General features: G+C 41.5%; 64 protein-coding genes, 2 pseudogenes and 1 riboswitch (1 of these 67 running past the window's edge). Of the genes and pseudogenes, 48 read left to right on the top strand and 18 right to left on the bottom strand.

What is annotated here, in order from left to right:
- The 8 genes in view from H532_RS0105300 to H532_RS0105265 are tightly spaced (at most 46 nt apart) and all read left to right on the top strand, a layout consistent with a single transcriptional unit that may run on beyond the window.
- A protein-coding gene (locus tag H532_RS0105300; protein ID WP_027724628.1) for a hypothetical protein crosses the window boundary here: on the top strand, positions 1-138 show its 3' portion. Its footprint begins 732 nt before the window's first position; 138 of the gene's 870 nt are visible here — the last part of the coding sequence; its start codon lies off the left edge, out of view; it ends in the stop codon at positions 136-138.
- A 46-nt stretch (positions 139-184) separates the two neighbouring features.
- The gene (locus tag H532_RS0105295; RefSeq protein WP_027724627.1) at positions 185-418 is read left to right on the top strand and encodes a hypothetical protein; all 234 of its coding nucleotides are present in this window, start codon (positions 185-187) and stop codon (positions 416-418) included.
- Entirely contained in the window at positions 418-681 is a 264-nt protein-coding gene (locus tag H532_RS0105290; protein ID WP_027724626.1) for a hypothetical protein, read from the top strand. Before H532_RS0105295 ends, H532_RS0105290 begins: the two co-directional genes overlap by 1 nt.
- A 10-nt stretch (positions 682-691) precedes the next feature.
- Positions 692-1,027 carry a phage head-tail connector protein gene (locus tag H532_RS0105285; protein WP_027724625.1) on the top strand — a complete coding sequence of 112 codons (336 nt, stop codon included), beginning with the start codon at positions 692-694 and terminating at the stop codon, positions 1,025-1,027.
- Positions 1,027-1,314, top strand: a complete 288-nt coding sequence (locus H532_RS0105280; protein ID WP_155994976.1) for a hypothetical protein — start codon at positions 1,027-1,029, stop codon at positions 1,312-1,314. The genes H532_RS0105285 and H532_RS0105280 overlap by 1 nt, the downstream gene beginning before the upstream one ends.
- Complete coding sequence (locus H532_RS19465; protein WP_051263156.1) at positions 1,314-1,688, top strand: HK97-gp10 family putative phage morphogenesis protein; 375 nt, start codon at positions 1,314-1,316, stop codon at positions 1,686-1,688. Before H532_RS0105280 ends, H532_RS19465 begins: the two co-directional genes overlap by 1 nt.
- Positions 1,685-2,011: a hypothetical protein gene (locus H532_RS0105270; RefSeq protein ID WP_027724623.1), complete on the top strand. Its 327-nt coding sequence runs from the start codon at positions 1,685-1,687 to the stop codon at positions 2,009-2,011. Before H532_RS19465 ends, H532_RS0105270 begins: the two co-directional genes overlap by 4 nt.
- Positions 2,012-2,025: 14 nt before the next feature.
- Positions 2,026-2,586 (top strand): major tail protein, encoded by a 561-nt coding sequence (locus H532_RS0105265; RefSeq protein ID WP_027724622.1) that lies wholly within the window; start codon positions 2,026-2,028, stop codon positions 2,584-2,586.
- A gap of 47 nt (positions 2,587-2,633) precedes the next feature.
- Here H532_RS0105265 and H532_RS0105260 read toward each other — a convergent pair whose 3' ends face one another.
- Positions 2,634-2,927 carry a hypothetical protein gene (locus H532_RS0105260; RefSeq protein ID WP_027724621.1) on the bottom strand — a complete coding sequence of 98 codons (294 nt, stop codon included), beginning with the start codon at positions 2,925-2,927 and terminating at the stop codon, positions 2,634-2,636.
- 119 nt (positions 2,928-3,046) lie between these two features.
- Here H532_RS0105260 and H532_RS0105255 point away from each other — a divergent pair, with 119 nt between their 5' ends.
- The 9 genes from H532_RS0105255 (at position 3,047) to H532_RS19450 (ending at position 13,764) form a co-directional block, all read left to right on the top strand.
- Positions 3,047-3,427 (top strand): hypothetical protein, encoded by a 381-nt coding sequence (locus H532_RS0105255; protein WP_027724620.1) that lies wholly within the window; start codon positions 3,047-3,049, stop codon positions 3,425-3,427.
- Between the two features lie 194 nt (positions 3,428-3,621).
- Entirely contained in the window at positions 3,622-6,603 is a 2,982-nt protein-coding gene (locus tag H532_RS19460; protein ID WP_027724619.1) for a phage tail tape measure protein, read from the top strand.
- Positions 6,603-8,030, top strand: a complete 1,428-nt coding sequence (locus tag H532_RS0105245) for a hypothetical protein (RefSeq protein ID WP_027724618.1) — start codon at positions 6,603-6,605, stop codon at positions 8,028-8,030. The genes H532_RS19460 and H532_RS0105245 overlap by 1 nt, the downstream gene beginning before the upstream one ends.
- Positions 8,017-8,457 (top strand): hypothetical protein, encoded by a 441-nt coding sequence (locus H532_RS0105240; RefSeq protein WP_027724617.1) that lies wholly within the window; start codon positions 8,017-8,019, stop codon positions 8,455-8,457. Before H532_RS0105245 ends, H532_RS0105240 begins: the two co-directional genes overlap by 14 nt.
- Before the next feature lie 10 nt (positions 8,458-8,467).
- Positions 8,468-9,559, top strand: coding sequence for a hypothetical protein (locus H532_RS0105235; protein ID WP_027724616.1), 1,092 nt, complete (start codon positions 8,468-8,470; stop codon positions 9,557-9,559).
- Between the two features lie 16 nt (positions 9,560-9,575).
- Entirely contained in the window at positions 9,576-9,836 is a 261-nt protein-coding gene (locus tag H532_RS0105230; RefSeq protein ID WP_027724615.1) for a hypothetical protein, read from the top strand.
- Positions 9,837-9,857: 21 nt separating this feature from the next.
- A complete protein-coding gene (locus H532_RS19455; protein ID WP_051263155.1) occupies positions 9,858-10,091 on the top strand; it encodes a BhlA/UviB family holin-like peptide in 234 nt (77 codons plus the stop codon).
- Between the two features lie 42 nt (positions 10,092-10,133).
- Positions 10,134-10,847: a glucosaminidase domain-containing protein gene (locus tag H532_RS20680; protein WP_155994974.1), complete on the top strand. Its 714-nt coding sequence runs from the start codon at positions 10,134-10,136 to the stop codon at positions 10,845-10,847.
- A 100-nt stretch (positions 10,848-10,947) separates the two neighbouring features.
- The gene (locus H532_RS19450; RefSeq protein ID WP_051263153.1) at positions 10,948-13,764 is read left to right on the top strand and encodes a discoidin domain-containing protein; all 2,817 of its coding nucleotides are present in this window, start codon (positions 10,948-10,950) and stop codon (positions 13,762-13,764) included.
- Positions 13,765-13,804: 40 nt separating this feature from the next.
- On the opposite strand, the gene H532_RS0105210 is transcribed toward H532_RS19450, so the two are convergent.
- Together H532_RS0105210 and H532_RS17925 are read right to left on the bottom strand one after the other, a co-directional pair.
- Entirely contained in the window at positions 13,805-14,095 is a 291-nt protein-coding gene (locus tag H532_RS0105210) for a hypothetical protein (RefSeq protein ID WP_027724614.1), read from the bottom strand.
- Complete coding sequence (locus tag H532_RS17925; protein WP_051263152.1) at positions 14,092-14,733, bottom strand: ERF family protein; 642 nt, start codon at positions 14,731-14,733, stop codon at positions 14,092-14,094. Before H532_RS17925 ends, H532_RS0105210 begins: the two co-directional genes overlap by 4 nt.
- A 784-nt stretch (positions 14,734-15,517) precedes the next feature.
- On the opposite strand from H532_RS17925, the gene H532_RS20220 reads away from it, so the two are divergent.
- The 11 genes and pseudogenes from H532_RS20220 (at position 15,518) to H532_RS0105150 (ending at position 27,802) form a co-directional block, all read left to right on the top strand.
- Positions 15,518-15,685, top strand: a complete 168-nt coding sequence (locus H532_RS20220; RefSeq protein WP_155994973.1) for a hypothetical protein — start codon at positions 15,518-15,520, stop codon at positions 15,683-15,685.
- A 56-nt stretch (positions 15,686-15,741) separates the two neighbouring features.
- Positions 15,742-16,776, top strand: a pseudogene (locus H532_RS17920) (protein prkA); the annotation flags it as partial.
- A gap of 125 nt (positions 16,777-16,901) precedes the next feature.
- Entirely contained in the window at positions 16,902-17,453 is a 552-nt protein-coding gene (lepB, locus tag H532_RS0105190; RefSeq protein ID WP_027724613.1) for a signal peptidase I, read from the top strand.
- Positions 17,454-17,800: 347 nt separating this feature from the next.
- A complete protein-coding gene (yhbH, locus tag H532_RS0105185; protein ID WP_425426230.1) occupies positions 17,801-18,967 on the top strand; it encodes a sporulation protein YhbH in 1,167 nt (388 codons plus the stop codon).
- Positions 18,968-19,206: 239 nt separating this feature from the next.
- On the top strand, positions 19,207-20,121 hold the full coding sequence (locus tag H532_RS17915) for a ComEC/Rec2 family competence protein (protein WP_051263151.1): 915 nt from the start codon (positions 19,207-19,209) through the stop codon (positions 20,119-20,121).
- Between the two features lie 16 nt (positions 20,122-20,137).
- Positions 20,138-20,569 (top strand): CBS domain-containing protein, encoded by a 432-nt coding sequence (locus H532_RS0105175; protein ID WP_027724611.1) that lies wholly within the window; start codon positions 20,138-20,140, stop codon positions 20,567-20,569.
- A 240-nt stretch (positions 20,570-20,809) separates the two neighbouring features.
- The gene (locus tag H532_RS0105170; RefSeq protein WP_027724610.1) at positions 20,810-21,481 is read left to right on the top strand and encodes an HAD family hydrolase; all 672 of its coding nucleotides are present in this window, start codon (positions 20,810-20,812) and stop codon (positions 21,479-21,481) included.
- A 178-nt stretch (positions 21,482-21,659) separates the two neighbouring features.
- Positions 21,660-23,393 carry a phospho-sugar mutase gene (locus tag H532_RS0105165; RefSeq protein ID WP_027724609.1) on the top strand — a complete coding sequence of 578 codons (1,734 nt, stop codon included), beginning with the start codon at positions 21,660-21,662 and terminating at the stop codon, positions 23,391-23,393.
- Between the two features lie 915 nt (positions 23,394-24,308).
- Positions 24,309-25,883 carry a peptide chain release factor 3 gene (locus tag H532_RS0105160; protein WP_027724608.1) on the top strand — a complete coding sequence of 525 codons (1,575 nt, stop codon included), beginning with the start codon at positions 24,309-24,311 and terminating at the stop codon, positions 25,881-25,883.
- 61 nt (positions 25,884-25,944) lie between these two features.
- Entirely contained in the window at positions 25,945-26,130 is a 186-nt protein-coding gene (locus H532_RS0105155; RefSeq protein WP_027724607.1) for a YjzC family protein, read from the top strand.
- Positions 26,131-26,485: 355 nt separating this feature from the next.
- Entirely contained in the window at positions 26,486-27,802 is a 1,317-nt protein-coding gene (locus H532_RS0105150) for a hemolysin family protein (protein WP_027724606.1), read from the top strand.
- Positions 27,803-28,254: 452 nt separating this feature from the next.
- Here H532_RS0105150 and H532_RS0105145 read toward each other — a convergent pair whose 3' ends face one another.
- From H532_RS0105145 to H532_RS0105110, 9 genes are all read right to left on the bottom strand, one after another.
- On the bottom strand, positions 28,255-28,473 hold the full coding sequence (locus H532_RS0105145) for a hypothetical protein (protein ID WP_027724605.1): 219 nt from the start codon (positions 28,471-28,473) through the stop codon (positions 28,255-28,257).
- Positions 28,474-28,475: 2 nt separating this feature from the next.
- On the bottom strand, positions 28,476-29,690 hold the full coding sequence (locus H532_RS0105140) for a Ger(x)C family spore germination protein (protein ID WP_027724604.1): 1,215 nt from the start codon (positions 29,688-29,690) through the stop codon (positions 28,476-28,478).
- Entirely contained in the window at positions 29,674-30,045 is a 372-nt protein-coding gene (locus H532_RS21015; protein ID WP_342662290.1) for a GerAB/ArcD/ProY family transporter, read from the bottom strand. The genes H532_RS0105140 and H532_RS21015 overlap by 17 nt, the downstream gene beginning before the upstream one ends.
- 23 nt (positions 30,046-30,068) lie before the next feature.
- Positions 30,069-30,794 carry a GerAB/ArcD/ProY family transporter gene (locus H532_RS21010; protein WP_342662288.1) on the bottom strand — a complete coding sequence of 242 codons (726 nt, stop codon included), beginning with the start codon at positions 30,792-30,794 and terminating at the stop codon, positions 30,069-30,071.
- 12 nt (positions 30,795-30,806) lie between these two features.
- Positions 30,807-32,372: a spore germination protein gene (locus H532_RS0105130; protein WP_027724603.1), complete on the bottom strand. Its 1,566-nt coding sequence runs from the start codon at positions 32,370-32,372 to the stop codon at positions 30,807-30,809.
- Positions 32,373-33,173: 801 nt separating this feature from the next.
- Complete coding sequence (locus tag H532_RS0105125) at positions 33,174-33,923, bottom strand: ABC transporter permease (RefSeq protein ID WP_027724602.1); 750 nt, start codon at positions 33,921-33,923, stop codon at positions 33,174-33,176.
- Positions 33,924-34,685, bottom strand: coding sequence for an ABC transporter ATP-binding protein (locus tag H532_RS0105120; RefSeq protein WP_027724601.1), 762 nt, complete (start codon positions 34,683-34,685; stop codon positions 33,924-33,926). It lies immediately after the preceding gene.
- A gap of 238 nt (positions 34,686-34,923) precedes the next feature.
- Entirely contained in the window at positions 34,924-35,256 is a 333-nt protein-coding gene (locus H532_RS0105115) for a DUF1048 domain-containing protein (protein ID WP_027724600.1), read from the bottom strand.
- 14 nt (positions 35,257-35,270) lie between these two features.
- On the bottom strand, positions 35,271-35,597 hold the full coding sequence (locus H532_RS0105110; protein ID WP_027724599.1) for a PadR family transcriptional regulator: 327 nt from the start codon (positions 35,595-35,597) through the stop codon (positions 35,271-35,273).
- 294 nt (positions 35,598-35,891) lie between these two features.
- On the opposite strand from H532_RS0105110, the gene H532_RS0105105 reads away from it, so the two are divergent.
- From H532_RS0105105 to H532_RS0105085, 3 genes and pseudogenes are all read left to right on the top strand, one after another.
- The gene (locus H532_RS0105105; protein ID WP_027724598.1) at positions 35,892-36,803 is read left to right on the top strand and encodes a restriction endonuclease; all 912 of its coding nucleotides are present in this window, start codon (positions 35,892-35,894) and stop codon (positions 36,801-36,803) included.
- A 219-nt stretch (positions 36,804-37,022) separates the two neighbouring features.
- Positions 37,023-38,432, top strand: a complete 1,410-nt coding sequence (locus tag H532_RS0105100) for a SpoVR family protein (protein WP_027724597.1) — start codon at positions 37,023-37,025, stop codon at positions 38,430-38,432.
- Between the two features lie 313 nt (positions 38,433-38,745).
- Positions 38,746-39,822, top strand: a pseudogene (locus tag H532_RS0105085) (helix-turn-helix domain-containing protein).
- Positions 39,823-40,120: 298 nt separating this feature from the next.
- On the opposite strand, the gene H532_RS17905 reads toward H532_RS0105085, so the two are convergent.
- Positions 40,121-40,399, bottom strand: a complete 279-nt coding sequence (locus H532_RS17905) for a hypothetical protein (protein WP_038111598.1) — start codon at positions 40,397-40,399, stop codon at positions 40,121-40,123.
- 17 nt (positions 40,400-40,416) lie between these two features.
- Complete coding sequence (locus tag H532_RS0105075) at positions 40,417-41,385, bottom strand: quinone oxidoreductase family protein (RefSeq protein ID WP_027724594.1); 969 nt, start codon at positions 41,383-41,385, stop codon at positions 40,417-40,419.
- 134 nt (positions 41,386-41,519) lie between these two features.
- On the opposite strand from H532_RS0105075, the gene H532_RS0105070 reads away from it, so the two are divergent.
- The 3 genes from H532_RS0105070 (at position 41,520) to H532_RS0105060 (ending at position 43,422) form a co-directional block, all read left to right on the top strand.
- Entirely contained in the window at positions 41,520-42,128 is a 609-nt protein-coding gene (locus H532_RS0105070; protein ID WP_027724593.1) for a TetR/AcrR family transcriptional regulator C-terminal domain-containing protein, read from the top strand.
- A gap of 86 nt (positions 42,129-42,214) precedes the next feature.
- Entirely contained in the window at positions 42,215-42,544 is a 330-nt protein-coding gene (locus H532_RS0105065; RefSeq protein ID WP_027724592.1) for a YrdB family protein, read from the top strand.
- Positions 42,545-42,576: 32 nt separating this feature from the next.
- The gene (locus tag H532_RS0105060) at positions 42,577-43,422 is read left to right on the top strand and encodes an SPL family radical SAM protein (RefSeq protein ID WP_245566409.1); all 846 of its coding nucleotides are present in this window, start codon (positions 42,577-42,579) and stop codon (positions 43,420-43,422) included.
- A 145-nt stretch (positions 43,423-43,567) separates the two neighbouring features.
- Here the strand turns inward: H532_RS0105060 and H532_RS0105055 are convergent, their stop codons facing one another.
- Positions 43,568-44,161 carry a YcnI family copper-binding membrane protein gene (locus H532_RS0105055; protein ID WP_038111596.1) on the bottom strand — a complete coding sequence of 198 codons (594 nt, stop codon included), beginning with the start codon at positions 44,159-44,161 and terminating at the stop codon, positions 43,568-43,570.
- Between the two features lie 323 nt (positions 44,162-44,484).
- Between H532_RS0105055 and H532_RS0105050 the strand changes: the two genes are divergently transcribed.
- Both H532_RS0105050 and H532_RS0105045 read left to right on the top strand, forming a co-directional pair.
- Positions 44,485-45,072, top strand: coding sequence for a DeoR family transcriptional regulator (locus tag H532_RS0105050; RefSeq protein ID WP_027724589.1), 588 nt, complete (start codon positions 44,485-44,487; stop codon positions 45,070-45,072).
- A gap of 221 nt (positions 45,073-45,293) precedes the next feature.
- Entirely contained in the window at positions 45,294-46,850 is a 1,557-nt protein-coding gene (locus tag H532_RS0105045; RefSeq protein ID WP_027724588.1) for a copper resistance CopC/CopD family protein, read from the top strand.
- Between the two features lie 419 nt (positions 46,851-47,269).
- On the opposite strand, the gene H532_RS20590 is transcribed toward H532_RS0105045, so the two are convergent.
- Complete coding sequence (locus H532_RS20590; RefSeq protein ID WP_169721025.1) at positions 47,270-47,416, bottom strand: hypothetical protein; 147 nt, start codon at positions 47,414-47,416, stop codon at positions 47,270-47,272.
- 182 nt (positions 47,417-47,598) lie between these two features.
- A riboswitch (cyclic di-AMP (ydaO/yuaA leader) is annotated at positions 47,599-47,724 on the top strand.
- A gap of 302 nt (positions 47,725-48,026) precedes the next feature.
- On the opposite strand from H532_RS20590, the gene H532_RS0105035 reads away from it, so the two are divergent.
- Entirely contained in the window at positions 48,027-49,856 is a 1,830-nt protein-coding gene (locus tag H532_RS0105035) for an APC family permease (protein WP_027724587.1), read from the top strand.
- A 97-nt stretch (positions 49,857-49,953) separates the two neighbouring features.
- Here the strand turns inward: H532_RS0105035 and H532_RS20215 are convergent, their stop codons facing one another.
- On the bottom strand, positions 49,954-50,115 hold the full coding sequence (locus H532_RS20215) for a hypothetical protein (RefSeq protein WP_155994972.1): 162 nt from the start codon (positions 50,113-50,115) through the stop codon (positions 49,954-49,956).
- A gap of 276 nt (positions 50,116-50,391) precedes the next feature.
- On the opposite strand from H532_RS20215, the gene H532_RS0105025 reads away from it, so the two are divergent.
- The 7 genes from H532_RS0105025 (at position 50,392) to H532_RS0104995 (ending at position 53,791) form a co-directional block, all read left to right on the top strand.
- Positions 50,392-50,655 carry a hypothetical protein gene (locus H532_RS0105025; RefSeq protein ID WP_155994981.1) on the top strand — a complete coding sequence of 88 codons (264 nt, stop codon included), beginning with the start codon at positions 50,392-50,394 and terminating at the stop codon, positions 50,653-50,655.
- Positions 50,656-50,658: 3 nt separating this feature from the next.
- Complete coding sequence (locus H532_RS0105020; protein ID WP_027724585.1) at positions 50,659-50,889, top strand: hypothetical protein; 231 nt, start codon at positions 50,659-50,661, stop codon at positions 50,887-50,889.
- A 43-nt stretch (positions 50,890-50,932) separates the two neighbouring features.
- Positions 50,933-51,166 carry a hypothetical protein gene (locus H532_RS0105015; RefSeq protein ID WP_027724584.1) on the top strand — a complete coding sequence of 78 codons (234 nt, stop codon included), beginning with the start codon at positions 50,933-50,935 and terminating at the stop codon, positions 51,164-51,166.
- 83 nt (positions 51,167-51,249) lie between these two features.
- Positions 51,250-51,486 (top strand): hypothetical protein, encoded by a 237-nt coding sequence (locus H532_RS0105010; RefSeq protein WP_027724583.1) that lies wholly within the window; start codon positions 51,250-51,252, stop codon positions 51,484-51,486.
- A 186-nt stretch (positions 51,487-51,672) separates the two neighbouring features.
- Positions 51,673-52,038 carry a hypothetical protein gene (locus tag H532_RS0105005; protein ID WP_027724582.1) on the top strand — a complete coding sequence of 122 codons (366 nt, stop codon included), beginning with the start codon at positions 51,673-51,675 and terminating at the stop codon, positions 52,036-52,038.
- Between the two features lie 205 nt (positions 52,039-52,243).
- Entirely contained in the window at positions 52,244-52,516 is a 273-nt protein-coding gene (locus H532_RS0105000; RefSeq protein WP_081412323.1) for a hypothetical protein, read from the top strand.
- A gap of 168 nt (positions 52,517-52,684) precedes the next feature.
- Positions 52,685-53,791 carry a branched-chain amino acid aminotransferase gene (locus H532_RS0104995; RefSeq protein ID WP_027724580.1) on the top strand — a complete coding sequence of 369 codons (1,107 nt, stop codon included), beginning with the start codon at positions 52,685-52,687 and terminating at the stop codon, positions 53,789-53,791.
- 220 nt (positions 53,792-54,011) lie between these two features.
- On the opposite strand, the gene H532_RS0104990 is transcribed toward H532_RS0104995, so the two are convergent.
- Positions 54,012-54,659 carry a peptidylprolyl isomerase gene (locus H532_RS0104990; protein ID WP_027724579.1) on the bottom strand — a complete coding sequence of 216 codons (648 nt, stop codon included), beginning with the start codon at positions 54,657-54,659 and terminating at the stop codon, positions 54,012-54,014.
- A gap of 314 nt (positions 54,660-54,973) precedes the next feature.
- Between H532_RS0104990 and H532_RS0104985 the strand changes: the two genes are divergently transcribed.
- The 4 genes from H532_RS0104985 to H532_RS0104970 form a co-directional block, all read left to right on the top strand.
- Entirely contained in the window at positions 54,974-55,774 is an 801-nt protein-coding gene (locus H532_RS0104985; protein ID WP_027724578.1) for an amino acid ABC transporter substrate-binding protein, read from the top strand.
- A 12-nt stretch (positions 55,775-55,786) separates the two neighbouring features.
- On the top strand, positions 55,787-56,470 hold the full coding sequence (locus tag H532_RS0104980; protein WP_027724577.1) for an amino acid ABC transporter permease: 684 nt from the start codon (positions 55,787-55,789) through the stop codon (positions 56,468-56,470).
- Between the two features lie 22 nt (positions 56,471-56,492).
- The gene (locus H532_RS0104975) at positions 56,493-57,242 is read left to right on the top strand and encodes an amino acid ABC transporter ATP-binding protein (protein WP_027724576.1); all 750 of its coding nucleotides are present in this window, start codon (positions 56,493-56,495) and stop codon (positions 57,240-57,242) included.
- Between the two features lie 200 nt (positions 57,243-57,442).
- A partial coding sequence (locus H532_RS0104970) for a thiol-disulfide oxidoreductase DCC family protein (RefSeq protein ID WP_027724575.1) occupies positions 57,443-57,671 on the top strand: 229 nt, incomplete at its 3' end.

Here is a 57,671-nt window from a genome sequence, read left to right as displayed (position 1 = left end):
GTTATTGGTAAGGATATGAATGTCGAACGGAAACGCGTGCCGGAGAAAAAAGCAACGGAAATTTATGCGGATTCTTTTGCGGGTGTAGCTGTTTTGGACCAACAACCATGGAGAAAAGCCATTCGCTTTGAAGCTTAATTTTAAGAGAGGGAGTTTCCCTCTCTTATTCTTTATGAGGTGAAATATGAGAATTTCTGATGTTTTAAAACTGATTAAAGAAAGAAAAGAACGAAACGAAAAATTTTTAGCCGCTCAAAAAAAGAAAAAAGAAAACACCCCAAAAAAAGAAAATGACGAAGGACAAGATGATGAAACCCCAAGGTGTAAGGGTTTGACACAAAACGGCGAGCAATGTAAACGCCTGGCCTTAGAAGGCAGCGAATTTTGTGCACTTCATCAGCCGAAGGGTGATAAATAATGGCGTTGTATAAACGGATTGAAATTGATTTAACGAAAGCCCGAAATAATGAAGTTATTGATTTTGGAAAGGTTTATAACTCTTTTCAAATCGTTTATAAAGATGCGGACTTTTCCTTTCGGGTGAATGACCCTTTTGAAGATGAGTTATTTACATCGGAAAATATTGAAGGCTTTACCGGAGAATGGGCCGTCCATCGACTATTCATAACCAATGGAGCAAACCCCCAACAAGGGGCAAAAGCGGTTATTTTGGCATTTTAGGAGGGATGAAATGATTACTGTTGATCGAGTGAAACAAGAACTCAATATTCCAAAAGAGGATACCTCCAAAGATGACCAAATTAAGTCAACCATTGATGATATGGTGTCTTGGATTCAGGAATATACGCGGAATCCAAAATTGTTCGTGGATATTGAAAAGCGGGCTCTTGACGATTGTCTCTTATATTTAACCCTTGAACGCCTTAGCCCATGCACCAAGCATGCTAATAGAGGTGGTAAGACAGGGGAATCGGTGGGGGGATATACCGTAAATTACATGGATGGTTTACCGTTCGAAATCCGGGTTATTCTTAATCAATTCACTAAAAGGATTTCTTATGTATGATGTCTGTTTATAAATTTGAAGTTGTAAAAAAAGAAAGTCAGAAAATAAGCCCCGGGAATTATCAAAATTCCTTTATCCCAATCGGTGAACTTTATTCGAGTTTTCCCCTTCCGACAAGTCCTCAAACTTCTCATACTTATGGTTATGACCCGATGAAAACCTATGAAATTTACACGATGGATGACATTAAAGAAAACAGTTATTTAAGAGCAAATGACATTGTTTATTATGTGCGTTTGGTTTTACCTTTCCCGAATCACAAAAAAGCTTTATTAGAGGTGGTGTAATGGGGAAAAAATTTGTTGATATTGATTTTGCAAACCGGGGACGCGAACTCGCCGAAGGGTTTACCAACGATTCGATTAAATTAGAATCCGCAATTGAAAAAAATTTATTTGTCGCGGCCAAGGCTGTTGAAAACGATGCAAAGCGCCTCTCGCCGGTCGATACAGGACAGCTCCGGGCTTCCATTGCGACAAGACAAAATGGGCACGGAGAAAATGTTGCATTTCAAGTTGGTAGTCAAGTTGAATATGCAAAATTTGTTGAATATGGGACCCGAAAAATGCGTGCCCAACCCTTTTTACGGCCCTCTCTTCAAAAAAATAAAGCTTTCATTAAAGACCAAATCGTAAAAGCTTTGAAGGAGTCATTTAAATGATTTATGAAACGATTGAAAATTCATTGACTCCAATAGCCCCGGTTTTTCTGTTTAATGCCCCTCCGGATTTCAATGAACTCCCTGTGATTATCTATCAACCGATTATTGCTGGATCTGGTTCAGAAGGTGATGACACCTATTCTGGAGAAACGATGAGCTTTTCAATTGATTTGTATTGTGAGACTTATGATTTTGACTTAGCCAAACAAGTAGAAAATACCTTAAAGGCTATTGAATTTGCCGAACGGATACCCGCGCCTCCCATTATTTCCGATGATGTGGTGCGGTTTCATTTTGAATTCCAATTTTATGAATTTGACTAGGGGGATAACGATATATGACGGTTAAAAAACTAAAGCCTTTCGGTCTTCGAGAACTCTGGATTGCACCGATTATTAAAGATGATGAAACCGGAACAGAATACGGTGAACTTATTCGATGCGAAGGGGTCCAAGAACTTAAAATGACCCCGACTGTTGAAACTTACCAACTCGAAGGTGACGACGGAATAATGGATACACAAAGTCAGCTTTTGGGTTATGAAATTGAATTTACAAACGGTGTGTTAACGTTCGATCAACTTAAAACCTTGGAAGACGGAACGGTCGAAGAAATTTATGACGAAGACGGGACAACGGTCATTGGCCAACGTTATACAACGAAAAGCGATTCACTTCCAAAACCGTTTGGTTTGATTGGTAAAGTTGTTGGTAAAACAAATCTCAAAGTGGCTTGCTTTAACGTGACAGCGGAGCCTGTTGAGGTTTCTTTCCAAGGTAAAGAATATTGCCTCGCATCGGTCAAAGCAACAGCCATCCGCCGCGAAAGCGATGGAAAAATCCGTACATTGATTGCAGAAGATACAGCAACACCGGCTTCACTTAATGATTTGGAATGATAAAAAGGGCCCTTTCGGGCCTTTTTTGATACATTTCATTTCTTTAATTATGAGGTTTGTTTTAACGAATGTTCTATGTAGTTCGATAGAAACGCGATAACCTCATAAGCTTTTTTGAAATACGGGTTATTTTTTCGGACTTTAATCGATTTCTTGTAATTTTTAATTTTTTCCGAGCCTGTGATTTCAATATGTGAACCGTTGATTTTTATGTAAAAACGATATTCATCGTCATTAAACTGCTCATCAAATTTGGATAAGTAATATTGGCCTTCTTCTCTTTCAAGCCGCCAACCACGAAATTCGGGGGTTAGCAGCGATTTTCTCAAATAATAAAACATGAGTTTGCCCCCTCTATGATTTCGTATAGACATTATACAAAAATGGGGGCCAAAAAATCCATGTAATTTAATATTTTTATATATTTTTTTAATTAAATTCCATAAATAGGAGTGTTTCCATGACACCTGAACAAGTTTTGGGCTATCGAGAAGTTAAAATTAACGACAAAATATATAAAATTGCTTTCAATGTTCGTGCAATGCTGAAGCTGAAACAAAAATTCGGAACCATTCAAGACATTTTTAACGAATTTGCAAAACAGGATATGGATTCCTTGGTCTTTATTATTAAAACCGGCCTTGAAAAATATCATAAAGATATTTCCCCAGAAGAATTACAAGAACAAATTGAAGACCTTGATTTCGGTGACTTCTTAATCCTCGTCAAACAAGCTTCCGAATTTCTCCTAACTCAAACCCTAAAAAGCCTTTCAGAAGAAGAAAGAGACGCTCTCCCGCCTGAAATGCAAGCTTTCCTGAACGAAGCTAAAAAAAAGTAGGACAAGCTGAAATCTCAGGAGATTTTGACTGGGATTTTTTACGATACATTGCGATTGTTCAATTTGGTCTAAGTAACGAAGACTTCTTAGACTCAACCATTGTCCAGCTTAATTCTCTTATTGATGAACACGAGAAATTTAAGAATGATGGCCAATCCGATGAAGAATTTTTTTAAGGGGGGGGGAGGGAATAAATGGCAGCCGATCAAGAAGTTCTTGTTGAGATAAAAGCCGACATTTCACAAATCAATAAACAATTAATGAAATTAGGCGAACAGTTTAAAAAAACAAGTGAAGACGCAGATAAAAAATTCTCCGGTTTAAACAAAACGTTTGAAAAAATAGGAAGCGGCGCAAAAGCAGCAACGAAATCCTTTTCTTTGTTGGGAAAAGGTTTTTCTAATATTTCTGGTTCTGTTAGTTTAATGAAAAAAGGCCTTTCAGGGGCAGCGAGTGGCATTTCTAATTTAGGAACCAAAGCGGCCGATGCAACCGCCAAAATAGCCAAATTTACAACCGTTATTGCAGGAATAGGTACAGCAGGAATTGGCCTTGCAACCAAAAAAGCCGCGGATTTTGAGGAAGAATTATCCAATATTCAAGCAGTCTCGGGTGCGACAACCGATGAAATGAAAAAACTCAAAGATTTATCCATTAAAATGGGTGCAGCGACGAAATATTCCGCATCTGAGTCGGCCCAAGGCATTGAGCAGTTGATTAAAGCCGGGGTTTCTTTAGATGATATAATGAACGGCGGTTTAGAGGGGGCCTTAAACCTAGCCACCGCTGGGGAACTCGACTTAGGAGAAGCAGCTGATATTGCCTCGAACGCTTTGAATGCCTTTAAGAAAGACGGTTTAACCGTATCTAAGGCTGCGGATATTCTAGCAGGAGCGGCGAATGCCTCCGCCACCGATGTTCGGGGGCTGCAATTAGGCCTTGCCCAAGCGTCCGCGGTCGCCTCCGGTGTTGGTTTAAGTTTCAAAGACACCGCAACATCTCTGGCCGTTATGGCTCAGAACGGTCTAAAGGGAAGCGATGCTGGCACCTCACTGAAAACTATGTTATTAGCCCTCCAACCACAAACCAAAGCCCAGACCACGTTATTTAAAAAATTAGGGATTATTACTAAAGACGGGGCAAATGCTTTTTTTGATGCACAAGGGCATATTAAATCCATGGCCGAAATTGCGGGCATTTTACAAGACAAATTAAAAGGAATGTCTGAACAACAACGGATCGCCACACTCCAAACTATGTTTGGGACCGACGCTGTTCGGGCAGCGAACATCTTATATAAAGAAGGCTCCAAAGGCATCGAAAAAATGGCGAAATCGATGACAAAAGTCAGTGCGGCCGATGTGGCAAAAACCAAAATGGACAACCTCAAAGGTGCCATTGAACAAATGAAAGGGTCAATTGAAACCGCCGAAATTACACTTGGAGAAGCCTTTACGCCGGCTTTAAAGAAAGTGGCCGAACACATTGACAAATTTGTTTCCCACTTAAACGATTCAGGGGCCATCAACAGATTTGCCAAATTCATTCAGGATTCGGCCATCCCGGCGGTTGCCAATTTTGCAGGAAATCTTAAAGACAAAATTACTCCTATTATATCGTCTTTTTATGACTACATCAAAACCCATACACCGGAAATAAAAACAATTTTTGAGGGCGTTTTCGGTGTGTTGGGAACCATTATTCAAAATGCGGCAAGTTTTGTCGGAAAATATGTCATACCGGAATTAGCTAATTTTGTCAAATATATACAAGAACACATGCCCCAAATTAAAGATATTTTGGGAAGTGTTTTTGATGGGTTCAAATCCGCAGCCAAAACCGTTTCGGGATATATTCAAAATAATATTTTTCCTATCTTTGGACAACTCATTTCCTTCATTCAAGAAAACCTCCCACAAATAAAAGATGTGTTCAAGGGCGTTTTTGATATCATGACAGGCTCCATGTCCAACACAAGTAAAACCATCCAAAATGTTTTAATTCCCATGATTCAAGACCTCTTGAAATGGTTCCAAGAAAACATGCCCCAAATCAAAGATGTAGCGAAACTTGCGTTCGACGTTATTTATAAAGCTATGAAGGCTCTCGGTGACGTAATTGTCGATGATGTTTTGCCCCTTTTAGGTTCACTCATTAATTTCATTTCCGATAATAAAGACACGATCGAAGTCGTCCTAACGAACGCAATAAATGTTGTCAAATTCGCTTTTGATTTATTAACGGGTGCCATTAAATTTGTTATGGACCATTTTGATAAATTGTTGCCGATTCTTGCTGGAATAACAGCGGCATTGTCCGTCCAATTCATTATTAATAAACTAGTTGGATTTTATAAGGCTTGGGCGACAGTTACAAAAACGCAAACCGCCCTACAATGGCTCCTGAACACAGCGTTAAACGCCAACCCGCTTGGACTTATTGCGATTCTCATAGGGGTTGTGGTCGCAGCTGGAGTCGCTTTATATAAAAACTGGGATACGATTAAAGCAAAACTCGCGGTTCTTTGGGATTCCTTGAAATCTGTATTTGGGAAAATCGGGAGTTTTATAAAAGGCATTTGGGATGGCATTAAAAAAGGCGCGAATACCTTGTGGGACGGATTAAAGAACGGCCTTAAAAAATTCGCTGATGGATTTATAGGAATTTGGGATGGAATTAAAAAGGGTATCCGGGTCATTGTTAATCCCATCATTGGATTTATTAACGGGATTTTATCCGGAATAGAAAAGATAATCAACGGTTTAGCAAGTGCCATCAACAAAATTCCTAAATTTAAAGTCCCCGATTGGGTTCCTGGAATCGGTGGCAAAAGTTTTGGGCTTCCCAAAATTGGTGAAATTCATCTACCTAGAATTCCGTCGCTTGCAACCGGTGGTGTAGTGGAAAATCCGACACTCGCCATGATTGGGGACGCTGGCGTAGGTAACCCAGAAATAGTTTCCCCTGAAAGGCTCATGCGGGAAATTGTTTCATCTGAGCTTTCAAAAGTGATTAACTCCATGATGAATAAAGCTAGGAGAATGAATAATAATTCAACAAGCGGGTCCCAAAAAATTGAAGTCCATTTACATGGAGACATGGCCGCTTTAGTCGATAAGGTTTCGATTAAACAACAAGAAGACATTTATTCAGCCTTAGGGGGTAGTTTTAGATAATGACATTTTTAAATCAAACCAAAATTGAATTATTGCCCCCTAAGGGGTCTTCTATTTTATTAAATACGTTTACAGATGTCTCAATTACACTGTCCCAAGACTCAAAAATCAAAAAATGTGATTTGACTGTAGAACGCTTGGACAGTGATTTAATAGATAAAATTCAAATCGGTTCGGAACTTAAAGTTTCAACCAAAAGACGGGATGAAAAAGATTATAAATTAGATTTCAAAGGAATAATTCAAGAAGCCCCAAAATCTCTTTCAGGACGTCTAAGAACCTTTCAAATATCAGCTTTAGCCGAAGCCTCAAAGCTTCAGGACATTCTCATTAACAATGCTTGGGAAAATCGATATATCCACGAAATCGTCCTTGATTTAATTAAAGAAGCCCCATTTTTGATTCCCGGATACATTCAAGAAGTCGATTACCAAATGACTATCATGTTTAAAAACAAATATTTATATGATTGTTTGGAGGATCTGGCTAATCCTTTGCTATTTACTTTCTCCGTTGATGAAAATAATGTGTTTAGTTTCTATAAACGGGAAGAAAAAACCAACGAAAAAATTATCACTTCGGGAATGTATAAAAGGGGAACTGCCAATTTTTCAAAAGACAAAAGCCAGATGGTTAATAATCTGATAGCCAGGGGAACAGACATTTCAGAAGACTACACGCAAACGATTTTCGGAGACGGGAAAAACACAGATTTTAGTCTAAACTATAAACCCCTTAAATCATCTTCCGGTAAAGTTGAAATCTATAAAAACGGCGAGCCGATTTCCATGGGAACGGCCGGTTTGCAAAGTTTCGAGGATTCAACGTACGATGCTTTATTAGACTACAGTTCACAAGTTATTAAATTTCGCGAAGCTCCGCTTGATACAGATGAAATCACGTTAATTTACCGTTATAACTATCCCATAACCAAAATTGTAAGGGACCAAAAATCTATTTCCATGCACGGTCAAAAAGATGCTGTCGTGGACTTTGGAGAACAAACTGTCGCAAGTTTGAATGATTTGGCTATTAATTATGTCGCAAAGTATTCAGAACCTATGATTCACGGGGAATTGACCGTATTTAATGATGATTGGGATTTAGGAATGACAACAATTAAAATCCCCGAACTCGGAATCGATAACGTATTGGAACTTACCGAAAAACAAATTAAAATTTCCCCTTCTTGGAAAGAAATAAACCTTAAATTCGAACAGAAGGTTAAAGTGACCACACAAATAAAAGATATATTGAAAAGACTAAAGGATTTGGAAGACCAAGGCAGCGGGGATGATTTGGTTCAAAGGTACAAATTATTAGAGGATAAATTAACTTTCCAAGAAAATATAACATTTAAGGAGCAATCCAATTTCTTCATTATCGGAAGAAATAAGATAGGTGATCCAATTTATGCGAGAGCGTGACGCCCTTCATGTGAGAGGACATATTTTAATCCGTGAAAATGGGAAACTCGTTAGCGAATACGACAATTTATTCTTGGATGCAGGTAAAGAAAAATTATTCAATATTTTAGCTGGTCTCGACAACGGAAATGAAACGTATTCCTATTTTGTTATTGGTGATGGGACGACCGAACCGACCGGAAGTGACACGAAGTTGGCCAACCAAAAATTTAGAAAACAAATAACCGATAGATATGTGATAAATGGGGTTCTATCGATTATTTGTTTCGTCGAAAACACCGAAGCAAATTTCCAATGGAAGGAAATTGGGTTGGAATTTGGGGGGAATGCCCAATATCCAGGAGTTTTATTTAATCGTGCGTTAATCGATGAAGACAAAAACGATATGAAACAAGTTGAAATCGAATGGCAAATTTCTATCGTTTAGGAGGAATTGAATGACTTTTAAACGTTTATTTAATGGCCAGGTATTAGATGAAGATAATTTTAACGGGATTATTGATAAATTAAAAGGCTTGAACCTCGGTCATTTTACGATTGATTATTCAAATAATAAAATAACTTTTGATGATGGATCCACCGTTACATTAACAAAAGATTCTAACGGGAGAACTACAAAAGTTAAAATAAGTTCTATTGAAATGACCAATAATACCCCATTCACGACAGTTGATTTTAAACATTATACAAATAGTCAAATTGATAATTTTTATGGTACTTTTGAAAATGCCATTGTAAATGATGAAAATGGATTGCAAATCCCACCTGAAATGATAGGATACAGCGGATTCACCGGAACAATTACTTTTTCAGAAACTAGACCAGATAAGGTTGTCTATGTTTCGGGGATAAAATATGAAAAATCATCAACCTATACCATAGACCGTGATTCCAATGGGAACATTATTGGAGGAAATGCGGGACTTTTTGAAAGTTGGCTGTTAGCGGAGTTGGGAAATGGTGGAGGTTCATCAATTACTAAAAACTCCATTGAAACAGAAGAATTAATTATCGATTATAGTGTTGGGAAAGCCATTCAAGCTATTCGGCCAAAAGTCGCATGGAGTGTCGGAGTTTATGCAAACGTGACTTTAAAACCCGATAGGGACTGGAACAAACTAAATTTCGATAAAGTTCAATTTGACCAATCGGATCAAACTGCTTTTTATCATGATAATGTAGACTCAAGAACTCTTGGATGGATTGATGAAGAAAAGAAATATCGCGTCCCATATGACGGGGTTTATCGGATTAATTGTTCGGTTCGTTTTAATAATATCCCCCCCGGATATCATTGCAAAATATCCCTCTGGAAAGGCGCCTCGCTTTATCGCGTTCTAGCGGAAACCACAACCTCTGGGAATACAAACAATTTCCTCTTAAGCGGCACGTGTCTAGCTCGTGCGTCTAGATATCAGCAACTTGAAATTTATTACTCCATTATTAGTGATGATGGAACATATTTTGATGGGGATTTATATCAAGAATCCACTTTCTTTGAAGGTGAATTGATTTACGTTACACATTAAAATTAGGAGGATGTATATGAATTTTAATTTACAAGACATTGCTTTAATTCCCGCCCTTGTTGGCGTCATTCAATTATTAAATTTAACGGGTCTTCCGAAAAAACTAAGTCCTATTATTTCCCTCATTTTGGGGATTTTAATAGGAATTTTTTATGTCTCCCCGGGGGACCTAAAAACGGGTATTTTATCTGGTGTGGTTTTGTGTCTGTCCAGCCTTGGGCTTTATTCCGGGGCTAAAAACTCAATACAAGTAATTAATCAAAATAATCAAAAGTAAAAGGGCTGAGGCCGTTTGGAAATGGATATTGTGCAACTCATAACAGAATATGGAATTATCCCTTCTTTATTCATTTATCTTTTCTTCTTTACCATCAAAAATAACAAAGAACGCGAGGAACGCCTTATTCAAGAATCCAAAGAACGTGAAGAAAGATTGTATGAGCTTATTGACAATATGACTGAAAAATATGACACATTATCGGGCAAAATTGATGATTTAAAAGAATCCATTGAAAAAAAGGAAAAGGAGTAATGACTTATCAATAGTTTTATAAAAGAAGTGGCACCATTTGCTGTGGCAACGATGAAAAAATATGGCGTGTTGGCGAGCCTTTCGATTGCTCAGGCCGTTTTAGAATCAAATTGGGGTAAAAGTGGACTAGCCCAAAAAGGCAAGAACCTATTTGGAATTAAAGGAAGTTATAAAGGCCAATCAATCACCATGCCGACGACGGAATATGTCCACGGGAAACCTACAAAAGTCAATGCGAAATTTAAAAAATATCCCTCTTATCAGGAATCATTTAACGACCATGCCCTATTATTTGTTAGTGGTGTTTCTTGGGACAGAAATCATTACAAACCGGTTATAACGGCTAAAGATTACAAAGAAGCTTGCGTACAGGTTCAAAAATGTGGATACGCAACAGACCCAAATTACTCCAAAAAATTGATAAAAATCATTGAGGATAACCACCTATATGAATACGACTCCCCCTCTTCAAAACCTCAAGCCCAACCTTCTAAAAAACCACCTTCCAAAAAAATTAAACTTCCTAATGTGATTCTTAAAAAAGGGGATAGAGGAGAAAATGTCAAAACTCTTCAAGAGGCGTTATGCTCGGTTCATTTTTATCCCGATAAAAATGCAAAAAATCATGGTTGTGATGGCATTTTCGGCCCCAAAACGGAGGATGCTGTCAAGCGCTTCCAGTCGGTTTACCTGCCTCATGAAGTTGATGGGATTTATGGTCCGCATACCCGAGAAAAGCTCCTTAAATTGTTATGAATAATCAATAATAATTATTAAATTTCATTAAAATCGCAAATTTGGGCCGAAATTGGCCCTTTTTTGCATTTTTATTTTTTGCCTAGGGGGAATACCTTTCATGCCAATTTTTACAGACCGATTTAAACGATATGTAGACACGAAAATTTCTGAAATTGAACTAAACGGATCGGGAATTAAAAAATTTAATACTACCTCAGAACGATTAGGCTACCAAGGTCAAGACGGGGAAGTGGTAGCCGATTTAGAAACAGATTTAATTTATATTTGGGATTCCCCAACTAGTTCTTGGAAAGAAACCGGCCATAGTTATTTAGATTTGGAAACGCGTTTTCAACCTAAAGGGGACTACGCGCTAAAAACGGAACTTCATTCCCATAGTAATAAATCAGCCCTTGACCGTTTGGGGATAAATTCAAACAACAAACTAACAATAGACGGACAAGAAATCTCAGGTAATGGCGGTTCAACGGTTTCTGATTCGACAATAAATGGAAATATTGTTGTTGATGGGAATGAAATCAAGGTTTATGATGATTCCTCTATTATTCAAGAACTAGGACAAATGGCCAATTTAACCGATATTCCTGTATTTGATAATAAAGAGACGTTAGATAAAATAGGGGAAGATGAAAACGGAGATTTAATTTTTAATGGTTCGCCTATTAGTGGGGCAGGTTCGGTTGTTGAAAAATCCCAAACAAACGGAAATATTATTGTAGACGGAAATGAAGTTGTTGTTTTTGATGATTCTTCTATTATTCAAGAATTAGGGCAAAAAGCTAATGTAACTGACATTCCCGTTTTCGATAATAAAGATGTACTGGATAAATTATCGGAGAATAATGGGGAATTGGAATATAACGGCCAACCGATAGGTGGCAGTGGAAGCGGAATCCCGATGTATGATAATATCGATTCTTTCCCAGAACCAGAACAATTAGACCAAATTGTCTTTAACAAAGGTGATTCCTCTTTTTATCGATCCGTTGGATTAGGAAGCGGAAATCCCATTCCAAAAATGACCGGGAATACTACAGATGGGGTGACGGTGTCAGCTTCTTCTGTTTATCAAAACTCATCAAATTACGCTGCTTTCAAGGCATTTGATGGAAATGCGTCAACCTATTGGACTCCAAATGTGAATAATGCGGGATGGCTTCAAATAGACTTTGGGAAACAAAAAATTATTAAGCAATACGGTTTTAAAATCGGTTCGTTTAATTATTCTCCAAAAGATTTTACATTCCAAGGTTCCAATGATGGTGTTAATTGGGATATTTTGGATTCCGAAAGTATAACGGACTGGGTAGCCGGCGAGACCCGAAATTGGGAAATAGAAGACCCTAAACCTTACAGGTACTACAAACTCGATATTACTTCTGTTAACCATATTGACTACCAGCCACAAATTTGGGAAATCAGTATGGTTGAATTATTATGGGAAAGGTTAACAGAAACTCCTCAGGAAATTAAAGAAAATTTGGGGAGTAAAATAGAAGTCTCGCAAACAAACGGAAATATTTTAGTTGATGGAGACGAGGTCAAAGTATACGACGATTCCGATATTAAAAATGATATCGAATCCATTCAAAATACATTAGAAGACCTAAACGGATATAACCCAGTCCCAATCATGACCGATTATACCAATGGAGAAATAACCATAACAGAAAGCTCAAACGCTGGTGCTGGTTTTGAAGCCTGGCGTGCATTTGACGGGATTTCAAATAATGACAACCTCGCTTGGGCTGCAAATACCTATACGGGATGGCTTCAGGTAGACTTTGGAGAAGAAAACAAAATTAACATTATAGGATTTTCGTATACCGCTAGGGGATCCCATTACAAAACATCCGCCACGGCTTTCACATTGCAAGGTTCAAACGATGGATCAACGTGGGTGGATATTTATTCACAAAATGGGTTATCCTGGAGCCTATTTGAAACAAAAACATTTAAATTTGACAACCAAGAAAGCTATCGATATTATCGACTGAATGTCTCTAATGACCCCGTAAATACCTTCGTGGCGATTGCGGAATTAACTTTTATAGCGAACAAAAGCATGTCCTCTTCGGTTAGCGGCATCCCCAAATATGACAATATTGATTCCTTCCCTCATCCCGAACAATTAAACCAAATTGTATTCAATAAAGAAGATTCCTCCTTTTATCGCTCTATTGGGATAGGAAACGGCGATCCGATACCACAAATGGACGGGAATACAAAAGACGGCATTACGGTTTCGGCTTCTTCTGTTTATCAAAACTCCTCGCGCTACTTTGCCTTTAACGCATTTGACGATAATAACACGACTTATTGGACTCCAAACGTGAATAACACAGGATGGCTACAAATAGATTTTGGAAAACAAAGGACTATAAGACAATATGGGTTTAAAATTAATCTAACCGATTACGCTCCAAAAGATTTTACATTCCAAGGTTCCAATGATGGTGTGAACTGGGATATTTTAGATTCTCAAAGTATCACGGATTGGACAACAGGAGAGGCCCGAAATTGGGATATTGAAAACCCGAGACCTTACCAATATTACAAACTCGACATAACTTCTGTTAACCGCCTTAACTATCAACCCCAAATATGGGAACTCAACGTTGTGGAACAATTGTGGGAGAGGTTAACGGAAACTCCGGAAGAGATTGAAAATAAGTTAATTGCATTAGAAAACTCCATAATAAACAAAAATTCATCATCTCAAACCATCCCAGCCGGCCAAGAAATAACCATCAATAATATTCCACAAAATGCTATTGTTCAGGTAGAGACCGATTTGGGGGACAGTAGTTATTTAGTAAATGACCCAGAAATTCAAATAAAAAAGGTTGGTTCCGATCTTATCATTAAAAATAACGGCGCAACCGATAAAAATGTAAATGTGATAATTCTTTAAGGGTTTAACAACAATAAATAGGGTATAAAAAAGAGAGGGCCTAAGCCCTCTTTTTCTTTTTTTTGTTTTCGAGAAACGTGGAAAGGTTTGATTTATCCCGGCGGTGATAGAATCCATTTTCATTTTGGTCAATCGAAAGGAGGTCCATAAGACCAATTAAAGCCAATTCCGTGAAGGTGATTCTGTATCCGTAATCTTCAAGCAACCGCATATCCGAGCGAATTAAATCAAATAATTCCTTATTAAAGCGAAGTTCTTTTCTGACTTCCTGTTTTGTTTTTAACCGTTTTTTCAAATCAAAGAAACGTTCCCATTTTTCAAGCTTATTCACGATGCTTTACCACCTTTTAAATATTCAATAACGTCCGAAGCTTGTTTTGTATTGATTGTTCTTAAATCGTCAAATTTAAAGCGTTCCTTTAAATCGTTTACAATTTCCATTGGTGTTTTTTGGGTTCTGTTTTTTTCTTCATCGAGCAGCCGTTTCAGATACCTTAATTGTTTCTCGGATGCTACGGGAACTTCTTGCGGGTCACCGTTACTTTTATCGACGTTTTCGTCGCTTTCCGGGTCATCACCGGTTGGAAGCATAAAAGTTTTCATCAATGCGTATTTTTGAGCGCCTGTCATGGCTTTGTATGGCCCCTTGTCTCCAGGGTCTTGGCCTTCGCCAACGCTCGTAAATGAGATGGTTTCTCCGCTGTCTCCATCAATGAAGGTAAATTCGACTTCTAAAGTAGTAATGTATTCGATATTTCCTTTTTGGTTTGTGTGTTCTCGAATGTCTCGTTTTTTTACCGAAGGAATCAGCATGACGTTACGCCTTGCCAACTCCTCCCGAATTTTTTCAACCACGTCAGATTCAGTAACAAACGAATATTTGTGGAAGTTATTGAAACCCTTCTTTTGAATGTATTTCACGGATTTCATAACCTCCGATAATTTTTTAACAAGCATGTTTTCCGCCATGCCGATCGCCTCCTCTATTAATGTTATACATCAAAAATCAAAAATTTGTTAAAAAATGTAATATTTTTCCAGAAATACGGAAATCCGGGTTATAATAATACAGAAATCCGGAAATCCGATGTTAAATAACGGAAAGAAAAACAGATGGTCACACGGCCATCTGTCTTCAAGGAGTGAACAGGGGAAAGACATTCAGTAAGGGTCATGATGGTTTGCGAGATTATATAAAAAAACTGTGTATTTTTTATGCTTCTATTATACAAAGGGACAACGGATATTCGATAGGACTCACAGCAACTTTTTATAAAAATTGAATCTATATTTAAAATTCACCGGAGGGGGGGAAAAACAAAATTTCAACTCCTAAAAACACCCCCCCTCCGGGAATTAACAAAAATGCTTACACATTAATAAATATTTACTAATAAACAGCTATAATTCCTTTTATTCGATTTTTTTGAATCAAAAATGAATATGAACCAAAAAAAGGAAGAAAAAAGACCCGATTTCGAATGAAACCGGATTTCATTAATCTAATAATGTCGAAACTTGACGATGCTTTCCATTTATTTCAATTATAAGAAACAATTACTCCGATTATCAACCTCGAAAATTTTTTTTAAAAAAATTAATTTTTTCTGCATAAGTCCCCTTGGATTTCGACTTTTCCTTTATATAATGATTACACCTTAAGGGGCTTACATAGTTTTAACAGGAATTCTACATAGATGAAATAAAGACAAGCCCTTCCAACATAGAGATATATCGAGGGGGAAATGACATCATGGAGAAAATCTTAATTGAAAACAAATATGGAATAGTTGTGTATGATCCGGAAGTCCAAAATTTAAATAAAATAACCGAGACTGAATTTAATCAAATCATTGCCAAACTCCTGATTAAAAATGAAATATTAAAACAGCAAAAACAACAAAAACAAAAAAGCGCCTGATTAAATCGGGCGCTTTTTTTATTTATTATTTTTGACTTAATCATATAACATCCATTGAGATGATTATTGCGCATACGAACGAGGCCGAGTATCGCTCATTTATTTCTAACAAGAAAAACGAGGCGCTTCATTCGCGGATTATCGTCATGCCCATACCATATAATTTAAAGGTTAGCGAAGAAGAACGGATTTATAAAAAGATGATCGCCCAAAGCGATATGGCTGACGTCCACATTGCCCCCCATGCGCTAAAGACGGCCGCGATGTTTTCCATTCTCACGCGACTTAAGCCTTCGAAACTGCGCGGCATTGACTTAGTCAAGAAAATGAAACTGTATGATGGGGAGAATGTGGAAGGCTTCAACGATGCTGATCTTTATGAGTTGAAAAACGAGTATCAGGATGAAGGAATGTCCGGCATCGATCCGAGATATGTTATCAATCGCATTTCTTCTGCCATCATTAAAAAAGACGTGCCATCCATCAATGCGCTGGACGTCTTAAGATCACTAAAAGAAGGACTTGACCACCATCCATCGATTTCCCAAGAAGATAAGGAAAAATATATGAATTTTATCACGCTTGCCCGCCGCGAGTATGATGAGATTGCTAAGCAAGAGGTGCAAAAAGCGTTTGTCTACTCGTTTGAGGAATCCGCGAAAACGCTTCTTAATAATTACCTTGATAACGTGGAAGCCTACTGCAATAAAAATAAACTTCGCGATCCGATCACGGGTGAAGAAATGGAACCCGATGAAAAACTGATGCGCTCCATAGAAGAGCAAATCGGTATTTCCGAAAACGCCAAAAAAGCGTTTAGGGAAGAAATTTTGATCCGCATTTCGGCCTATGCCCGCAAAGGGAAGAAATTTGATTACCAGTCGCATGAACGGTTGCGTGAGGCCATTCAGAAGAAACTCTTTGCTGACCTTAAAGACGTCGTCAAAATTACGACCTCCACGAAGACCCCGGATGAAACGCAATTAAAGCGCATCAATGAAGTGATCGCCCGGTTGATTGATGAGTACGGTTATAATTCAACGTCTGCTAACGAATTACTAAATTATGTCGGGAGTTTGTTAAACCGTTAAGAGGATGGAAAATATATAAAGGTTTTGCAACCGAAGTTGTTCTTGTGACGCGCCAAAAATAGTGGTAGGATAAATTTAGTTATGTCATAACGATCGATGCATGAAAACGGATTGGAGGGGCCCTTTTGAAAAAAGATAAGAGGGAAGCGTTTGAATGGCTGAAGGCACTGGCGATTGCAGTTATCATTGCCATCGTCATTCGCAGTTTTATTTTTACCAACTATATTGTTGAAGGTCAGTCCATGATGCCCACTCTCCAAGACGGTAACCGCTTAATTGTCAATAAAATCGATTACGATATCACAAAACCGCATCGTTTTGACATCATCGTGTTCCATGCTACGCCGACAGACGATTACGTCAAGCGCGTGATTGGTTTACCCGGAGATAGCATTGAATACAAAAATGATGTTTTATATATTAACGGTAAAAAAGTCGATGAACCTTATTTAAAACCTTATAAAGAACAGCTTGTCAGCGGGTTATTGACGGAAAACTTCACCTTAAAAGAAATCACAGGTGTCGAACGTGTCCCTAAGGGCAAGGTTTTTGTCATGGGTGATAACCGCCGAAACAGTGTAGACAGCCGCCGTTTCGGTTTTGTCGATATGAATCAGATCGTCGGTAAAGTCGATTTGCGTTACTGGCCATTTTCGGAATTTAATATGATGCATTAGTAAAGAAAGCCTTTCGTTAATCATGCGAAAGGCTTTTTTAATCTGATTAAAGAAGTTTTTGACTTATCAGGCCAGCATAAGGTCAACGAAGGCTTTGCCCTCGCCTAAATGGCTTGGCAGAGCCAAGTTTTTTCATCTACGATGATAAACGCGAATTTTTGGCAAGAAGTCGTTCAGGCTTGCATAAGATACTATAATAAACTCCCTTTACGGAATATTAAGGCGATTTAAATTTCCGAATATAGAGGATGTCTTAAGCAAGATAGGCTTTAGACGATCGCTTGCTGTCGCCACGAGTTTTCGGCTTACAGGTTTGGATATCCATAATGCCAAGGATAAGGAAGGGGATGACAGCATTGAAGTCTTATTTGATTTCTGAGGAGAATTGGGATTTACATCGCAAAGGTTACCAAGATCAACTCCGACATATGGAAAAGGTAAAAGAAGCGATAAAGGAAAACTTGCCCGACCTCATCAGTGAAGAAAGCATTATTTTAACCGATGGGAAAGGTATCACTAGGATTCCGATCCGCTCATTAGATCAATACAAGATTCGCTATAATTTGGATGACCGTGAACAAGTCGGTCAAGGTAATGGTAACTCCAAAGTCGGAGACGTCATTGCCAAATTACCGCCGCAGTCAGCTAAAGGAAGTGGCAAAGGGCAAAATGCCGGCGACCAACCGGGTATTGATTATTATGAAGCCGAAATATCTTTAATGGACATTGAGGAAGTGTTCTTCAAGGAATTAGAACTGCCAAATTTACGAGAAAAAGATGACACCGACTTGGTTGTGGACCACATTGATTTCCGCGATATCCGCAAAAAAGGCTTGATGGGGAATGTCGATAAGCGAAAGACCATCCTTGCTGCTTTAAAGCGGAATGCGATGAAAGGAAAACCGTGCATCAACCCGATTACTGAAGATGACTTGCGCTTTAAAACATGGGACGAAGAAGAACGCCGTGAAAGCAAAGCAGTCGTCTTGGCACTCATGGACACGAGCGGTTCGATGGGAATTTGGGAGAAATATGTCGCCCGCAGTTTTTACTTTTGGATGACGCGGTTTTTAAAAACAAAATATGAAACCGTCGAAATCGTCTTTATCGCGCACCACACGGAAGCGAAGATTGTCACGGAAGACGAATTTTTTAATAAAGGTGAAAGCGGCGGCACGATTTGTTCATCGGCCTACCGATTGGCTTTAGAGCTCGTTGAGTCGCAGTTTTCTCCAAAACGTTATAATATTTATCCTGTTCATTTTTCAGACGGTGATAATTTATCTTCGGATAACAAACGCTGCGTGGATTTAGTAAAACATCTACTGGAGGTTTCCAGTTGTTTATTTTACGGTGAAATTAACCCGTATAACCGCCGCTCAACACTCATGAATGTGTTTCAAGAAATTCACGATGAGCATTTTCGAAAATACGTGTTAAAACAAAAAAGCGATGTGTATGAAGCGATGAAACATTTCTTCAGCAATCGAAAGCCCATGTCTCACGCTGGTTAAGAAAAAGCCGCCAATTGTCAAGGTTATGACAAACGCCACACCTGAATGATGGATTGTAAAGGGTCTCTTCCGCGATGAAGAAGCACCCTTTTTATTTTACTGTTAAGAAATCAGTCAGATAAGTGCAGCTAAGACTCTGCCTTCGCATGAAAAGCTTGGTGGAATTTTCTTTAGGCTTTCATAACCCAGACTTTTCAAGGGTATCCTATAGGTTAAATAAGCCTTTGGAGGAACTTACAATGCATAAAAGGCTCATTGTTTTCATCTTATGCTTGTTGATCATCAGCCCCCATTTAACGGCGGAAGCTAAGGATAAAACAATGGATGTGCATTTTATTGATGTCGGTCAAGCCGACAGCATCCTCATCCAGACGCCGCGCGGGAAAAACTTATTGATTGATGCCGGTGATGAACAGTCCAGCAAAGAACTGGTCGAGTATTTGAAAGTAAGAAACATCAAGACATTGGATGCGCTCATTGCCACGCATCCGCATCATGATCATATCGGTGGGATGAGCCGCATCATGAATGAATTTACCGTCAAAGCTTTTTATATGCCCGATTTGAATCACTACACGAATGCGTTTCGTGATTTGCATAAGGCCGTGAGTAAAAAAGGCATTATGATTTTCAAAGCGAAGGCCGGTGACAAAATAGAAGTTGAATCAGGGATTAAAATTAAAATCATCGCCCCGCTTCGTGGTCATTATGATTCATTAAATGATTATAGTTATGTGATGAAGTTAATTTATAAACAAACATCTTTTCTGTTGATGGCTGACGCTGGCGAACAGAGCGAAACAGCTTTACTCGACCGAGGAGTAAACGTCAAAGCCGATATTATAAAAATTGGCCATCACGGTGCTAATAGCGGGACGACGCTTCCGTTTTTAAAAGAAGTTGATCCCGAAGCTGCCGTCATTTCGGTTGGAAACCGCAATCCGTACGGCTATCCTTCAAAAGCGGTCATCAATCGGTTACGGTATCTTAAGATACCGACTTATCGGACCGATTTATTAGGGACCATTGTTGCCCATTCGGACGGCCATTACGTGTCATTTACGTACGGGAATGAGGAGCTAAAAAATGTCATGCATAAGGTGTCAAAAAAAGGAACGATTGACGGAACGACGAAAGGCCAAACTAAGTTTTGAAAGGGGGCTTTTTTAAATGACACAAAAACTCAGCGATATCATGACGAAAAACGTCATCTCGGTATCACCTGATCAAACGATCGAAGAAGCCGCTCGCCTTATGAGTGAAAATAACGTCGGGTCGCTTCCGGTTGTTGAAAACGGACAACTAAAGGGCATTATTACGGACCGTGACATTACATTGCGTTCCACGGCAAAAGGCGGTAACGAGAAAACGAAAGTGGCCGAATGCATGTCTTCCGGAAACCTTGTGACCGGTACACCGGATATGGATGCAGCCCAAGCCGCTCAAATTATGGCCCAGCACCAAATTCGCCGCCTACCGGTTGTGGATCACAATCAAATGGTTGGTATGGTGTCCCTCGGCGACTTGGCTACCGAAAACGAAACACAGGAAGAGGCGGGTCAAGCCCTCAATACCATTTCAACACCATCCAAACCTCAATAACCGGAAAAAGACCTCCCTAGCGGAGGTCTTTTTCTAATCTGGAAATCCACGGACAAACGGAAAAAATTAGGTTGGGTTAGCCCGAAACGAGCTCAAAATGGGATGAATGTTAGGTTTCGAAGGGAGACCGGGATGGTTTAAAGAAGATTGGGTAATGGCTTTTTTATGGTTAATCATATTTGGAAAACGGGATTAATCTTGTTAAACTTTTAAGTGATGTCGCAAAGAGGGGGACTTCACTTGATTAAAGCACTAGTCTTTGATTTTGATGGCCTGATTTTAGATACCGAAACACTCATGTATAAAGCAACTAAGGAAATTTTTGCAGAATACGGAGCGGAATTGCCCATTGAAATTTGGGCGAATAACGCTGGGACACACGACCCTAACTTTGATTTAATACAAGTGTTGGAAGAACAAACCGGGCGCGCGGTTGATCGCGATGCCTTTTATAAAAAACGCGACCGCTTAGCTTTGGAATACATTGACAAAGCCGATGTTTTACCGGGTATTAGAGCGATTATTGAAACAGCCGATCGATTTGGATTAAAAATCGGTTTGGCTACGAGTTCCGGGGACCATTGGGCCAAGAATCACCTGGAAAGATTAGGTTTGGCACAATATTTTGATGCCTTTGTGCAAGCTAATGACGTTAAAAACGTTAAACCAGATCCCGAATTATATCTTAAAGCGTGCGAAGCGCTTGGTGTTCAGCCGAATGAAGCGATTGCCTTTGAAGATTCGTATCACGGCGCTGTTGCGGCAAAAAAAGCTGGCCTTTATTGCATTGTTGTTCCAAATGAAGTGACCCGAAACCTGGAATTCGAAGGTTATGATCGAAAATTCAACAGCCTTGCAGAAACGAGCCTTGAAAAACTGATTGAGCTTTTTGATACTGGTAAGAAAGCTTAAAATTCTTTCGGCGAAGCTCAAGGGCAACCTTCGCCCGAAAGGTTTCATCGCAGAGCCGAGTTTTCTTTCATAAAAAGGCTCCTAAAAATGCAGTGTCACAGTTCGACAAATGGAAATGACATCATGGAAATAATAGGTTATGATACATGTAAAGACATAATGGAGGGAGAAGAACGGATTGGATTGGAAAGAAAATTATCACCGTTGGAAAGAAAACAGCGGTTTAGATGAACGGTTAAAAACACAGCTAAGGGAGATCGAGCAACATCCATCCCTTATAGAAGACTGTTTCTATAAAAATTTAGAATTCGGAACAGGAGGCATGCGCGGCGAACTCGGACCCGGCACAAACCGCATGAATATCTATACCGTCCGCAAAGCGTCGGCCGGGCTTGCCCAGTACATATTGCAACAAGGGGAGGAGGCAAAGCAACGCGGGGTTGTCATTTCCTATGACTCAAGGCATCAATCCCCGGAATTTGCGATGGAAGCGGCACGGGCGATCGGTTACCATGGCATTAAAACGTATGTGTTTGAATCGCTACACCCGACGCCGGTGCTCTCCTTTGCCGTCCGTCATCTCGGAGCACAAGCGGGCATTATGATTACCGCCAGTCATAACCCCCCTCAGTATAACGGGTATAAGGTGTATAACGAAGACGGCGGACAGCTGCCACCAAAAGAAGCCGATGAGGTCATCCGTTTTGTAAATCAAATGGATGATGAACTGCAAATCCCTGTCGCCGATATCGAAACGTTAAAAGCAAAAGGTTTGCTCGTTATGGTCGGAGAAGATATTGACCGAGCTTATCAGGATAAACTAAAAAGCATCTCGGTTAATCCCGACATGATTCAACAATCAGGTTCTGATCTTAAAATCGTGTTCACCCCCCTTCACGGCACGGCGTACAAGCCGGTCATGGACGGTTTTTCAAACTGGGGGTTTCATAATGTGACGGTTGTTAAAGAGCAAGCCGAGCCCGATCCCAATTTTTCAACGGTGAAGCTTCCGAACCCTGAAGAACATGAGGCGTTTGAACTGGCAATAAAATACGGCACTGAAATCAATGCCGACCTGCTGCTCGGAACCGACCCCGATGCCGACCGCGTCGGTGTGGCTGTAAAAAATAGCGAAGGAAAGTATATTGTATTAACAGGCAACCAAACTGGGGCTATTTTGCTTCATTATCTTTTAACCCAGAAACGTGAAAAAAATCAACTTCCGGAAAACGGCATCGTGTTAAAGACAATCGTGACATCCGAAATTGGCCGCGCCATTGCCGCGAGCTTTAACCTTCCCACCGTCGATACGCTGACCGGTTTCAAGTTTATCGGGGAGAAAATCCACGAATACGAAAAAGCGCAATCCCATACCTTTTTGTTCGGATATGAGGAAAGCTACGGTTATTTAATCGGTGACTTTGTACGAGATAAAGATGCGGTTCAAGCCTGTCTCCTCGCCGCAGAAGCCGCTCTATATTATAAACGTCAAGGGAAAACCTTGTATGAAGCGCTGCTCGATATTTATAAGACGTACGGCTATTACATGGAAGGACTTCAATCTTTAACGCTGAAAGGCATTCAAGGAGCCGAAAAAATAAAAACGATCATGGATACGTTCCGGTCGCATGCCCCGGAAGCCGTGGCCGGTACAGAAGTCGCCATCGTGGAAGATTATCGCTCCGGTGTCCGCCACGTCCGCCAATCCGATACGATGGAAGCCATCGCCTTGCCGTCGTCCAATGTTCTCAAATATATTCTCAATGACGGCACATGGTTTTGCCTGCGGCCATCCGGAACCGAACCGAAAATTAAATTTTACTTCGGCGTTAAAGGGACGTCCATGCATGAAGCCGAGGAAAAACTCACGGCTGTAAAAAAAGACGTCATGGCTTTGGTCAATGAAATATAAGATCGAGGGGCCGCTTTCGGTTGGTCTCTCCAAGTATTAGTAAAATTATAAATAGATCTGCCACAGTGATGTTAAACTGTGGTATTTTTCATACTGGTAAGAAGTGATCAGGACAGCATAAGGGTAACGGTTCACAATTGGACCACGGATCATTTTATTAAAACGGCTATTGGATAAAAGCGTTACATTTGGGAGCGATTCACCCGCCGAAATAATACGCAATCCGAAAAAGCGTATCATTTTACTCGCATTGGGTCGCTGAAATGATAGGCAATCGGCAAAAATCACCTAATAAATGGTAAAATTGTACCTGCTTGAGCAAAAAGCATATCATTTTATGCCGATCCGCTCGCCGAAATAATACCCAATCCGAAAAAGCATATCATTTTATCCGCTTTTGGCTGCTGTAATGATATGCAATCGGCATCGATCACCTAATAAATGGCAAAAAAGCACCTGTTTGAGCAAAAAGCATATCATTTTATGCCGATCCGCTCGCCGAAATAATACGCAATCCGAATAAGCGTATCATTTTACTCGCATTGGGCCGATGAAATGATATGCAATCGGCCACGGTCGCCTACTAAATGGTAAACCAATACCCGTTTGATGAAAAAGCGTTACATTTTGAGCCTGTTCACCCGCCGAAATAATACGCAATCCGAAAAAGCGTATCATTTTACTCGCATTGGGTCGCTGAAATGATACGCAATCAGCCTGGATGACCTACTAAAGGGTAAACCAATTCCCGTTTGATGAAAAAGCGTTACGTTTTGGGAAGTTCGTTCTCTGAAACGTATTACGTTGCCGAAACTCACCAACCCTTTGCTCCTTTGGTTTACTTTAGAAGCCCCGTGTGCTATCTTTTTTCATGAATGACTTTTAATGCAATGGGTTACAGGAAGGAAATATAGAATGGAGAATCTTCTACACGAAGTCAACCGGCGCAGGACATTTGCGATTATCTCTCACCCTGATGCCGGAAAAACGACATTAACAGAGAAACTTTTGCTTCTCGGTGGCGCGATCCGCACTGCCGGAGCCGTTAAATCAAGGAAAGCCGAAAAATTTGCTACCTCTGACTGGATGGAACTTGAAAAACAAAGAGGTATTTCCGTCACGTCGAGTGTGATGCAGTTTGAATATAAGAATTATAAAATCAATATTTTGGATACGCCGGGGCACCAAGATTTTAGCGAAGACACATACCGGACGTTGATGGCGGTCGACAGTGTCGTCATGATTCTCGATGCGGCTAAAGGGGTCGAACCGCAAACCATCAAATTATTTAAAGTTTGCCGGGACCGCGGCATTCCGATCTTTACTTTTATTAATAAATTGGACCGCCAAGGCAAAGAACCCCTGGAGCTTTTTGAGGAAATTGAAGACGTCCTTGGCATTGAGTCAAGCCCTGTCAATTATCCCATCGGCATGGGGCAGACGTTCCGAGGTGTTTACGACCGATTTAATAAAGAAGTCGAACTTTATGACGATAAAAAAGCGCAATCGCGAATTCCCGCCGCAAACCTTGATGAATTGCGTGACGTCCTTTCAGGTTTTGCTGATGAAGGAACGATTAACCAATTGGAAGAAGATTTATTGTTAATTGAAGAAGCCGGCAACCCGTTTGATCTAGAAGCTGTCAAAGCGGGAAAACAGACACCCGTCTTTTTCGGGAGTGCCATCTCAAGTTTTGGCGTGCCCTCTTTTCTGGAACATTTCTTGGAATTGGCGCCTCCGCCCGCCGGAAGAGAAACAAGTAATGGGTCGGTTCAGCCGACAGATCCTGACTTCTCCGGTTTTGTTTTTAAAATCCAAGCGAACATGAACCCGGCGCATCGGGATCGTGTCGCTTTTATCCGCATCTGTTCGGGAAAATTTGAAAAAGGCCTGGAAACGTGGCTTGACCGCACGGGTAAATCCGTTAAATTATCACAGCCGCAGCAATTTTTTGCGGACAGCAGGGAAATGATTGAGGAAGCCTACGCTGGGGACATCATCGGCATTTATGACCCTGGGATTTACCAAATTGGCGATACGCTTTGCGCGACGAAAAATACGTTTAACTTCGGAAAACTTCCGACGTTCCCACCCGAACATTTTGCGAAAGTCCGGCCGAAAACAGCGCTGAAACAAAAGCATTTCCTTAAAGGCATGACGCAGTTGGCGCAGGAAGGGGCCATCCAAATTTATAAAACAGAACACTTCGAAGAGTACATTTTAGGCGTTGTCGGCCAGCTCCAATTCGATGTGTTCATTTACCGCATGGAAGGCGAATACAATGTGGCCTTGGACTTTCAACCGCTGTCGTTCAGACTTGCCCGGTGGCTCGTCGACAACGAGATTCCGCGGGATGCCTTAAGAAGCACGACGAATTTGGTCGTATTTGATACTAAAGAACGCCCGGTTATCCTTTTTGAAAATGAATTTGCCTTAAATTGGTTCCAGCAGAAAAATCCCGATGTGAAATTAGCGGAAACCGCATTGTAAGATGAGTTATGATTCACCCCTTTTCGCGCAAACTAAGATTGTGCGAAAGGGGTGTATGAGTATGGGAGAACAAACGCGTTTTCATCCTGGTGACAAAGTCCCGAATGACGGTTTGTATATGGAAATCGGTGAAACGGGGAATAGCGTGGAAACGCCCGCTATTTTGGATTTAAAAGCTGGCGAAGAATTCCCGACTTGCGCGAACCAAGATCGCGTCTGGATTCGCGTGCCTAAAAAGATGCGTTAGAGTACAAGTTAGGGACAAAATTGTTAGCTTGAGTCCCAAAAATAACCCTGTATCACGATAAATGAGGTACGGGGTTATTGGTTTTATTATGACTTTATTTAAGTGAGGACTAATTTTTGGGGGTTCAGACTATGCCCCCGCCCCTTTGACGAGTGACATAATGATAAGCCCACATACAACTTCTTGCGATTCCCCCTCGCTTGCCTCATCCTCTAAGCTTGGTGGGAGTACGCCTGTCAACTTCAATTATCATTATGCTATAATAAAAGTATTAGCTAGCGGCTTGAATCTTTTTGAGGAGGTGGACGAGGTTTTCGCTTCATAGAGGGGAAACCCTCATGCGTAAACCTTGATCTTGAGTATTGTCAATTTAATTTGGATTATCGTTCTCATTGCAATCAGCGCCTACTTTGTCGCCGCTGAGTTTGCGATTATTAGGGTCAGAAAGACAAGAATTGATCAACTCGCTTTGGATGGCAATCGAAACGCGATGGCCGCACAAAAAATTCTAAACGATTTGGACGGCTATTTATCGACGACGCAATTAGGCATTACGATTGTGTCTTTGATCATCGGCTGGATTGGGGAGCCAACGGTCGAGCATGTATTAGCGCCTGTTTTTCATTGGTTGCATGTACCCGAGGCCGTGGCAACGGGGCTATCTGTCATCATCGCATTTCTTGTAATTACATATTTCCATGTCGTTTTAGGGGAGCTCATGCCAAAATCGATAGCCATCCAGAAGGCGGAGGCGTTATGTCTTTTTATCGCCCGTCCATTAACCATTTTTCATACGATCAGTTATCCGTTCGTTTGGTTGCTTAACGGAAGTTCACGGCTGTTTGTTAGACTCTTTGGCATGTCGCCGGCGGGGGAAGGGGAAACCGCGCATTCGGAAGAAGAATTGCGGATGATCCTTTCCGAAAGTTTTCAAAGCGGTGAGATTAATCGGACGGAAATGGAGTATGTGAACAATATCTTTGATTTTGACGAACGCGTCGCCAAAGAAGTGATGACGCCGCGGACCGAAATCGCTTGCCTCTACTTGGATCATACGATTGAGGAAAACTTAGAGATCTTAAAGGAAGAAAAGTACACGCGCTACCCGGTGGCTGATGGGGACAAAGATCATATCATCGGTTATGTGAATATCAAGGACGTTTTTGTCGATTATTTGCACGGAAATAGGAAGAAGATCAAGGATTTCATCCGTCCCGTGACGGTTGCGATGGAGAACACGCCGGTGAATGAAGTACTGAAAAAAATGCAGGCAAATAAAAGCCACATGACGATTATCATCGATGAATACGGCGGCACGGCGGGTCTTGTTACCATTGAGGACATTCTTGAGGAGATCGTCGGGGAAATTCGTGACGAATTTGATGTGGAAGAGGTACCGGACATTCGCAGTGTGAATGAAAATACGATGATCATTGACGGTAAAGTCCTCGTCTCCGATATTAACGATATGTTCGGTTTGGATTTGGATGACACCAACATCGATACGATCGGCGGTTGGATTTTAAGCAAGGATGTCGACGCCGTCAAGGGAACCATCATTCAATATGATCAATATCAATTTACAGTCGTTAAAATGGAAGGCCACCAAATTAAAGAGATTGCGGTCAACAAAATTGATAAGAAAAAAGCGGCAAAGGAAACCAATGATTGACAGCTGTTCTTTCGGGTTTTTCCTACTTGCCAAAAAATGTGTTTGATAAATGCAATTTTAACCTGAAATCCAGCGTCCTTTTACTAGGCGTTGGATTTTTTTCATACTGTTAATAATGTATAGCCATTTTCATCCCAGCATAAAGGTAACTAAGACCCCGCCTTCGTCCAAAGGACTTGCCAGAGCGGCGTTTTCTTTATTGATACGACCAAAATAAAGCGCGACGACTACGAGAACGGTTTAGGAACCTTTAATCAAGTACTACTATCGGGCTGTATGTAAGGCGCCATTCTTCGGTCCCAACGCATTTGCGCGACGTTTTTAGGCTTCCAACACGGGATAACGTTGCGCAAAAGGGACTTTAAATTGGAACGATCAGCAGTATGTCACTCATCTAAGAAGATCGGTCGTACGCCCGGTTTTTCAAAGCAGACTCAAGTTTTCATTATCAATCAACGAAAGCCGAGCCATTTAAAGATCGCAGTGATGAAATAGTCCGGCCCGGGTATGTTAGGGAAAAACACGAGCATGGCCGATAGAAGCCAACCGAACATGAGCAAGATGACCACCGCAATTTTTTCTTTCTTTTGGTCGGCTTTTAATCTTGGCAACTGAAAGAGAAAAATCAACAACACGCATACCGTAATACCGAAGAGCATCGCCCATTTCATGGTTATCGACCCACTTCCCGATTCATTTTTGACGGAATAGTTGTCGTACCGGGCCTTTTGATGTTTGCATCGACAATAATTTTGACATCGACCTGTGGGAAGATCTCATCCCACTGGGATACATTTCTCTCCCAGATAGCAGGATAGCGGCGGTGAAATGCTCCAGCAAAATTTAAAATATCTGCGTTCATTTTCTGGGACTGATCGACCGCTGCGCGAATCCTTTTGGTAATTTCCCGGCTGAGTAAGTGTTCTAACATTTTAATATTTTTTGGGTCCGTAGTGTCTAGGGTTGTTTCATTTTGCGAGATGTCATCTTGCGTCACCGCTTTTAATGTCATTTTCCAACGTCCATTTTCGATTTTCGGTATCAGTTGCGAATGAACCCGCAATAATTGCAAAGAAATATACCCTTCCGTTTTCGGGGGTTTTATACTAACAACCGCTAACTTCACTTCGTTCCGGAGCCAGAGGATCCCCCTTGAAACCTTTGTGTTGATCTTTCCGATCATTTTGTCATTTTTAAATACGGCTGACCCTGTAATATCAGCAATCGTCTGATTATCGGAGCTGCCTCCCTCTGGTGGCAAAATCTCAATATAGGGTATGGCCGCCGCGCCAGAATCCTTTAAAAGCATTTCCGAGAGGTCTTTTGCCGTCACATCCATGCCAATCTTTAATTTCGACAATTCCAGAAGCACTTTGGATATGTCTCGCTCCAGCGGCGGGTTAAGGGCTAAGACCTCTTTTGCTGGTTGCTTACTTATGAATATATGGGCGTTTTCACGTACCTCCGGATAGCGAAGAATGAAATCTATTTGTGATCGAATATCCTTTTTTGCCAGTTCTTCTCCAAGAATGATGGCATTGGCATGTCCCCAGAATAAACGGCGGGGAAATTTTTGTTGAAGTTTGGACATGGCATCGGCGATGGTTACCCCTTCTGCGGATCTCACAACCTCTTGTTGGCCGCTGTTTGGTCCGACTTCACCTCCCATGGACGACTGTTGACTGCTGCTTGCGCTTTTTGGGGCAAATACCGCAACGGTTAACTCTAGGGTATCATCAGAACTCTGGTCGATGCCGGCGGCTGTGATGATGGCCAAGTCATTCACCTCGGTACGATCCCAACAGCCTGTCAATAAAAAGAGAGAAAGAAAACACAATAAAGTGAGAACGGTTTTTCTTTGTTTGAAAAACTTACGCGTTTTGTGCATGTGTGTTCCCCCTTTTACTTCCCTTAACTTTTTTGCGTACCCACAGGATGCCCAGTAAAATAAGGGGAATAAAAGTTTGGGGAACGATCAAATAAATGGCTTCGTAAGTGCTCAGGAAGTGCACCATTTCCAGTAAATTAGGGGTAGACCAAATGCTGACGACGATCAATAAAAAACCGATGGGAAGAATAATGGGCCGAAAATCGGATAAATTCAACCATTGAGCCATCCCGAGCACGATGACATAGTAAAACATGGAAATTTTAATAAACGTGCTAGCAACCCAAATGGCCATAATTATGGCCTCAAGGTGCTCTAAGAATTCCGCGATGCTAATATATCGGACGGCGTTCATCACTGGATATGTGAAAAACTCCGTTAGGGGGCCAAAAGCATATATGTTACGAGATTTGCGATCACCATGATCAAAACGATGCTGAACACGCAAATCATTCCCCACTTCAAGCCTTTTTGTTGTTGTTTTAAATAAGGGAGCATGAAACTGATGAGAAACATCTCGGAGAACCAGCCAGAAGGGGTGTATGCCCCCATTAAGGCCGGCATGGGTCCCCTTTCGAATACAGGTAAAATTTCTAGGAAATCCAAATCTTTAAGCAACATAATAACGACAAGAATGAAAAACAGGCCAACAACCGGTAAAATGATTTGCGAGGTTCTTCCGATGACCTCCAACCCACCGTAAACGGCCGATGCACAGACAAGCACCATTGAGACCATCACTACAACCAATGGGGTCTGATGCAAAAAATTCCCCACAACAAATTGACCGTATTCTTGGATAATAATCCCCGTCTGGTGAAGGTAGTAAATGAGATAAAATATACCGATCACTTTTCCCGGAATCTTGCCAATGATATCCGTGCAATACTCTATAAAAGTTTTTTCGGGAAAGTTTTTGTTTAATTGAAAAATGATAAAAACCGTGAAAAACCCTATGAGGGAAGCTAAAATCGGTGATATCCACAGATCCTGTTTGGCGTATTTTGCTGTAATGGCCGGAACGAGCAAAACGGCAGTCGCCGTGATGGTTGGATTCATGATCATCGTCATTTGAAGCGGAGAAATTCTTCCTTTTTCAAGCATTGCTCTCACCTCCTACTCAGTGCCTTTAGTGGGACTGGGCTTTTGATGGGGTGCTTGGCGATTTTTATTATATTTGCCTGTAAGGTGCGGACGTCTCCGAAATGCCCACAACGGCATGCGTAATAAGCTGTCTTTCATGGCGCTTGCATCCATGGGGGCCATGGGCGAGAGATATGGTACACCAAATGAACGGATCGTACTCAAATGGACAATGATGGCGATCAGCCCAAGCATGATACCCAGCAATCCGAGAGTTCCGGCCAAAAATATCATAGGGAACCGAAGCATCCTAAACGCGATGGCCGCATTATATCGCGGGATCGAAAAAGAAGCGATACCCGTAATGGCGACAACCATGACCATCGGTGCCGAAACCAATCCAGAGTTGACCGCCGCATCTCCAATGACCAAAGCTCCGACAATGCTAACGGCGGATCCTACTTGTTTCGGAAGCCTGAGTCCTGCTTCCCGCAAAACTTCAAAAGTGATTTCCATAATTAGCGCCTCCACCAGAGCCGGGAAAGGCACTTCTTCTCGAGATTTCGCAACTGTCAGAAGAAGCGTCGTCGGTACCATCTCCTGATGGAAAGTTAAAATAGCGACATAAAAAGAAGGTAATGTCAACGCAATTAATAAAAAAACATACCTCAGCCAACGTAACATTGTTCCGATCAAAAAACGCTCGTAATAATCCTCGGGTGACTGCAACAATGAATAGAGGGTGACCGGAACAATTAAGGCAAAAGGGGTGCCGTCAATTAAAATGGCCGCCCTGCCCTCAAGGAGATTGGCCGCAGCAACATCGGGCCGTTCGGTTGTTAAGACTTGCGGAAAGGGCGAATAGGGATGATCTTCAATGAATTCCTCGATATAGCCGCTTTCCAGGACACCATCAATATCAATGCGCTTGAGTCGGTTCGTGATTTCCTCGATCAGCGTTCGGTCGACGATGCCTTCGATATAGGCGATCATCACTTGTGTCTTCGTTTCTTTTCCGATATTCAGGGACTTCATTTTTAGGTTAGGACTTTTAATTTTCCGTCGTAACATGGACGTGTTGATCATTAATGTTTCAATAAAACCTTCACGAGGACCACGCACGACCGATTCAGCTGTGGGTTCTTCAATGGACCGTTTCTCCCATTTGGCCAATCCGACAGCAATCCCGATCGAGTTTTGATCAACGAGAACCACTGGATTGCCGGATGATATTTGTTCCACAGCTTCTTTAATAGTATGAACCTCTTTTATTCCGGAAATCGTTAATTTTTCTTCTATAATAGCTTTGACATTTGCTGGAACGGTGAATGTCTGTTCCATCAGTGGAGACAGCACGCTGTCATCGATTTCTTCATAATCCGAGAGCCCTTGGATATAAATGAGTGCTGCCTTACTTGAATGGCCGATTAAAAACGGGCGAAAGATCACATCCGCGCAGTTGGAGTAAATAGACTTTAACTTCTCTAAGTTATCCTCTAAGGAGGACGACAAGGCATCGGGCCCGAGGTTCGTGTCAATTTTTTCCTCAATGTGCGTTCGTTTCTTCTTTTTTGGTGGTTTTTTAATAAATCGAACCATCACAAGATCCCTAGTCCTTACTCTAGATATTGATCAGTCGTTAAAAACAAGTCACGGACTTTAACAGGATTAACAATGAATGAACGTAATATTCTATAAATCACCAGTTTTTTTGTATTAATAAGTAAGTTTTTCTTAGTGAATGGAAAGCGATTGCTCTAGCTTATCTAAAAAGATAGGCACTGTTAGATAACACGTTCAGAAAAAGCAAAATCAAAGCTCCGCCTTCCTTGGCGGAACCGAGTGTCTTTTATGAAGTTTACATGAACGGAATGAGCTTGAAACTTAAACATTCTGCTGCGTTTTTTCCAGATTACGGAGCATGTGTGTATTTTCGGGGCTCTCTCTACTGAAAAATGCGCATAAATCCTGTTTTTGCGCATTTTCGTGCTCGTTCTGCCTTAATTTTGCGCATATGCTCCAATTTTTTACAGATTTAGTTGCATTTCTTCCAGATTATGGAGCGTTTGCGCATTTTCGGGGCTCTCTCTACTGAAAAATGTGCATAAATGCCGTTTTTGCGCATTTTCGTGCTTGTTCTGCCTTAATTTTGCGCATATGCTCCAGTTTTTTACAGATTTAGTTGCATTTCTTCCAGATTATGGAGCGTTTGCGCATTTTCGGGGCTCTCTCTACTGAAAAATGTGCATAAATGCCGTTTTTGCGCATTTTCGTGCTTGTTCTGCCTTAATTTTGCGCATATGCTCCAGTTTTTTACAAATTTAGTTGTCGTTTAAGGATTGGCTTATTTAATATCTATATCCCTAAACAACAAAGGACAGCGATTAGCTAATGATTTAATTACCCTAATTGGTGTTTAAATACTTTGCTAGCGATGATGTAGGCCATGATCATGATGCCAACGCACCAGGCAAGCGCCATCCAAATACTGTTGCCGACAGTCCCTTCATATAAGAGGGCACGAATGGCATTCACAATGGAAGTCACGGGCTGGTTTTCAGCGAAGACACGAACAAGTTTTGGCATTGTTTCGGTAGGGACAAAAGCTGAACTAATAAACGGTAGAAAAATCAACGGGTATGAGTAGGCTGTGGCACCTTCCATCGATCCTGCAGTCAATCCGGGAATGACAGCAAGCCAGGTCAAAGCTATGGTAAACAACCCAAGTATCCCAACCACCGCAAGCCAATCCAAAAGATCCGCGCTCGGACGGAACCCGATTAAAAAGGCGACGAGCATGACGATCACAATGGTAAGCGCATTGGAAACCAGCGAAGTGAATACATGCGCCCATAATATTGATGAGCGCTTGATCGGCATGGTAAAGAAACGCGCCATCAGCCCACTTTTTACATCATTAAATAACCGCAAGGACGTATAAGCGACACCGGAGGCGATCGTGATTAACAAGATTCCTGGCAATAAGTAGTTGACGTAGTTGTTGGTGCCTGTCTTTATCGCCCCGCCAAATACATAGACAAAGAGAAGCATCATCATAATCGGTGTAATCGCTACCGTAATGATCGTATCTGGGCTGCGTAGAATATTGCGCAACAAACGGCCAAGTAAAACCCCTGTTTTGTTTTTCATTTATATTTCCCCCTTTTTGCTGATGATCGCAAGAAAAATTTCCTCTAATGTTGGCTGCTTCTCAACGTATTCTACTTTCGCCGGCGGGAACATTTGTTTAAGTTCGGCAAGTGTACCCGTTGTGATGATTCGGCCGCCATGTAGGATGGCGACACGGTCCGCCAGGTGCTCGGCTTCCTCCAGGTACTGGGTCGTTAGCAAAATGGTCGTGCCACGACCTGCAAGTTCCTTGATGGTATTCCAGATTTCTGTCCGCGCTTCAGGATCAAGCCCGGTTGACGGTTCATCGAGAAAAATGACGGCTGGATTCCCGAGGAGGCTCATGGCGATGTCAAGCCGCCGCTTCATCCCGCCAGAATATTTGTCTGCCCGGCGGTTCGCTGCGTCTCGTAGACCGAACCTTTCAAGCAATTGATCGGCGACTTGAGCGGGACTCGAAACGCCCCTTAACTTTGCAATCATCATCAGGTTTTCCCGCCCGGTGAGCATCCCATCTAATGCCGAGAACTGCCCCGTCAAGCTGATGTTTTGGCGAACATGGTCAGGCTGAAGCTTTACATCGAAGCCACAAATACTTATTTCACCGCTATCGGGCTTCATGAGTGTCGAGAGGATATTCACCGTCGTCGTCTTTCCCGCCCCGTTTGAACCGAGAAGAGCGAAAATTTCACCACGCCGTACCTCAAAATCGACGCCCTTTAAAACTTCCTTATCTCTGAAGGCTTTTTTTAATCCTTTTACTGAAATCGCAATTTGACTCATGCTTTTTACCTCCTTTGTAAAAGCACATCTACTAAGTCTGACTAATAATCTGTATTACTTAGTACTGGAGTAAAAAAATAAAACTGAATAGTGAAGATGGAGCCTTTCCATTTGTGTTTAGCTATTCAGTCTTAATCATCTAAGTGAATTGACTTTATTCCCAATTTGATTCACTTCTTGAGGCTTATTGACACACTTTCAGCGTTTGTGAAACGTTCGTCAATAAGGCAAAATTCTACTATTTTATGGAGTCGTTGAGTTTTTGCCGTTGCTTATCAAACCACGATTTGGCATCACTGACAAGATCATCACAGAAAGCGGCGACGTCATCGCCAGTCACTTCTTTAACGCGCTTCCCTTCAGCTGCCGCTTCTTCCAGAAGGTCGATGAGGTGATTGAAGACGAATTTCGTTTCTTGCCAATCCATCACGCCGCCAGTGTTCCAGAGATATTTTTGCATGGCTTTGTATGCTTTGTGATAATCGCTCGGGAGTGCCTTCGCCCGGGCTTCCATCGCTCTCCATTCTCGCTTGTCTTCAAGGCTTCCAATAATTTTTTCAATAAGATTCATTTTACTTCTCTCCCTTAGAAAGTCATCTTTTTGAGTTCATTGATTTTACTTGAAAGAAAGTTCCACTTTCTCCAAAAAAGTTTAAGTTGCTCTTGTCCGGCTGCGTTGAGTGTGTAAAATTTTCTTGGTGGACCCATAGTCGAAGGTTTTTTCTCTACGTTCACCAGATGGTTTTTCTCAAGCCGCATGGTAATGGTGTAGACTGTGCCTTCAACGACATCTGTGAAACCAAGCTCGCGCAGCCGCTTTGTGATCTCATAACCGTAAGTTTCCCCGCGGCTGATGATCTCAAGCACACAACCTTCAAGTACCCCTTTTAGCATTTCCGTAATATTTTCCAAAATACCACCTCACTCGTAATCAACCTTGTTAAAACCAAAGGTATTTTGTGTGACTGATACTCAGTAATACTAACTACTAGTACATAGTATGACAGAATAGCATTGTTTGTCAAGAGTAAATTAGCTCTTTTTACTAATGACGGATTGGGATGACAAGAATATGAGTGGATCAGATAATATGTGAGGCTTTTTTTGGAAATCCAATTTTTGAATTTTTTGATACCCCACCTTCATTAACAGTATAATTACAATAAATAAGTAAGATTAATAAAAATTTTAAGGAGGAGAGGAAACATGACTATACCAAATTACCAAAAATTTATGTTGCCTTTCATGGAAATACTTGGTGATCAACGGGAACATAATTTACAAGAAATTTACGAAAAACTCTCAGATTATTTTAATTTATCACCTGAAGATAAACAGGAACGTTTACCGAGTGGCAGACAATTGAAGTTCCAAAATCGTATTGGGTGGGCTCGTACATATTTAAAAAAGGCAGGATTATTGAAACACTCAGGCAGGGGGAAGTTTATTATTACTCCGCGCGGACTAGAGGTCTTAAAAGAAAAGCCGAAAGAAATTAATGTAAAGTACCTAGAAAGATTTGAGGAATTTTTGGAATTTCGTAATCCGAACAATCCGGTTTTAAATGGGTTGGAAACAACTCCTGAAAGTGAAAAAAATCAAACCCCAGAAGAAATATTAGAAAACAGTTATCAAGATTTAAAAAGTGATTTGATGGGGGAGTTGCTTGAAACGGTTAAAAACTGTTCTGCAAATTTTTTTGAAAAACTTGTCATTGATCTGCTTGTATCAATGGGGTACGGAGGATCTCGAATTGATGCGGGTCAAGCCATTGGTAAAAGCGGTGATGAAGGTATTGATGGGATCATTAAAGAGGATAAATTAGGATTAGACGTTGTTTATGTTCAAGCTAAAAGGTGGCAAAATCCTGTTGGACGACCAGTAGTACAAGCATTTGCAGGTAGTCTTGAAGGTCAAAGAGCACGGAAAGGTATATTAATTACTACCTCAAGATTTACTGAAGAAGCATTAGAATATGTCAAAAAGATCGAGAAAAAGATTGTTCTAATTGATGGAAAAAAGCTAGCTGAATTAATGATTGATTTTAATGTAGGTGTATCCCCAAAAGCGGAATATGTCGTAAAGGTTATTGACACTGATTACTTTGAAGAAGGCTAATATTGGTAGATTGTAAGATTACATATTTTTTATAGGCTTTTTGGTGTGATTAAAACAAATGTAGGATGAGTTTATAGTTGGGCACAATTTTTATCGTGCCTTTTTCTTTTGGGGTTATTATGACGTGTTAGTCAATGAAAGAAGAACCGGCCTGGCCACTCATTCATACACTGTTTAAAACATACATTTTTCTAAGGCATTCAAATAAGGAGTGGTTTCATGAAGCCAGAGGAATTAAAGGAACTCGACCGAGCCATTGATGAAATCACGGAAATTGCCAAAGGGTTTGGTTTAGATTTTTACCCGATGCGTTTTGAAATTTGTCCAGCGGATATTATTTATACTTTCGGTGCTTATGGGATGCCAACACGCTTTTCCCACTGGAGTTTCGGCAAGCAGTATCACCGAATGAAATTGCAATACGATCTTGGCCTCAGCAAAATTTATGAACTCGTCATCAATTCTGACCCGTGTTATGCCTTTTTACTGAATACGAACAGCCTCGTCCAGAATAAAATGATCGTCGCCCATGTCCTCGCCCATTGCGACTTTTTCAAAAACAACGTCCGCTTTTCGAATACCCGCCGTGATATGGTGGAAAGCATGGCGGCAACCGCTGAGCGCATCAAACATTATGAAGAGGAATTCGGTTTGCGGGAAGTCGAATCTTTCATTGATGCTGTTCTTTCCATCGAAGAACATATCGATCCGACGTTAATTAAGCCGCGGAAAAAGGAAGAGGATGAAAATAAAAAAGCAAAGAGAAGCCGCAGACTGGGAGAATATGATGATTTACTGAATCTGGATAAAAAGGATGAAGAGAAACTGCCGGCGGTTGTGACGAAACGCTTTCCGGAAAAACCGGAAAAAGATTTGCTTCTCTTTATTGAGGAACATAGCCGTGAGCTCACGGACTGGCAGCGCGACATCCTGACCATGCTGCGCGAAGAAATGCTGTACTTCTGGCCGCAGCTTGAGACGAAAATCATGAATGAAGGCTGGGCGACGTATTGGCATATGCGTATCATGCGCGAGCTGGATTTAACCTCTGGGGAATCCATTGAATTTGCGAAATTAAACGCCAATGTCGTTCAACCGGGGGGAAGTCAGATCAATCCTTATTATTTAGGTGTTAAAATCTTTGAAGATATTGAAAGGCGGTACGACAATCCGGATGAGGAAATGCGTCGGCTCGGAGTGAAGCCCGGCTCCGGCAGAGAGAAAATCTTTGAAGTCCGGGAACTTGAATCCGACCAATCATTTATTCGAAATTACCTTACAAAAGAACTTGTCGAAGAAGAAGACTTGTTTCTTTATAAACGTGAAGGTAATGAGGTTCGCGTCACGAATAAAGATTTTGAGAAAATCCGTGATGAAATCGTGCAATCCCGCGTTAACGGCGGTTTTCCGGTAATCGTCGTGGAAGACGGCGATTATATGAAAGCAGGGGAATTATATCTCAAGCATCTTTATGAAGGCATCCCCCTTGACACCAATCACTTGGAAAAAGTGCTCCCATACATTTATCAACTGTGGGGGAGAACCGTCCATCTGGAGACCGTCTTGGAAGACCATCCAACACTGTTTACGTATGACGGGTCAAGGGTAACAAGAAAAAGGGTGGATTAAATAAAAATAGATAAACCAACAGCTTGGGGTTCCAAGTTGTTGGTTTTATTATTATTTGTGATCTTCTTAACATTACTTTTAATTTTTTTATAAACCAAGCGTATTTTTAAATTGGAGTTAATAAATATGAAAAATCTTTTTAAAACAAAGCCAGGGCTTTGTATTGGCGACTATATGTTGATGAAGATGATAAATGACAAATATATTGACTCAGTAGATTGAAAGAGGTCGCAGTTTAGTTTGGAGATTCACCGCAAGAAATATCAAAAAAACAATTTGATAAGTCTTATAATTAAATATAGGAGTGAGATCAATGAATGAACTTGTGCAACAAATGATTGACTGGATTGAAGATCATCTTAAAAAACCCTTTTCATTGGATAAATTATCTCATTATATGGGATATTCCCCTTATTATTGTTCGTTTAAGTTTCACCAAGTAACCGATATAAGTATTAGACGGTATGTTCTCCTTAGAAGATTGTATTTATCAATGGAGGATTTGAAAAACAATAGGAAGATCACTGATATTGCCATTGATTACGGTTATTCTTCTTAAGAAGCAAATAGCAGAGCCTTTAGGTCGATTTTTGGTATCAATCCCAGGGAGTATCAACGTAACAAGCTGCCCGTTCGGTCGATCGTTAAATTGACTATAGAAAAAGATGGGGGATGGTATGATATGGATATTTCTCGAAAAATGGAGGTTGAAAAGTTAAAACATGAAAAAAAAGACTGGTTTGATAAAGATGTCCTTCACATTTTGAACGGTCAAGTCATTTATGAGGAGTTTAATGAAAATAGGCTAATGGGAGATGCCGATTATGCACCGTTTAACGAAGCGATGTGTGTGAACAAAACGACTGAACGAATTTTCGATGCGGAGTTTATCAATGTGAGAGCCTCCGGACATCATGTTTCCGTTAATGATTACATCCAAAGAGTGATCGATCCGTTAGAAAGCCTCTTTAAGAAGAAACAACAATGTATCGTTTTATGGTTTGGTGAAGACATGTTTTGTCAAATGAACTTACTTACATTACTTGCCTATCTTGAACAATCAGGCTATAAGGGGCAAGTATTCTTAAATAGTTTTAGGGAGGATGAATTTAAAGTCCGTCAAACTGAACTTAAATTAGGTCACTATCATTCGGTCTACCAGGAAGTATTGATTAACCATAGAAAACCAGCCACGGAGCTTCTTCCAGTCATGTATCAGGCGATCGATATATTTTTAGATATGTTAAAAGAAGATAATGCGGTCGTCAAATTTATTTCCAAAAATAAAGATTTACCGACTTCAGAGTTACTTAAAAAGTTATTTGAACGTTTCCCAACTATCGGATATGGGGATTCTCAATATTTAGAGCTTATAAATAGAACGCGATGACGAGAGACTGGAAGGTTGTGTAAGTAGTGCCAATGGGATTATGCACTGTTTTCTTTGACGGAGCGCGGGTCACGAGGCAAAGGAATCTCAAAAAAATCACAAACCCCCATCATCTCATATGGTGGGGGTTATTTTATATTGGTAAGTATTTTCGGCATACATAAGGGCTAACTTGGCTCTGCGTTGGTAAAGGCATGTACGGGTACGAAGTTAAAGATATGTGCAACTTGTACCCTCTCTTTAAGAACTTGGCTATACTAAAATGAAGAGAAAAATCGTCTTTTAGGGGATGAGTAAATCATATATGTTGTTTTACCATTTTTATAAAAGCTTTCCCTTTGTTGTAAACAAATCTTTCCCATTTCACCAACATTCCGTTTCCATTTTTGTCCATTACTAATTTCGCAACATGATTTTTATGAAATTCCGCTACACGTTTATGATGTTCTCTTTGAAATGGATGTAAGCGTGGTGAATGATTTGCTCGATCATGTCGGTTGAAATCATCTAAAAGGTCAATTGTCATTGCGATCTTTTGTTCAATGGCTTGATACCAACGGTAAATGTGTTTTAACATGTTTATCTTTCCCTTTATTAAATGACAATAACGATTCTTTTGCCTTGAAAATCTTCACGTTTCCAAGCGGCTTCAATGTTTTGGAGAGGAACCTCTTCGATGTCCATATGGAGCTTTCCGTTCTGGATCCAATTCCACACTTGGGTCGTTCCTTCTTGCAAGGTTTGGGGTGTTAGGCCGACGCTTGCTCCATATATTTCAAGACCGGTGGTTCGCAAGGCTTCGGCAGGAAGAGAAATTGTTGATCCCGCTTTTTCACCAATTTGGACAAGTCGTACTCTGCGTTTGGCAAAGCTCAACTCTTTTGGAACGAACGCATGAACCAAAAGTTCGGTGACATGCCCCCACAAGAAATCTAGGATAATATCAATCCCATTTTCTACTTCCTTCCTAAATTCCTCAACAAGACATTCATCTGGCTGCTTAAGATTAATAATTGTATCTACTCCATACGATTTGATTTGCTTAATAGATTCTTCATTGCGACCAGTTGCAATAATTTTACCTGCACCGAGATGTTTTGCGACTTGGACCGCAAGTTTTCCAGCAACACCCGTCGCACCGTTAATCAGCACAGTTTCTCCTTGTTGAAGCTTCACACCCCATTTCAGAGGGAATAGGGAAGTTAATGTAGGGCCTGGCATGGCAGCTGCTGTCACGGCATTTACTCCTTCAGGAATAGGGACGGTATTCCCTTTAGGCACGGCAACTTTTTCCGCCATTGCCCCGTATGGCGCCCTCATCCCCCCAAACCCAACTATCCTGCCGTCGGGAAGTGTTCCAACACCGTCAAATCCTACAACAGCGGGAAAGGTAGATAAGAATTGTCGACTTGCAAAGTGGGTTCCTAAAGCAATCATTTTATCCACATTTTCCAATGCGACAGCTTTAACATTGATTAAAACATCATTTTCGTTTGGAATCGGATCCGGGAAATCTTCATATCGAGGCATTTCCCCAAAATCATGTAAAACCGCTGCTTTCATGCTCTTGGCCTCCTTATGATTTTTAAATATCAACCCTAACACATATAGAGGTATATCCAAATTATAATCTATATATGTTAGAGAGTCAATCTTGTGTTAAAATATTAGGTAAAAGATGTTAAGGGGACATAACAATGGCACTTAATAAGGAGATTGTCATAAAAGAAGCATTAAAGTTACTAAATGAGGTTGGTATTGAAGGTGTCAGTTTGAGGGCGCTGGCAAAAAGATTAGGTGTTAAAGCTCCAACCCTATATTGGCATGTCAAAAGTAAGGCTGCCTTGAAAAATGAGATGACCGAGCACATCCTGCAACCGGTCGTGGATAGTCTACCTAACCGAAATGTTGATCAGTCCTGGCAGGAGTGGTTGATTCATGTATTAAATCAATTAAGAAAAGCGTTGCTCTCTTACACCGACGGAGCTAGAGTTGTTGCGGGTGCGCATATTTCTCTTAATATGTCATATGTGATGGAAAAAGCCATAAGAACGCTCCTTACAGCAGGGGTTAGTTTACGGGAGTCGCGATTGATTGTATTGACCAGTGTTCACTACACTTTGGGGCATGTCATTGAGGAACAAACACCCCCAGATACAAAAATGAATGAGAACTTTGACATGGAGCGATTTGCCAAAGACCATCCGACCATTGTAGCCGCTATTGAAGAGTATTTCAACTCTGGTCGTACTGCGGATGATATTTTTAATGACGGATTAAGATTAATCATTAAGGAAAAAAATTAAAGACCCATGTGGGAGCCATATGTTGCATTGAGTCCTAGGTCCGCTATCTGGAATTATATCCATTCTGGCATAAAAGGGAGAAGAAAATGGGTATCAACCTCTTATTACGGTTTGTTTTGGAAATAGGCGCCTTAATATCATTAGGGTACTGGGGATTTCATTTGGATCTTGCCTTAGGTTTGAAAATAGTTGTGGGGATCGGTGCGCCGCTATTGGCTGCGGTTATCTGGGCAACATTTGGATCGCCAGCTGCACCGTTTCCTGTTAAAGGATGGAGAAAACTATTCCTTGAAGTCATGATATTCGGCGGCAGTGCCTTAGCCTTATTTGCGGCTGGGCAACGGGTACTAGCCATTCTCTTTGTTTTACTAACCGTCCTCAACCGCGTTCTCATGCAAATTTGGCATCAGATCTAATATGATGATCCTATGAAGAAAATGGCTTCACTTTGGAGGGATGGACGCTGGAAACCAAGGCGATTGTCACAAAGAAAATCTTAACGGAAGCTAGCGGCTACTTAGATGTCGGTTTTACCCATTCTTTAAATCCTTATAGCGGCTGTCGGTTTTCTTGCCTGTATTGTTATGTCCGGGAATTGCCCATCCAAAGATTTAAGGATCGGCCGTGGGGCGAATGGGTGGAGATGAAAAGCAATGCGGCGGAAAGCTACAGAAAGGAAATAAAGAAACTGCGGCAAAAAGGAAAACCCGTTCATATTTACATGTCCTCAGCCACTGACCCCTATCAACCCATTGAACGCAAAGCCCGGATTACCCGGGAAATTTTAGAAGCCATGTTAGAGGAACCACCTGACTCCATACAGATTCAAACGCGCGGGCCGCTCATTACGAGAGACATTGATTTGTTCGTCCAATTAAAAGAGAAATGTGACGTCCTCGTCTCCATGACGGTGGAAACAGATCGGGAAGATATCAAAAGGATTTTCGCGCCATTGGCACCGGGAGTCAAACTACGGATTAAGGCTTTAAAAGCGGTTCACGATGCGGGAATACGAACGCAAGCGGCGGTATCGCCCGTCTTGCCGTTCACACCCGAATTTCCGGAAAAATTAGAGCCTGTTGCTGATCGGGTATGGATTGATACATTAACCATCGGCGACGGGGCGATGGGCCGCCGCTCCAAGAGACTCGGGATGCCGAAACTCTTTGAAGCGCATGAGCTCTCCGATTGGTACCTCGATGACCTCCATGCGAGAGTCGAGCGGTATTTTCATAAAACCTTTCCCCGCGACCGGGTTTTTGTTTCGAAAACTGGAGCTTTTCCGGTTAAGTAAAGGTACGTTTTGATGTTTGAATTGAAAAACGTGACGCACAAGGAAATGCGTCACGTTTTACACTTTATCGACTTTTTATTGGTTGTGCCAAATTAACGAAATGCCTAGGAGAAAATATATTTCCATCAAAAAGGATGGCGATACGTTAGGCCGTTTTCCGCCCTCTCATTAGACTGATGAAAAGGGCAATGACACTTAGGACAACCGCTGTGATGGAAAGATACAACGGCCATTGGCTGGTTTGATCGGATGTTGCGCTTGCTGTTTGCTGATCCGTTGCTGTCACAATTTTGGTTACCGAAGCGGGGTGTTCGGAATCCTCAGGGCCGATCCATTTGACGACACTGCCATCACTGTAAGTTTGATAAGCCTTCCATTGCAAGGATTTAGCATCTTTCGCCACTTTAGCCATAATCGGAAATTCAATAAATTGACCGGCTAAAAGCCCTTTATCTTCCGCTGTCCAAATTAAAGATGTCATTTTTCCATTCTGATCTTTTTGGGCATTAAACGTCCAGCCGTTTACCGGTTCGATGGACATCACTTCTGCTCCGTCAGGAACTCGGACTTCGACTTTTGTTGTTGCGATGTCTTTTTCATTAGGTACTTTAATGACGAATTTTTGCCAAGAGTCGGCTGGAACCTGATTCGGGTCAACCGTCACATGGGCGCTGGCGATCCCTGCCCATAAAAACATAAAGGCTAAAACGGCAGGGAAAATGGTGAACAGTTTCTTCATCAATAAACCTCTCCTTGGAGTGATTGATTTACCTCGCGTTTTCAACTAATGATAATATGTGTTATATTCAAACATTTTATAACACCATCTAACAATATTTTAGTATAAAATCATTCCGGAAAGATTGTTAAGATGTAACAAATTGGTGAAAAGTCTGTGAAGTACAAGTGAAAACGTTTGTAGCGACGATGAGGTGTTAAAAAGTTCATAGATTTGTCGATGGAGCGCTGTCAAATCCCTCCACTTTTTTTGTTAAACTATGTTTATAAATGTTAAAAATCATCAAAACTTGTTGGTGAGAATGAGAAGAAGGAGTCGCCGACATGTTGCGGATTGAACGCCAAGAAAAAATTAAAGAATGGATCGCTCAAAAGAAGAACATGACTATCAAAGAATTAAGCAAGCATTTAGGTGTCTCGGAAATGACGGTCCACCGCGACTTAAAGCCTTTAATCGAAGAAGGGACGATTATTAAAACTTTTGGGGGTATTACCTATAGAGGTGATGCTGCTCTAGATGCTCCTTCGCCGAAAGAAGAATGCGTGTATTGTCGTAAAAAAGTCAATGAATCTTTCGCGTTTCGGCTGATCCTTTCGGAGAATCGCATTGAAGCCGCTTGCTGCGCGCACTGTGGGTTACTACGCTACCAGCAATTAGACAGAGACGTCTTGCAGGCCATTTGTTATGACTTTTTGCGTAAAACCACGATTAGTGTTCCTCTGACGTGGTTTGTCATGGACGCGTCTTTAGATTTGGGCTGCTGCCAGCCGCAAGTTCTCACCTTTGAATATAAGAAACATGCCGAGCAATTTGTGAAAGGCTTTGGCGGTAAGGTCTTTTCCTTTGAAGAAATCCTTATAGAATTGCCGAAAAAGATGCATTTGAAAAAGGCGCATCACTGCCAGGAGTGAAACAGAGAACGATAGGCTGAAAGTGGTATCCCCAACAAATAAATGAAATGAAGTTCATGGTCTATCGCCCAGCCATGACGCTCTTAAAAACTCGCTCAACTACAAGGTGACAGCCGCTTAACGGAAAAGGAAATCACTTAGTAGTGAAAGTGTTTTTCGTAAAGAGCGAGGATGGTCTTGTCAAAAATGATCTTAAGCTTTTTATGAGGGAGGGGGTTTCAATGAAGAAATTCATTGCTTTTTTGATTTTGGGGGTACTACTATTTCTCCCACAAGTCACCGAAGCCCATGCGACGTTAATTCAATCCACACCTAGCCCGAACAGCCAATTAAAAGAGGCACCGAACAAGGTCGTTTTATCGTTTAATGAACGTCTACAAAGAGATTTATACTATATTAAGGTTTATGATAGCGAAGGACATCTCGTGTCCGAATCAACGACGAAGATGTCGCCGGACCACACCCAGTTATCCGTCGGGTTGAAAAAGCTTAAGAATGGGACATATACCGTCAGCTATCATGTGATTTCCGCTGATGGGCACCCAGTAGAATCTTCCTATTTGTTTCAGGTGGGTAACGGGTCAGACCTGCTAAATCGCCCGGCGCCTGAACCAGCCAATAATGGTGGTCAAAGCGGTATCGCTTTTTCCTTTTATGGCATCTATGAATTGTTCTTTTTGGCTTTTGCAGGATGGATTTTCATCGGTGTCCTTCGACGCGAGTGGATACATCAGCAAAAAGCTGGTTGGTACCAAGCATTAAAGCTTTTCTTTCTGATTAGCGCAGTGCTTCTCAGCCTTAGCGACAGCTATGGTGCCCTTTCAGGATTATCCGGGAGTCAATGGGGGACTTATTTCTTTCACACGGAACTCGGCTTGATCAGTTTAATCAGAGTTTTATTGGCTATCATTGGTGTTTTGATTTTGCAGTGGTTTCGGTGGTTGGACGGCCTATGGGTTGTTGGCATGATCGCACTCGAAGCAGCGGTTGGTCATGCCGCGGTTTTTCATCCAGTCCCACTTACGCTTGTGTCTGATGCAGTGCATTTATTTGCGGCTGCTTTTTGGGTCGGCGGTTTAGTGTTTCTCTTATTCCATTATAAAAGCCACCTAAAAAGTTTTTTGCCGTTTTTCTCAAATGGCGCTTTCATCAGCCTTTTGATTTTAGTTGTTACTGGATTTGTCTTAACGCTTCTCTTTTCACCCGATATATCAGATGTGTTTAAAAGCGATTGGGGGCAGTTACTGGTTGTTAAGGTTTTTGTCGTGCTGCTTGTTTTCTTAACAGCCGCGATTATAAGGGAACGCCTGAAAAGCCGCAACCCACATGCCTTTAAGCGTTGGATCAAAGTGGATGCCGCACTTATGTTTATTCTCATGATTATTGTTGGAGCATTGACGCATTTAACGCCATTTCCTCCTAATGAACCGGTCTATTGGAAAACCGATCGTGAAGGATGTACCATCGCCACATCCATTTACCCGACAAATCCCGGCACCGAGCAAACGATACAGTTGGCTGTGCAGTGTAAAGATCGAAAAATGACCACTGCCGAGATGACTTTGCAGGAATTAAATAAAGAAGAATTGGCACCATTCCACATTTCTTTAAAGCGGGATGCGGCTCGGTCGGATGATGACCACGTCAGCTATTTCACAGCGAAGGGTTCGTATTTGACTATCCCGGGGAAATGGCAGCTGAAGTTGACGATTTATGATCGTCAGGATAATTACATTGAAGTTGGGCATTCTTTTGAAATTTATCGGGTCAAACCTTGAAAAAGCCTAATGTGGAAACATTAAAGTGGGACGTGCAGCAAGTAATGCCATCACAAGGCGGTAGAACTTCGCACGCAAAAATGCCCATGGTGATCTAGACTCGCGCAAAGTGCGGCATTTATGCTCATTTTTCGGGATGGAAAGCCAAGAAGGTGAGTAGTGGCTCCATAATTTGGAAAAATCAAGGTTAAATATGTAAAAAACTGGAGCATATGAGCGATTTTGAAGCCGATCGTCATCGAAAATGCACAAAAACAGGATTTATGCTCATTTTTCAGCAAAAAGAGCCACGAAAATCAGCAGACGCTCCAGAATTTGGAATAACATGGGCTAAAAACGACAAAAACTAGAACTGAGATGCAATGATCAGGCAGAACGAACTAAGAAAACGCACTAAAACGGGGGTTAACCCCGTTTTTTTATTTACTTCGCCTGGCACCGGCTTCCCGGGCCGTCATGGAACCTACACCCGCTTTGATATCGGTTTGGATCTGTTTTTTTACCTTTTGTGCATTGGTCCCAGAATGGCCTGGTTTCAACATTGACTGTATGTTATTGTTTGGCATGCTTTTCCCTCCTCTGTTGCTTTATATTGTGTGCCTCTGACATCCTGATAATGTCTGAAGGTTGATGCTATTTTCTGCACAGAATTTGACGCGGATAAGACATGATGTCGTCGGCTAAAAAAATTACCCGAAAAACAATTGACAATGTGTAATGGCGTTTATAAAATGAGGGCATCAATGGAATATTATTTGTGCCTAATCCCTTTTAGGGAGTGGGGGACCCGTTTTTTTGGGGTGAATCCTTTCTAGGTAGGGCGGCCCGGCCCGAACCCGTCAGCTAACCTCATCGGCATAGGGAGAGTGATGATTGCACGGGAACTATTAAAGCATCGCTTTGATAGTTTTTTCTTTTTTTTACTGTTGAAATTTAACAAGTGCCACCCATTTTTTAATTAGAATTTCCGATCGCATATAGGTGACTAAGGGTCTGTGGTTATCAACAGGCTAATACTGGTAAGGATGTAGAACTTTTATTATGCCAGTATAAGGGCAACTAAGGGTCTGTCTCAAAAGTCCGGGGTCAGACTTCCGAAATAACGGGGGAGTCTAGCCCCTATGAGTCAGGCGCAAGTTTTCAATATCATCTGTGTGATATGAAGGTGCAAAAGATATGGTTAGTAAAATTAAACGTTGGATAATCGGCAAACCGCTTAAAACGCATGAAATTCAAGATCAAAAACTAAATAAATTAAAGGCGTTGGCTTTATTGTCATCCGACGCTTTATCTTCTGTCGCCTACGGTCCTGAACAAATTGTTACAGTTCTTGCTGTTGTGGGGATGGCGGCTTTGTGGTATTCGCTACCCATTGCGGTTGGCGTGTTGGTTTTATTGCTCGCTTTGATTCTCTCTTATCGCCAAATTATTTATGCATACCCGCAAGGCGGTGGAGCATATGTCGTCGCCAAAGAAAATCTGGGGATGAATTTTGGCCTGATTGCTGGGGGATCCTTACTCATTGACTATGTCTTAACGGTAGCGGTCAGCGTCTCAGCTGGAACCGATGCGATGACTTCGGCTTTTCCGGCACTTCATCCCCATAGTGTTTTGATCGCCGTTGTTATCGTCATTATCATAACTATTTTAAACTTGCGGGGCTTATCCGAATCGGCCACAATACTGGCTTATCCGGTTTATTTATTTGTTTTAGCATTGGTCGTCCTGACTATTGCAGGGTTTTACAAAGTGTTAACCGGCCACGCCCCAGCTTCGTCCCACGCACCGGTTGGTTCACCGGTGGCCGGCATCGGTTTATTTCTCATATTAAAAGCCTTTTCATCGGGATGTTCGGCATTGACCGGTGTTGAAGCGATATCGAATGCGATCCCAAGCTTTAAGGCACCGTCTGAGAAAAACGCGGCTTTGACGCTTTCGATGATGGGAGTTATTTTGGGTGCGTTGTTTTCGGGCATCGTTTTTTTGACATATTGGTACGGCATAGGTCCGTCCGTACATCAAACCGTCTTATCACAGCTCAGCACCGAAGTGTTCGGTCGAAACGGTGTGTATTACTTTATTCAGGCGACAACGGCATTAATTTTGGTTCTTGCCGCCAATACCGGTTTTTCTGCCTTTCCATTACTCGCTGTGAATCTTGCTCAAGACAAATTTATGCCTCGTCCTTTTAAATCGAGGGGCGACCGGTTAGGTTATTCCAATGGCATCATGACATTAGGGGTGGCCTCCATTCTATTGATCATAATTTTTGAAGGCAATGTCAGCAATTTAATTCCGCTTTATGCCGTCGGGGTTTTCCTGCCTTTTTCATTATCTCAAACTGGTATGATCCTGAAATGGATCCGGACGAAACCGAAAGGATGGGGGATGAAGCTGGCGGCTAACTTAATCGGTGCCTTGATCTGTTATTTGATTTTAATCATTTTCTTTATCACAAAGTTTACGCATGTTTGGATGGCACTGATTTTTATTCCGCTCGTTGTCTTCGTCTTTCATAAAATTCACCAGCATTATTTGGATGTCGGAGACCAGTTGCGCATCGACATTTCCGAGAAATTAAAAGACGTTAAGCTCTCAGAAAACGTGATTATCGTTCCTGTATCTGGCATTACGACCGTCGTCAAACAATCGCTATTGTACGCGAAGTCGATTACGGATCATGTCATTGCCGTATATATTGGTTTCAGTCCGGAAGCGATCGAAAAAATGGAAAAGCAATGGGAAGAGTGGGATACGGGGGTGCGGCTTGTTACCATTCATTCGCTTTACCGGAGCATTCTCACTCCGCTCAGCCGATTTATTGATGCCGTCAAATATAAAACAGATGAGGCAGGTGCGAGGATTACGGTTGTCATGCCGCAATTTTATACGAAAAAGTGGTGGCATGCGCTGCTTCATAACCAATCTGGAACTTTAATCCGCGCTTATCTGGTGAGAACGAAGGATATCGCCATCACGACGATTCCGTACCACTTTAAAAAGTAAATCCTTCCGAACATCGGAGGGTAGTCCTTTCCGAACACCTTGGGTCTCATATATCTAAATGTTGAATTCTTATAAAAACAATGGGGAGTCCATCGGCTTAGCTCGATGACTCCCCCTTTTTCATTTTTTTATAGATAAAATCGATTCGGTTCATCGTCCGGTAACCGAGAATACCAAGTACAATGGAGTAAACAGTCGTTAAAATCAGGGCGAAGATGCCGATCCCAAAAAGCGTGGTGAGTTTATCCCTTCTGCCCATCTTTGCAATCCCCCTTGTAAGAATGATAAATGGCTTTGTCATAGTTTATCTCTAATCCTCGCATCCATTCAAAACGATGTGTCTGGATTTTGGCATTCACGTGGATTTTCGGATATGACGTTGATGATAGCGTTCTAAACGGTTACGGCGGAACGTTTAACATTAATGGTTGATGGAGAAGTACGTTACCGTAAGTGGTCACGGACATATTTTACAAATACATGAATACTCATTTAAAAAGCGGAAGGGGAGAGACGGAAAATGTCACAGGCACCGATGCCAGCACAATTCTATATTAATATTTGCATGATTAAAGTGAATTCCTTTGAAAATGCCTCGGCCATAAATGTTGGAAACAATTTATTGGCGGAATGGCATAATTCCGATAAGAAAAATATGGGGTTAGGACAGAACATGGGTGATGGGAGCAGCTTTTTAGGCACACGAAGCATGGTCGATGATCGGGACCAAATCGATTCGGCCTCTTCATTTGAATCCGAATGGTTGCCGATGCCCGGCATCCAAGATAAGGAGCGGTGATACATGTTCTTTAAACCGACAAACGTCGAGATTGCTGAAATAAAAATTAATAATGCCGACCATTCGGGACGTGTTTCTTTAGGCTCTACCATTCAAATCGGTCGACATGTTTGTGCCAAAAAGTCACAAGGATTCGGACAACAAATGTCTGACTTAACGCTTAGGGCTTTTAATTGGCATGCTGTTCGGGATGATGATGTTTTAGAGCAACAAACGATCAAAATAAGAAAATAACGTTTACGCTTCGAACATCGGTCTCAGGTTGGGAGGGCGGAAGATGTCGTTTGGTCAGGTAACCATTAATCTTTTGACATTCAAAATAAATGTCGTGGATCATTCGGCGGTTGTAAATCTTGGACCTAGCCAACATATCGATATTTTCGTTTCTTACAAAAGAAGCCAGGGCATTGGCGAGCAAAACGGTGATTTTTCACCGATGGTTTTAACACAATCCTATGTCACGGACCAGGATTATCTTGACAGCCTGACAAGTAAAGTAAGTGTTCTTTGAAAGGCTCCTCCATATTTTTAAACGAAAACATCGAAGTGGTAGTCTTCTGTAGAATGGCGATAAATTTCAAAGGAGATGTTGGAATGGTCTTTTTTACCCCTTTGGCCATCAATCTTTTCGCTTTTAAAGTGAACACGGTTGATAACGGATCGGTCATCAATGCCGGATCTTTGCAGTTCGTTGATGAGCTGCTTTCTTATAAGCGTAACCAGGCGGTAGGAGAGCAAAACGGAGATCTTTCGCCAATCAACATCCCCATTAATAATCTTGTGGATGCGGATATTTTAGATAGCCCGACGAACAAAAACAGTGTCGTATAAAGGCTTAGGCGTTGAAAGTTGCAAACTCACTCAAAGTCAGAAACCGTTCAACGAAAGCATTGCAACGAATGAGTTTCCAGAGATTTCAATTCGGATAATGAAACTTTATTGACCTCCAAACGTAAAAATAATAAAAGGTTTTCCAGGAACCGAAAAGATTGCTTGAGGGTTTGGAGGGCGTTTTGAATGAAAAAAATCATGGTTTTCCTGTTGGCAATAATGATCGGCTTGGCTTATATGCCTCATGTATCTGAAGCAAGAGGATTCGGGACAAGTCGCGGTTTTTCCACCCATACCAGTACCTTCCATACGCGATATCATTCACCTGTCGTCAAAATGCCAAGATCCACGTATAACCGCGGGTCCTCGTTATTGTCCCATGCGGCTTCATTTGGCCTCGGCATGATGATTGGGCATATGTTCCATCCGTTTGGCGGTTATTACGGCGGCCATATGTATGGCTTTTCCCTTTTTGGCCTGCTCGTCGATTTTGTCATCTTTCTTCTTATCATCATGTTGATCAAAAGGATTTTTTCGAGACGACGATATTGAATGGTCATAAATATTTCCCGCCAATGTTAGCCCAACGATGCAGAAAAGAGCACTGCTAAAATAAATGCTCGAACAGGCTTTACCGGATGGTCAATGAAAACACGAACGGGACGGATTTCGATATTTAATAGATGGGCGAATAACCATACCGCGAAAAAACGGGACACATATACTATGGTGTATTCCGTAAAGGAGGGGTATGGGAATGGATCAAGAATTAGAGAGACAATTTTACGGAGGCATGATGCCAGGAATGGGAGCCGGTTTTGGTTATCCAGGATATGGCTATGGTGGTTACCATGGCTTCGGTGGTTATCCTGGATACGGCTTCCATCACCATGGTTTCGGCGGCTATCCCGGATACGGCTTCCATCACCATGGTTTCGGCGGATATCCTGGATATGGCTTCCATCACCATGGGTACGGGGGTTACCCCGGCTACGGATTTGGTTATCCGGGATATAGACTTTGGGAGTAAAATGACAATTTTAACAAAAGCGACGGTTTTAAGCCGCCGCTTTTTGCATTTTAAAAAAGTAAACGCTTTCAAAATAGTATTTATTAACTAATTTATTTTTACATCTTGAAACTTTAATAAATTGGATTTATTATATTTTAAAATCTTAAAATATAAAAACAGGGAGTCTTGACATTGAAGGATTTAACTATTGAATTTACCGGTTGTACATCATTGAAAGACAAACCATCCGCGGATTCTTTGGAATTCGGCAAAGTCTTTACGGATTACATGTTTACGATGGACTACACGAACGAGAAGGGCTGGCATGATGCGCGGATCATTCCTTATCAGCCGATTCAATTGGACCCCGCTGCCATGTGTTTCCATTATGGGCAGACAGTTTTCGAGGGGTTAAAGGCTTATCTCGGAAAGAACGGAAAAGTTCTGTTATTCCGTCCCAAGAAGAACTTTGAAAGAATGAACCGTTCAAATGACCGCTTATGTATTCCTCATATTGATGAAGATTTCGTTTTAGAAGCACTCCGCCAACTTATTTTGATTGAAAAAGACTGGGTTCCAAGAGCGGAGGGTACCTCCCTGTATATACGCCCGTTTATTATTGCCACCGAGCCGTATATTGGCGTTTCACCCTCAAAAAGCTATAAATTTTTGATGATCCTTTCCCCGGTAGGCGCTTACTATAAAGAAGGCATTAATCCTGTCTCCATTGCCGTTGAAACCGAATATGTCCGTGCGGTGAGAGGAGGAACCGGTGAGGCGAAAACCGGTGGCAATTATGCCGCCAGCCTCAAAGCACAAGAGCTCGCCGCCAAAGATGGTTATACACAGGTTTTATGGCTGGATGGCGTCGAACAAAAATATATTGAAGAAGTTGGCAGCATGAACGTTTTCTTTAAGATCAACGGAGAGATTATTACGCCGCAATTAAATGGCAGTATTTTACCGGGAATTACGCGTGATTCCGCCATTCAATTATTGAAATATTGGGGATACCCTGTCACTGAAAGGCGCTTGGCGATCGATGAAGTTATAGAAGCGCATAAAAAAGGGCAATTGGAAGAAATTTTTGGAACGGGAACAGCGGCCGTTATCTCCCCGGTTGGAAAACTGTTATATAAAGGGGAGACTTACATCGTGAATGACGGCGAAATCGGTTCCGTGTCCAAAAAATTATATAAGACGATTGTCGGCATTCAGACAGGCGAACTAGAGGACCCGTTCGGCTGGACATTCGAGGTGACCGAACAAAGGCATATTACGAAAGCAGGATAAAATGAAAGCCGTCTCAACGCCAAGGCTTGATGATGGACGTATGAGGCGGCTATGTTTTTGATGAGGTTGGGCAAAAAGTGGCTAAAAGGTTGACCGCATCCCAAAAATAACCCCATATCACTTTAAAAGTGGTACGGGGTTATTCGTTTTAATGTGACTTTATTGATATAAATGGGGACCAATTTTTGGGAAGTTGACTTATGTCCCAGCCTCTTCTATTTTATTTTATTTTTTTCGGTGAAGGATAATGATAACCTTTCATATCGACGGTCACCGTTTTCATTTTTTGTTCCTGTAAAGGTTTATCCATATCGTCGGTTTCGACCGAAACGATTTTGTCGACGACATCCATCCCTTTGATGACTTTTCCGAAGGCGGCATATTGCCCGTCTAGCTGCGGGGAGCTTGCGACCATAATGAAAAACTGTGAACCCGCTGAATCGGGATCCTGAGCCCGTGCCATCGAAATGACACCGCGCTCGTGTTTAAGATCGTTTTTAAATCCGTTGTAAGTAAATTCACCTTTAATATGATATCCCGGACCGCCTGTTCCGTTGCCATTCGGGTCACCCCCCTGAATCATAAACCCAGGAATCACACGATGGAAGGTCTGTCCATCATAAAAACCTTTCTCCACTAATGAAATGAAATTGGCTACTGTGTTTGGGGCAACTTTGGGATACAATTCAATAAAAATTTTTTGCCCGTTTTCCATTGTGATGGTGACAATGGGGTTTTCTTTCACATCAGACGGATATGCGGTTGCATTATGGGGTTTCCCCTCGTTGGAAGCCTGTCCGCAACTTGTTAAAGAAAAAATGAGCATCAAGATGATCGCTGCCAAGAAAAGTCGATTTTTATTCCACATAGAAAGCCTCCATTTACTTACATCTTGTGTCTATCATATCAAAGATGCTGCGATAAATGAAAAGATTTCCGAAACTTCATTGTTCAAATGTTCAAATAGGGGATTTTAAATCGAGCGAGGATTTTCTCATATGGAAATATACTCCAAAAATATGTCGTCATTTAAATTTTGAAGCAATGGCGGCATTCATGGTTTTCTGACCTGATGGATAAACTATCAGACGGAAGTACATTTCTTGACGATTGGTGTTTAATGTTTTAATTTAGAAAAGCAAATGCGATAAACCCGATAAGAATACTAGGAGGTATCGCGAATTGAAAAAACTCATCGGTATATTTATAACGGTCATGATGATGTTCGTCTTGACGGCCTGCGGGAACGCAAACCAAGACGGCAATAAAAAGGCTAGTCAAGATTTTTATGATAAAGTGAAGAAATCGGGAGTATTAACAATCGGAACGGAAGGAACGTATCCGCCGTTTACTTATCATGATAAAAATCAGCAATTAACCGGATTCGATGTCGACATCGCCCGTGAAGTCGCCAAACGTATCGGCCTTAAGCCGAAATTTATTGAAACCAAATGGGACGGCATGATCGCTGGACTTGATTCCAAGCGTTTCGACATGATTGCGAATGAGGTAGGGATTACGCCCGAACGGCAAAAGAAATACATATTTTCCGATCCCTACATTACTAGCCATGCGGTCTTGATTGTTGGTAAAAATAATCAAACCATTCAATCATTTGAAGATTTAAAAGGAAAGAAAGTTGCCCAATCGTTGACGAGTAATTACCTGAACATCGCGAAGCAATATGGGGCCGAAAACACGCCGGTAGACGGTTTTGATGAAGCGATCAGTCTTATTACTTCAGGTCGCGTCGATGCGACGGTCAATGACAGCCTTTCTTACTTAGATCTCATGAAAAGACGTCCAAACACTGCTGTCAAAAAAGTTGATGAATTGAAAGAAGGGGCACAAAGCGCCTTTATGTTCAGAAAAGGCAGTGACGTATTAGTGGACAAGATCAATCAAGCTTTGCAAGATATGAAGAAGGACGGCACCTATCTTAAAATATCGAAAAAATATTTCGGAACCGATGTTTCCAAATAGGGGTTATTTTCTATGGAACTCAGTGCAAGAGCATCAGATATTTTGCATCTGCTGCTAAATTCCTTTTGGCCGATTTTAAAAGCGGGATTGGCGTTTACCATCCCGCTTACTCTTATTACATTCGCTTTGGGGCTTATCCTTGGTTTCATTATCGCCATTATTCGCCTTTTCAAAATAAAAGTTTTAAAAGATATTGCCTATCTTTATGTGTGGGTGATTAGGGGCACACCCCTACTCGTACAGTTGTTTATTCTTTTTTACGGGTTGCCGAGCATTGGTCTCATTCTTGATCCTTTTACAGCAGCGGTGATCGGATTTACATTAAATATGGGGGCATATAATTCCGAAATCATCCGAGCGGCCATCGATTCCATTCATAAAGGGCAATGGGAAGCGGCTTATTCGTTAGGAATGACTAAAGCTCAGGCGATGCGGCGCATCATTATTCCGCAAGCCATGCGCGTGTCAATTCCACCTCTCAGCAATTCATTCATATCCCTCGTCAAAGACACGTCACTAGCCGCAACGATTACGGTCGGTGAGTTGTTTAGAAAGGGGCAGGAAATCGCGGCAACGAATTATGAGCCGTTTTGGATTTATATCGAAGTCGCCGTGATTTACCTCATTTTTTGTACGATCCTAAATTACTTCCAATCCTTGATGGAAAAACGCACAAGCCGCCATTTGGAACAATAATAAAGGAAATGGGGGTGGCGGAATGATTAAAGTGACGGATTTGTATAAGGCCTTCAAAGGTAATGAAGTTTTAAAAGGCATTTCCTTAAGTGTAAAAAAAGGTGAAACGGCTGTCATTATCGGTCCATCTGGATCAGGTAAAACTACATTTCTCCGCTGTCTGAATTTATTGGAGGTCCCTGATGCGGGGACGATTCAAATCGGCGATTTATCGATGTCTTTTTCAGGAAACCACAGGCATCGCACGCGCGATGTGACGAACTTCAGAAAAAGGACAGGTATGGTCTTTCAAGGCTATCATCTGTTTCCTCATAAAACAGCCGTTGAGAATGTGATGGAAGGACCGATTGTCGTCCAGAAACAAAACAAAAAAGAAGCGAGAGAGCGGGCGCTCGCTCTTTTAGAGAAGGTCGGTTTAGCTGAACACGCTGAGAAGTACCCGTATCAGCTGTCCGGGGGGCAAGAACAGCGGGTTGGCATTGCCCGGGCAATGGCGATGAATCCAGATGTCCTGCTCTTCGATGAGCCGACCTCGGCCCTTGACCCGGAGCTGGTCGGCGAGGTACTGAACGTGATGAAAGATTTGGCTGAAGAGGGCATGACGATGGTCGTTGTTACGCATGAAATGGCTTTTGCCCGCGAGGTGGCCAATCAAGTCATTTTCATGGATGGCGGAAAAATCATTGAAAAAGGCACACCCGAAGACATCTTTGACCGCTCGGAAAATGAACGCACGAATCAATTTTTGAATCGCATCAAGGTTCGGGTATAAAATTTTCAAATGAGGCTGGCTTATAAGGGGTCTCTCCCACCGCGAACTAAACAATATGTGGTTGGGCTGGTGAGTGACCTTGGACTTCTAAGTCAGCCTCTTTTTATAATGGCAGTATAGAAAAAGTTTTTCAGGCGGGCATAAAGACAACTAGGCTCTGTCAAAAACTTAACGGATTCAGAGAAAAGCAGGTGTTCAGGATGGAGGCCATTATTTTATTTGATGGCTATTGTAACCTTTGCAGCGGAAGTGTGCGGTTCGTGATAAAAAGGGACCCGAAAGGCTATTTTCGATTTGCTTCTTTACAAAGTGAAAGTGGAAGGCGGTTATTGGAAGCACACGGGCTAACGGCTTCCCGAAGCATTGTTCTACTTGAAGAGGGAAAGCTTTATCGGAAGTCAACGGCGGTTCTTCGCATCTGCAGGCATT

Origin of the sequence: Tuberibacillus calidus DSM 17572, assembly GCF_000430685.1 — a bacterium.
Taxonomy (GTDB): Bacteria; Bacillota; Bacilli; order Bacillales; family Sporolactobacillaceae; genus Tuberibacillus; species Tuberibacillus calidus.
The sequence above is the reverse complement of the archived record's forward strand: the minus strand, read 5'-3'. Positions and strand labels throughout refer to the sequence as shown.

Bases quoted from the DNA above. Each gene is read 5' to 3' on its own strand.
- H532_RS0105240 (WP_027724617.1), top strand. From the start codon at position 8,017: ATGCGAGAGCGTGACGCCCTTCATGTGAGAGGACATATTTTAATCCGT.
- H532_RS0105230 (WP_027724615.1), top strand. From the start codon at position 9,576: ATGAATTTTAATTTACAAGACATTGCTTTAATTCCCGCCCTTGTTGGC.
- H532_RS0105075 (WP_027724594.1), bottom strand. From the start codon at position 41,385: ATGAAAGCAGCGGTTTTACATGATTTTGGGGAAATGCCTCGATATGAA.
- H532_RS0105235 (WP_027724616.1), top strand. From the start codon at position 8,468: ATGACTTTTAAACGTTTATTTAATGGCCAGGTATTAGATGAAGATAAT.
- H532_RS0105055 (WP_038111596.1), bottom strand. From the start codon at position 44,161: ATGAAGAAACTGTTCACCATTTTCCCTGCCGTTTTAGCCTTTATGTTT.
- H532_RS0105175 (WP_027724611.1), top strand. From the start codon at position 20,138: ATGACACAAAAACTCAGCGATATCATGACGAAAAACGTCATCTCGGTA.
- H532_RS0105260 (WP_027724621.1), bottom strand. From the start codon at position 2,927: ATGTTTTATTATTTGAGAAAATCGCTGCTAACCCCCGAATTTCGTGGT.
- H532_RS0105015 (WP_027724584.1), top strand. From the start codon at position 50,933: ATGTCGTTTGGTCAGGTAACCATTAATCTTTTGACATTCAAAATAAAT.
- H532_RS0105115 (WP_027724600.1), bottom strand. From the start codon at position 35,256: ATGAATCTTATTGAAAAAATTATTGGAAGCCTTGAAGACAAGCGAGAA.
- H532_RS17915 (WP_051263151.1), top strand. From the start codon at position 19,207: ATGCATAAAAGGCTCATTGTTTTCATCTTATGCTTGTTGATCATCAGC.
- H532_RS0105140 (WP_027724604.1), bottom strand. From the start codon at position 29,690: ATGCACAAAACGCGTAAGTTTTTCAAACAAAGAAAAACCGTTCTCACT.
- H532_RS0105160 (WP_027724608.1), top strand. From the start codon at position 24,309: ATGGAGAATCTTCTACACGAAGTCAACCGGCGCAGGACATTTGCGATT.
- yhbH (WP_425426230.1), top strand. From the start codon at position 17,801: ATGACAGCATTGAAGTCTTATTTGATTTCTGAGGAGAATTGGGATTTA.
- H532_RS0105295 (WP_027724627.1), top strand. From the start codon at position 185: ATGAGAATTTCTGATGTTTTAAAACTGATTAAAGAAAGAAAAGAACGA.
- H532_RS0105020 (WP_027724585.1), top strand. From the start codon at position 50,659: ATGTTCTTTAAACCGACAAACGTCGAGATTGCTGAAATAAAAATTAAT.
- H532_RS21010 (WP_342662288.1), bottom strand. From the start codon at position 30,794: ATGCTTGAAAAAGGAAGAATTTCTCCGCTTCAAATGACGATGATCATG.
- H532_RS0105070 (WP_027724593.1), top strand. From the start codon at position 41,520: ATGGCACTTAATAAGGAGATTGTCATAAAAGAAGCATTAAAGTTACTA.
- H532_RS19455 (WP_051263155.1), top strand. From the start codon at position 9,858: ATGGATATTGTGCAACTCATAACAGAATATGGAATTATCCCTTCTTTA.
- H532_RS0105130 (WP_027724603.1), bottom strand. From the start codon at position 32,372: ATGGTTCGATTTATTAAAAAACCACCAAAAAAGAAGAAACGAACGCAC.
- H532_RS0105000 (WP_081412323.1), top strand. From the start codon at position 52,244: ATGGATCAAGAATTAGAGAGACAATTTTACGGAGGCATGATGCCAGGA.
- H532_RS0105270 (WP_027724623.1), top strand. From the start codon at position 1,685: ATGATTTATGAAACGATTGAAAATTCATTGACTCCAATAGCCCCGGTT.
- H532_RS0104975 (WP_027724576.1), top strand. From the start codon at position 56,493: ATGATTAAAGTGACGGATTTGTATAAGGCCTTCAAAGGTAATGAAGTT.
- H532_RS21015 (WP_342662290.1), bottom strand. From the start codon at position 30,045: ATGAACGCCGTCCGATATATTAGCATCGCGGAATTCTTAGAGCACCTT.
- H532_RS20590 (WP_169721025.1), bottom strand. From the start codon at position 47,416: ATGCCAAACAATAACATACAGTCAATGTTGAAACCAGGCCATTCTGGG.
- H532_RS0105285 (WP_027724625.1), top strand. From the start codon at position 692: ATGATTACTGTTGATCGAGTGAAACAAGAACTCAATATTCCAAAAGAG.
- H532_RS0105045 (WP_027724588.1), top strand. From the start codon at position 45,294: ATGAAGAAATTCATTGCTTTTTTGATTTTGGGGGTACTACTATTTCTC.
- H532_RS0104980 (WP_027724577.1), top strand. From the start codon at position 55,787: ATGGAACTCAGTGCAAGAGCATCAGATATTTTGCATCTGCTGCTAAAT.
- H532_RS0105065 (WP_027724592.1), top strand. From the start codon at position 42,215: ATGGGTATCAACCTCTTATTACGGTTTGTTTTGGAAATAGGCGCCTTA.
- H532_RS19460 (WP_027724619.1), top strand. From the start codon at position 3,622: ATGGCAGCCGATCAAGAAGTTCTTGTTGAGATAAAAGCCGACATTTCA.
- H532_RS0105105 (WP_027724598.1), top strand. From the start codon at position 35,892: ATGACTATACCAAATTACCAAAAATTTATGTTGCCTTTCATGGAAATA.
- H532_RS0105245 (WP_027724618.1), top strand. From the start codon at position 6,603: ATGACATTTTTAAATCAAACCAAAATTGAATTATTGCCCCCTAAGGGG.
- H532_RS20220 (WP_155994973.1), top strand. From the start codon at position 15,518: ATGGAGAAAATCTTAATTGAAAACAAATATGGAATAGTTGTGTATGAT.
- H532_RS0104990 (WP_027724579.1), bottom strand. From the start codon at position 54,659: ATGTGGAATAAAAATCGACTTTTCTTGGCAGCGATCATCTTGATGCTC.
- H532_RS19450 (WP_051263153.1), top strand. From the start codon at position 10,948: ATGCCAATTTTTACAGACCGATTTAAACGATATGTAGACACGAAAATT.
- H532_RS0105025 (WP_155994981.1), top strand. From the start codon at position 50,392: ATGCCAGCACAATTCTATATTAATATTTGCATGATTAAAGTGAATTCC.
- H532_RS0105290 (WP_027724626.1), top strand. From the start codon at position 418: ATGGCGTTGTATAAACGGATTGAAATTGATTTAACGAAAGCCCGAAAT.
- H532_RS0105125 (WP_027724602.1), bottom strand. From the start codon at position 33,923: ATGAAAAACAAAACAGGGGTTTTACTTGGCCGTTTGTTGCGCAATATT.
- H532_RS17925 (WP_051263152.1), bottom strand. From the start codon at position 14,733: ATGGCGGAAAACATGCTTGTTAAAAAATTATCGGAGGTTATGAAATCC.
- H532_RS0105120 (WP_027724601.1), bottom strand. From the start codon at position 34,685: ATGAGTCAAATTGCGATTTCAGTAAAAGGATTAAAAAAAGCCTTCAGA.
- H532_RS0105155 (WP_027724607.1), top strand. From the start codon at position 25,945: ATGGGAGAACAAACGCGTTTTCATCCTGGTGACAAAGTCCCGAATGAC.
- H532_RS0105265 (WP_027724622.1), top strand. From the start codon at position 2,026: ATGACGGTTAAAAAACTAAAGCCTTTCGGTCTTCGAGAACTCTGGATT.
- H532_RS0105145 (WP_027724605.1), bottom strand. From the start codon at position 28,473: ATGAAATGGGCGATGCTCTTCGGTATTACGGTATGCGTGTTGTTGATT.
- H532_RS0105035 (WP_027724587.1), top strand. From the start codon at position 48,027: ATGGTTAGTAAAATTAAACGTTGGATAATCGGCAAACCGCTTAAAACG.
- H532_RS0105005 (WP_027724582.1), top strand. From the start codon at position 51,673: ATGAAAAAAATCATGGTTTTCCTGTTGGCAATAATGATCGGCTTGGCT.
- H532_RS17905 (WP_038111598.1), bottom strand. From the start codon at position 40,399: ATGTTAAAACACATTTACCGTTGGTATCAAGCCATTGAACAAAAGATC.
- H532_RS19465 (WP_051263156.1), top strand. From the start codon at position 1,314: ATGGGGAAAAAATTTGTTGATATTGATTTTGCAAACCGGGGACGCGAA.
- H532_RS0105100 (WP_027724597.1), top strand. From the start codon at position 37,023: ATGAAGCCAGAGGAATTAAAGGAACTCGACCGAGCCATTGATGAAATC.
- H532_RS20215 (WP_155994972.1), bottom strand. From the start codon at position 50,115: ATGGGCAGAAGGGATAAACTCACCACGCTTTTTGGGATCGGCATCTTC.
- H532_RS0105010 (WP_027724583.1), top strand. From the start codon at position 51,250: ATGGTCTTTTTTACCCCTTTGGCCATCAATCTTTTCGCTTTTAAAGTG.
- H532_RS0105280 (WP_155994976.1), top strand. From the start codon at position 1,027: ATGTCTGTTTATAAATTTGAAGTTGTAAAAAAAGAAAGTCAGAAAATA.
- H532_RS0105050 (WP_027724589.1), top strand. From the start codon at position 44,485: ATGTTGCGGATTGAACGCCAAGAAAAAATTAAAGAATGGATCGCTCAA.
- H532_RS0105255 (WP_027724620.1), top strand. From the start codon at position 3,047: ATGACACCTGAACAAGTTTTGGGCTATCGAGAAGTTAAAATTAACGAC.